This window comes from Blastomonas sp. CCH9-A1, from assembly GCF_001557175.1.
Classification (GTDB): domain Bacteria; phylum Pseudomonadota; class Alphaproteobacteria; order Sphingomonadales; family Sphingomonadaceae; genus Blastomonas; species Blastomonas delafieldii_A.
The window spans coordinates 1-56,554 of record NZ_LSHM01000029.1; the positions used below are offsets into that span (position 1 = coordinate 1).

The window sequence follows — 56,554 nt, forward strand, 5'->3', positions numbered from 1 at the left end:
ATTATGACTTTGCCTATGTGCCCGGTACGCTGACTATCACGCGAGCCTTGCTCACCGTGACCGCCAATAATGCAACGCGTGAATATGGTCTCGCCAACCCGGTGTTCACCGGCACGATCAGCGGCCTTCGCGCGGGCGATACCGCGAGCGTCGTCAGCGGCCTTACTTATGGTACGATTGCCAATGCTGCGAGTAACGCTGGCACCTATGCGATCACTGCGTCGGGTGGCAGTGCCGCGAACTATGATTTCAGCTATGTTCCCGGTACGCTGACGATCACGCGCGCGCTGCTCACGGTGACCGCCGACAACGCGACACGCGAATATGGACTCGCCAATCCGACATTCACTGGCAGCATCACGGGCTTCCGTAATGGCGATACCGCGAGCGTCATCTCCGGTCTGACCTATGGCACGGTCGCCACCGCAGCAAGCAACGTCGGAACCTATGCGATCACCGGATCGGGGGCGACGGCGACCAACTACGACTTCGCCTACGTCCCCGGCACGCTGACGATCACCAAGGCGCTGCTCACGGTGTCGGCGGATAACGCCACGCGCGAATACGGGCTGGCGAACCCCGCCTTTACCGGCAGCGTAACGGGCTTCCGCAACGGCGATACCGCCAGCGTGATCAGCGGTCTGGTCTTTGGGTCGGTCGCCACGATCGCGAGCAATGCTGGCAGCTATGCCATTACCGGTTCCGGCGCATCTGCCACCAATTACGACTTTACCTATGCGCCAGGCACGCTGACGATCACCAAGGCGCTCCTGACGGTGACCGCCGACAATGCCTCGCGCGAATATGGCCTGGCCAACCCGGTGTTCACCGGCACCATTAGCGGCTTGCGCAATGGCGATACCGCCAGTGTGATCAGCGGGCTCGTCTATGGCAGCAGCGCGACCAGCGGCTCGTCGGTCGGCAGCTATGCAATTACCGGTTCCGGCGCATCCGCCACCAATTACGACTTTGCCTATGTGCCCGGCACGCTGACGATCACGCGCGCCCTGCTGACGGTGACCGCCGATAATGCCTCGCGCGAATATGGTCTCGCCAACCCGGTGTTCACCGGCACCATCAGCGGCCTGCGCAATGGCGACACCGCCAGCGTCGTGAGCGGCCTCGTCTATGGCACCAATGCGGGTATCAGCTCGAATGTCGGCACCTATGCGATCACCGGATCGGGGGGCAGCGCGGCGAACTATGACTTTGCCTATGTGCCGGGAACGCTCACGATCACCCGGGCGCTGCTTACCGTAACCGCCGATGGCAAGACGCGCGAATATGGTCTTGCCAACCCGGCGCTGACCAGCACGATCAGCGGCTTGCGCAACGGCGATACGGCCAGCGTCGTCAGCGGGCTGGCGCTCGCCACGCCCGCGACCCAGGCCTCGGGCGTGGGCAGCTATGCGATCACGGCTTCGGGTGGCAGCGCGCTCAACTATGACTTTGCCTATGTTCCCGGCACGCTCGTCATCAATCCGGCCACGCTCACCGTTGCCATCGATAACAAGACCAGGACCTATGGCGCGCCCAATCCGGCGCTGACGGCGAGCATCACCGGCTTCCGCAATGGCGATACCGACCAGGGCGTCACCGGGCTCAGATTGACGACCGGAGCGAATGCGCGCAGCAATGTCGGCAGCTATGTGATTACCGGATCGGGCGCGACGGCAGCCAATTACCGGTTCGATTATGTGCCCGGCGCGCTCACCATCACCAAGGCGCTGCTGCAGGTGCGGGTCAACGATGCGCGCCGCGAATACGGCCTTGCGAACCCGACCTTCACCGCCAGCATCAGCGGCTTCCGCAACGGCGAGAATGCCAGCGTGGTCACCGGGCTGACCTTCGGCACAACTGCGACCATCGGGTCGGATGTCGGCCTCTATGCGATCACCGCATCGGGCGGATCGGCCCTCAACTATGATTTCAGCTATATCCCCGGCCGCCTGACCATCGCCCAGGCCCAGTTGCTGATCACAGCCGACAACAAGACCATGACGCAGGGCGGCAGAGAGCCGATACTGACGGTCAGCTATTCGGGGCTGCGCAACGGCGATAGCGCATCGGTGGTGACCGGGCTGGTGCTGCGCGCATCGGGCGGCGCCAATGCGGCACCGGGCCAGTATATCATCAACGCCTCGCGCGGCACCGCGCGCAATTACCAGATCACCTATCGCCCCGGCGTGATGACGGTGCTTCCCGCCGTCGCACCGCCTGCGCAGGATCCGCCGGGCACTGGTGGCGCGCCTACCCCACCCGTGGGCACCGCCCCGCCGGTGATCGTCACCGTTCCACCGGTGACGCTGCCGATTGCCGGTGGAAACGGCACCCCGCCGAGCAGCAGCACCCCGCCGGGCAGTGCAGCAGCCCCGCCTGCTCCGGCCGATCCGACGGCCAGCGTCGCCGTGCCGCCGATCATCGCCATGCCGCCGCAGGGCAGCGTGACTCTGCCGGTCTCGCCCGACAGCACCACGCCATTGCAGCTGCTGCAGGGCCTTTCCGCGCCGCTGCCCATGCTGCTTTCGCCCGAGCTGCGTCCCGCTGGCGAGGACGATCGCAACGGCATGCCGCTGGGCGATGGACAGCCTGGCGGCTGCGAGTATATCAGCCTGTGCAACGGCACGGCGCCCCCCTTGTGGACATGGCAGCCTGCCCAGTGAAGAAAGTGTGATTGCGATGGATTTCGTGTTCCGTTCGGCCGCGCTCGCGTTGGCCGCAGCCCTGGTCTCGGCCCCGCTTGCCGCGCAGACCGCCAAGCCTGCGACCCCGGCTGCACCCGCCGCCACCGCTCCGGCGGCACCCCAGGCGATCACGCCGAAGATGGGGACCAATGGCGCCAAACCCTGGACCGCAGGCTGCAAGGGCACCGGCGAACAGGAAATCTGCGACGCGGTGCAATCGCTGATCGACGAGGCCAACCAGAAGGAAGTGATCCGCGTCGCGATCGCCCGGCAGAAGACCACCGGCAAGACCGGCCTGCTGGTCAAGGTGCCGCTGGGCGTCCGGCTCGATACCGGCGCGCTGATCCAGGTCGATGGCGACCAGACCAAGGCGATCGACAAGATCGTGTTCAGCCGCTGCCTGCCAGAGGGCTGTATCGGCGAGAAGCCGCTGGGCCCGACCGATATCGCCAATTTCAAAAAGGCCAAGAAGCTCGAGCTCGTCTTCCTTGACCTCGAAGGTAAGCCCATCGTGATCAACGTGGTGCCGACCGGTCTCGACGCCGCGCTCACCGGCTTCTGATGCGCACTGCGATCAGATGACCATCCGCCCTTTTCATCTTGCCTTTCCGGTCGATGACCTGACTGCGGCGCGGCACTTTTACAAGGAGGTGCTGGGCTGCGGCGAGGGACGCTCGTCCGATCACTGGATCGATTTCGACCTGTTCGGTCACCAGATCGTCGCGCATCTCGACCCTGAGGCCGGGGCGCGGCGCGCGCATCACAACCCGGTCGACGGGCATGACGTGCCGGTGCCGCATTTCGGCGTGGTGCTGACGATGGACGATTTTCACGCGCTGGCCGACCGGCTCAAGGCGGCGGGGACGCGCTTCGTGATCGAGCCGCATATCCGCTTTGCAGGCCAGGTGGGCGAACAGGCGACGATGTTCTTCCACGATCCGGCGGGCAATGCGCTCGAGTTCAAGGCGTTCGCCGACGACGCGATGCTGTTTGCCAGCTGAGTGTTTTCCGGCGAAAGCCGGAATCCAGATGCGGGATAGAGCAATCTCGCTCCTGGGCTCCGGCTTTCGCCGGAGAACGGGTTACTTGAACGTCAGATCCACCGGCAGGGTCGGTTCGCTGATCACGCGCTCCATCGCCGCCCAGCGCGCCTTGGCATCGGGTCCGGCTGTCTCGACATAGGCCTGCACCATGTCCTGGCCGAGACCATAGTTGATCACATAGCTGCGATAGGTATCGGTAAAGCCGATCGACTGCTTCGCCCGCGCCTCACTCATCAACTGGTATTTCTGGGTCATCGCGATCGCTTGGGCGCGGTCGATCTGGCCGTCGATATACATCTGCGCGATGGTGAAGCGCGCGCCGCGCAGCCCCGAAAGCGCCTTTTGCAGCTGCGCCAGCCGCGCCGCATCGGCGGTGGAGAGGCCTGCGAGCGGGTAGAGTTCGCGCGTCTCGAACGCCAGCTTCTCGTCGCCCGGAAAGGCAAGGTCGATGCCGAAATTGGCCGAGCCTTCGGCGATCAGGCTCTGCGGGCTGTAGAGCGGATAGACGCTGTACTCCACCCAGCCCCGCCCGCGCATCAGCTTCTGCTCGAGCAGATAGTTGAGCGCGTGGTGGCCGGGATAGCCCTCGTGACAGCCCAGATCGACCGCGCGGCTGATGCGGATCGGCAGGTCGGTATTGATCTGGATCAGGCTGGCGAGATTGCCCTGGTAATAGTTATACCCGCTCCACGGCTTGCCGGTGACGAACTCCATGCGGAAGCTTTCGCCCTTGGGCAACGGGATGTGCGCGGCGGTGCGCGCACGGCACTCGGCGATGGCACGATCGAACACCGGTTTTAGCCGGTCAGCGGGAATGACGAAGCGTTCCTGAAAGGCATCGACCCGCTCTGCCAGCGTGCCGAGACCGGGGAGCAGCGTCTCGATCTGCTGCAGCACCGGGTCATAGCTTGCCAGCGGCTGGATGTCCGGCGTCGCACCGAACAGGCCGAGCGATTCCTGGCGGAACGAGAGCTTTTCGCCGCGTAGCATCTTCAGCCGCGTGCGTGCGGCATGGAGCTGGGCGTGCAGGAATTTCGCTCTGCGCTGTACCAGGATCTCGCGGTCCGAAACATCGATCGCCATCAGGCTGGCGTCGAGCGCATCGACTGCCTGGGCCAGCGTGGGCAAGTCGCGGGGATTGGCCTCGGCCTGCTGCTTCCACTCGGCGGGGCCATAATAAGCGTCGATATAGCCGTCCTCGTGCGTGCCGATTTCCAGCGACAGCAGGACATACTGGCGCGCGATGTCGTTGAGTGGGTCGGCGGGCTTGCTGGCCTGGGGCGCCGGCTTGGTCACACAAGCGGCGCAGGCCAGCACCAGGGCCAGCAGGCCGAAACGGGCGAACATCTTCATGCGCGTGCTACTTCCTCGTCCTCGTCGTCTTCCAGGCTTTCGACGTCACCGTCGGCGCCCACTTCTTCTTCCTGTTCGCGCTCTTCCTGTTCGTGCTGCGGGTGCAGGGGGCAGACGCGCAGGATGGTATAGCCCAGCAGCGCGGAAACGACAGAGCCCATGATCACCCCGATCTTCGCCTCGTCGATCAGCAGCGCGTTGCCGGGGAAGGCGAGCGCGCCGATGAACAGGCTCATGGTGAAGCCGATGCCGCACAAGGCCGCGACGGCGTAGATTTGCAGCCAGGTCGCGCCGCGCAGCTTGCTGGCAATGCCCAGCTTCACCGACAGCCAGACGCTGCCGAAAATGCCGATCTGCTTGCCCAGGAACAGGCCCGACGCGATGCCGAGCGGCACTGGCGCGAACGCCTCGCCCAGCCCCACGCCCTCCAGCGAAACGCCGGCATTGGCAAAGCCGAACAGCGGGATGATGAGGAAGCTGCTCCATGGTGAAATGCCGTGTTCCAGCCGGTGGAGCGGGCTGTCATGGGCATCGGGTGCGCCGGGGGTCTTGATGATCGGGATCATGAAGGCCGCGAGCACGCCGGCGATGGTCGCGTGCACTCCCGATTGCAGGATCGCGTACCACAGCACCACGGTGAGCAGCAGATAGGGGATGAGGTTCATCACCCTGAAGCGGTTTAGCGCGTACATTGCTGCCATCACGACTGCGGCTGCGCCCAGCCAGATGGGGGCGAGGCCTTCGGTATAGAACAGCGCGATGATCGCCACTGCGCCCATGTCGTCGACGATCGCGACGGTGACCAGGAACAGCTTGAGCGAGGTCGGCGCACGCTTGCCGAGCAGCGCCAGCACGCCCATGGCAAAGGCGATGTCGGTGGCGGCGGGGATGGCCCAGCCGTTGACGACCGCAGGGTCTCCGCCGGTTTCGACAAGGTAGATGAGCGCGGGCAGGGCCATGCCGGCAATTGCCGCGATCACCGGAAGGCGGCGCTTGTCCCAGGTCGATAGCCGTCCGTCGACGAGCTCGCGTTTGATCTCCAGCCCGACATAGAGGAAGAAGATGACCATGAGACCGTCGTTGATCCACAGATGCGGGGTCATCGGGCCCAGCTTCTTGGTCAATACCGGACCCTGAATGTCGTGCAGCACATGATGGTACAGGTCATAGAGCGGGCTGTTGGCGATGATCATCGCAATCGCTGCGGACAGGATCAGGATGATGCCTCCAGCTGCCTCGCTGTTGAGGAACTTGCGCAGCGCCGATGTCTCGCTGCCGCCCGGTATCCCCTGTGCGCCCATGTCTGCTCCCTTTTTTCGATGCCCAAGCGTACTGGACCGGATATGCTCTGGAAGAACAAACCCCCTTTGCGGGGCCGATCGGTCAGTTGCCGTTGTCCTAACGCGCCAGCGGCGCGATGGCTGCTGACGGCTGGTACGATGATGTGCAAACGTCTATCGGCAAAGGCCGGGCGGGTCCACCCCCGGACAGGTAAGGGTGAACCTCGATGTCTCAATTCACTAGCAGCGCTGGCGGAGCGCAACCGGTCCCTGGCAAGAGCTCCGGCCTGGGCCGCTTTGCCGCGCGTGTGGCCGGGCCGCTGGGCAGCTGGTGGCGGGGCAGCGTGATCCCCGGCATCGAGCATCGTGCGGTGATTGCCAAGGTTGATGACGAGGCCAGCCTGACCCCGCGCTATGCCTTCATGATCCTGATGTCGGCGGGCATTGCGGTGCTGGGGCTGCTGTTGTCCTCGCCTGCGGTGGTGATCGGCGCGATGCTGATCTCGCCGTTGATGGGTCCGATCATCGGATTGGGCTTCGGCATCGCGACCATCGATGGCAACGAGATCCGCCGCACCGCGATGACGCTGGCGGCAGGGATCGTCATGGCCGTGCTGTTCACCGCGCTGGTGGTCTTCTTCTCGCCGATCAAGGACGTCACGTCTGAGATCGCCGCACGCACCCGGCCCAATCTGTTCGACCTGCTGGTCGCGCTGTTCTCGGCGCTCGCCGGGGCCTATGCGATGATCCGGGGGCGAGAGGGCACGATCGTCGGCGTCGCGATCGCGACCGCGCTGATGCCGCCGCTGGCGACGGTGGGCTTCGGCCTCGCTACGCTCAACGCCACGGTGTTCTTCGGCGCGCTGCTGCTCTTCGTCACCAACCTGATGACCATTGCCATCGCGGCTGCGGTGATGGCGCGGCTCTATGGCTTCGGTCCCAAGCTGACCAGCCGCCAGAGCGGGGTGCAGGCGGGCGTGATCATCGCCGTGTTTCTTGGCCTCGCCATTCCGCTGGGCTATTCGCTCAGCCAGATCGCCTGGGAAGCGCGCGCGCAGCGCCAGGCGCGAGACGTGCTTGCCGAACAGTTTCCGCGCCAGGCGAAGATCGACCAGCTCGATATCGATTTCGCAGGCGATCCGCTTACCATTCGCGCGACAGTGCTGACGCCGCAGTTTCGCAGCCGGGCGGCTGCGCTTGGAGAGGCCGGCCTCGCCAAGGCGCTGGGCCGCCCGGTCAAGCTCAGTCTCGACCAGTTCCGCGTCGGCACGGCAGCAGGCGATGCGGAGGCTGCACAGCTGGCATCGGCATCGGCCAGCGCCGCCTCGCTCAAGGAACGCGAGAACGCGGCGCTGGTCGGGCGCGAGCTGGCGTTGCTGGCAGGCGCGTCGCCCGAGGCGGTGCTGGTCGATCGCGACAAGCGCCTTGCGCAGGTGCGCGCGAACCCGCTGCCCGGCGCGACGCTCGCCACCTATCGTGCGCTGGAACAGCGGCTTTCGGCTGCCGAACCGCAGTGGAAGCTGCAGCTTATCCCTCCGCCGCTGCCGCTTCCCGACATCCCGCTCGACGGCGAAGAGCTGGGCGACGAGGGTGAGGCCAATCTTGCACTGGCCATCTGGGCCGCGCGCAGGACGGGCCTGGCGCTCACCGTATCGGGCCGTGCAAATCAATCGCAAATTGTTTTGACGAAACTTTCCGAAGCGGGCATTTCTGTAACAAGCAACGACTCATCGATCTCCAGCGCAGATGTCCGCCTTGCCTGGGCGTTCCAGACGGGAGCTCCATGATGACTGCCAGGGGGCAAGCAATTGGGCGCACAGGATGCAGCCAGTGTTGAAGGCATTGCCACCGCGCTGCTGACAGCATTGTTTTCTGCCGCCGATCTGTTCGCCAACGAGCTGCTGTTATTCGCCGGTATCTGGTTCCTGATTGGAGCGTTCGACGACCTCGCGCTCGATTTCGTCTGGTTGATCAATCTGTTGCGCGACAGCGGCCAGGCGCGCGAGCGCGATCATGCCGATGCCGGGCAGCCCTGGCGCTATGCCGTTTTCGTTCCCGCCTGGGATGAGGCCGAGGTGATCGGCGACATGGTAGCGCACTGCCTGGCGCGCTGGCCGGATGACGATTACAGGCTCTATGTCGGCGTCTATGCCAACGACCCTGCGACCGCCGATGCGGCGCGGCATGGAGCGGCGGGCGATACGCGTCTGCGGCTCGTGACGATGTCCACGACGGGCCCAAGCTCGAAGGCCGATTGCCTCAACCGCATCTGGCAGGCAATGACCGGTGACGAGGCGAGGCAGCGCTGGCGCTTCGATGCAATCGTGCTGCATGATGCCGAGGATGTCGTGCATGCGGCCGAGTTTCAGGTCTATCGCCGCTGGCTGAGCGACCATGATTTCGTCCAGATCCCGGTGCGCCCGCTGATCGATCGCGCGTCCCGCCTGGTCGGCGGGCATTATGCCGATGAATTTGCCGAGGCGCATCTGCGCAAGATGCCGGTGCGCGCGCGCATGGGGGTCGCCATGCCCTGTGCCGGGGTCGGTTGCGCCTTTCGGCGAGCGACATTGCAGCGGCTGGCCGGGGCTTCTGGCGGCAACGCACCCTTTGCCACGGACAGCCTGACCGAGGATTACGAGCTCGGCATCCGGATCCACGAACAGGGCGGTCGCGGCGCCTTCGTTCGGCAGCGGGATGGGGCGGGCGAACTGGTGGCGACGCGCGCCTATTTTCCGGGCGATCTGCGCGCAGCCGTGCGCCAGAAGACGCGCTGGATGATCGGGATCGCGCTTTCCGGCTGGGACCGGACCGGATGGGGCGGATCGATCGCCGAAATCTGGATGCGTGCCCGCGACCGTCGGTCGGCACTGGCGGCATTGGTGATTGTCGCGGGATATCTTGGCCTTTTGCTGTGGCTGGTCGTTGCGATTGCGCAAACGCTGGGCCTTTACCAGCCAGCCCCTCCCGATCCCGCGTCGCGCGTCCTGCTGGTGGCGACCGGTTTCACATTGGTCTGGCGGCTGATCGTGCGCGCGGCCTGTACCGGATGGAATCATGGCGCACGCGAAGCCCTGTGGTCGCTGCCCCGCGCGCTGGTCAGCAATGTCATCGCGGTCATGGCGGCGCGGCGAGCGCTGCTGGCCTATATTGCCAGCCTCAACGGAGCGCCGCTGGCCTGGGACAAGACCCGGCACCGGATCCCGGCGGCGATGGGAGCGCAGCGGGGCGAACCCGCAGCGGTGCGCCCTGCCATGATCGGCGAGGGTCGTGGCTGATCAGGGCCAGGATGCCGGGTCGGGGATCGCGCACCGCCGACGCGGCCAGCCGCTGGTTTTCCTGCTGACCGTGTTATGCGCCTGGTCCGCAGCCCGGGTGATCCATCACTGGCCCGTGATCGATCCGACACCAACCGCATCGGTGCCCGTGCGCATGACGTCGCAGGGCCAAGCAGACGCCGCGCCGCAGTTGCGTGCCAGCGCTCACCAGCGCGCCCTGTCTGCCGACGATCCGCTGCGCGCACTGCACCTCGTTCATGGGGCCGGTGGCGCCAAGCCGCGAGCCGGCAGTGCCGGATCGGTGATCGGGCCGCCGGGTTGGCAAGCGCAGGCCCAGGATGCCGAGCGCGCGTTCCTACCGCTGCGGCCAGCGCCGCCGCGCCCGGCTGACAAGGTGCCGCTGTCGCCGGTGCCGGAGGCATGGCTGCCGCCCGCGCCGAGCGGGGCAGACGGTTCCCGCGCTCATGCCGGGCGCTGGTCGGTCTATGGCTGGTCGCTGGTCCGGCAGGGCAGCTCGGACAGCATATTGGCGCCAGGCGGGCAATATGGCGGCAGCCAGGCCGGGCTGGTGGTGCGCTGGGCGATGGGCGACGCTCCGCATCGCCCGGCGCTCTATGCCCGGGCGACGGGGGCGCTGGCTAGCAGCGACGACCGCACGCTGGCGCTCGGCCTGTCTGTTCGGCCCATGGCGCGGCTGCCTTTCGATCTCGCTGTCGAGCGCCGTATTGCCCTAGTCGAAGGCCAGCGCGACCGCTGGGCGCTTCTGGCGGTCGCCGGGGGAGACAGGGCGGTCGGTCGCAGCGGAGCGCAACTGTCGGTCTATGGCCAGGCCGGACTTGTGGGGCTGGCGCAATCCCACGCATTTTTCGACCTTCAGGCAAGCCTCACCCAGCCCGTCCTCAAACGCGGCGGCACGACACTCGCATTGGGTGGAGGGCTCTGGGCGGGCGGACAGCAGGAGCCTGACGGGCAGGGGGACAAGCCCTGGCTGCATCGGATGGATCTGGGACCGCGCGCCATGCTGACGGTGCCGGTCGAGCGCGGCGCGCTGACCTTCGCGCTCGACTGGCGGCAGCGCATAGACGGCCAGGCGCGCCCGTCATCGGGTGTGGCGCTGACCTTATCCGCGGGTTTTTGAGCCCGACCCTGCCCATTCGGTCGCTTGCCCCTTCTGCTGATGCGCCAAAGCGGCTAGCACTTTCCAACCCATGGATGTCTATCTTCCCATCGCGAATCTTTCGGTCAACGCGCTCGTCATCATCGGGCTCGGCGGGCTTGTGGGCATTTTGTCGGGGATGTTCGGCGTGGGCGGAGGCTTTCTCACCACGCCGCTGCTGATCTTCTACGGCATTCCCCCGACGGTAGCAGCGGCTTCCGCTTCCACCCAGGTCACCGGCTCCAGCGTGTCGGGTGTCATCGCACATAGCCGGCGCAACGGGGTCGATTACCAGATGGGCGGCGTGCTGGTGGTTGGCGGCATTTTCGGGACGCTGGCGGGCGCGGCCCTTTTCCGCGTGCTGCAGCAGCTCGGCCAGATCGATACCGTGATCAACATCGTTTATGTGCTGCTGCTCGGCTCGATCGGCGGGCTGATGGCGCGCGAAAGCCTGGCCAGTGTGCGGGCGATGCGGCGCGGCGAGACGCTGCCGCCCAAGAAGCGGCGCCACCATCCGCTGGTCGCCAACCTGCCGCTGCGCTGGCGCTTCTATCGCTCGGGCCTGTACATCTCGCCGCTTGCGCCACTGATCCTCGGCTTTGTCACCGGCATGCTGACCATCCTGCTGGGCGTCGGCGGGGGCTTCGTGATGGTGCCCGCGATGCTCTATCTGCTCGGCATGGGGGCGCAGGTCGTGGTCGGCACCTCGCTGTTCCAGATCCTGTTCGTGACGCTCGCCTCGACCATGGTGCACAGCCTGACCACCAAGGCGGTCGATATCGTGCTGGCGGTGCTGCTGCTGATCGGCAGCGTTACCGGCGCGCAGATCGGCGCGCGCTTCGCGCAGAAACTGCCGCCCGAATATCTGCGGCTGCTGCTGGCCACCTTGGTCCTGCTGGTCGCGGCGCGGCTCGCGATCGGCCTCGGTTTTCGCCCTGCGGAAATCTATACGGTCGAGCTGCTGAAATGAGGCTGGCGCGGCTGATCGCCGCGTTTTTCGCGGCCTTGCTGCTCGGCGGGGCGAGCGAACCGGTGCTGGTGCCCGAAGTCTCGCAGCGCGATATCCAGATCCAGTACGGCTTTACCGGCGCGGAATTGCTGCTGTTCGGCGCGATCGTCTATCCCGGCGGCACCCCGCCTGCGCGCGACAGCGATATCGTCGTGATCCTCAAAGGTCCGCCGCAGTCGATCATCCTGCGCGAAAAGCAGCAGATTGCCGGCATCTGGCTCAACGCTGCGAGCACCGAATTCCGCTCGGCGCCCGCTTATTATGCCGTCGCCTCCTCGCGCCCGATCGACAAGATCGTCGACAAGCGGACGGCCGCGATCTACGAATTCGGCCTCGACAATCTGCAGCTTTCGCCCGCCGGAACCATCGATCCTGCCGAACAGCGTCGGTTCCTCTCGGGGCTGGTCGATCTCAACCGGCGCGAGGGGCTCTACAAGCAGCAGGAAGGCAGCGTCGAGATTCTGGAAGGCGTACTGTATCAGGCGCGGCTTTCGATCCCTGCCAGCGTGCCGACCGGCATCTATACCGCGGAGACCTTTCTGGTGCGCGACGGCCAGGTGCTTGCAGCGGCGGTGCGCGAGATCGAGGTGCGCAAGTTCGGCTTCGAACTGTTCGTCGCGACGGTCGCCGAATATCAGCCCTTTGCCTATGGCGTCTGCGCGGTGCTGATTTCGTTGCTATTGGGCTGGATTGGCGGCGTGATCTTCCGCAAGATTTGACGGCGCCGACAATGACTTCGGCATAGAGGGAAAATTTACCCTGTGCGCCTATGCCTTGCTGCGAATACGCAAAGCAAAAGGCACAAGGCAGCCCGATGGTCGATCTCAACCCGCGCAGTTTCCAGGGGCGCATGCCCGCCAGCTCTGCCGAGCGTCCGGACATTCCCCTGGTGATCCAGCGCCCGGTCGAACATCTGCGCATCGGCGAGGTCGTGGAAATTGCCGGATCGAGCTCGCAGGTGCTGCTCGACGCAGCACGCTTGCAGGCGCTGGTCGATCACAACGATCCCAGTATATCGATGGCCGGACAGGTGGGGAGCCAGGTCAAGATCCGCATGGGCAATCGCTGGCTGGTCGCCAATGTCCGCACCCAGCGCATGCACCAGCGCGAAGCCGGGCTGATCGTCTGCCAGATCGATTTCCTGGGCGAGGGCGAGGAGGAAAAGCTCACCGGGCGCATCTTCAACTTCCGCCGCGGGGTGACGCGCTATCCGGTTCCCGGCACGCCGCTCTATGCGATGACCAGCGCGGACCTCAAGCAGGTCTATGCCGCCGATGCCCGACCGCATATCGAGATCGGGACCGTCTATCCGACCAGCGACACGCGCGGCGCGCTCTATGTCGACGCGCTGCTGGGCAAGCATTTCGCGCTGCTGGGATCGACCGGTACCGGCAAATCGACCGCCGCCGCGCTGATCCTGCACCGCATCTGCGACATGATGCCCGACGGCCATATCGTGATGATCGACCCGCATGGCGAATATTCGAGCGCCTTCGCGCAGAATGGCGAGCTGTTCGATGTCGGCAATCTCGCCATGCCCTATTGGCTGATGAATTTCGAGGAGCATTGCGAGGTGTTCCTGACCTCGCACGGCGCCGACCGTCAGACTGATGCCGAAATTCTCGCCAAGTGCCTGCTGGCCGCGCGAATGAAGAGCAAGCAGGCGATGGGCAATGCCCGCGTTACCGTGGATACGCCGATCCCGTACATGCTGTCCGACCTGGTGGCGAACATCCAGAACGAGATGGGCAAGCTCGACAAGGCGACATCGAGTGCGCCGTTCCTGCGCATCAAGGGCAAGATCGAGGAGGTCAAGTCCGACCCGCGCTACAGTTTCATGTTTTCCGGCATGCTGGTCGGCGACACGATGTCCGATTTCATCACCAAGATTTTCCGTCTGCCCGCCAATGGCAAGCCGATCTCGGTTATCGACGTGTCGAGCGTGCCGTCGGACATCACCGCAACCGTGGTGGCTGTGCTCAGCCGCATGATCTTCGACTTTGCCATCTGGAGCCGCAAGGAGCGGACCAAGCCGGTGCTGCTGGTGTGCGAAGAGGCGCATCGCTACATCCCGTCTGACCGGGTCAACGAGCACAGCGCGGTGCGCGACGTGCTGAGCCGGATCGCCAAGGAAGGCCGCAAATACGGCGTCTCGCTGGGGCTGATCACGCAGCGCCCGTCCGACCTTTCGGAAGGCGTGCTCTCGCAATGCGGCACGATCATCGCGATGCGGCTCAACAATGATCGCGACCAGGCGCATGTGCGATCAGCCATGCCCGAAGGTGCGCGCGGATTTCTCGACTCGATTCCGGCGCTGCGCAATCGCGAATGCATCATCTGCGGCGAGGGCGTCGCGATCCCGATCCGCGTGGCGTTCGATGATCTTGCCGAAGCGCGCCGTCCGGCCTCGGACGATCCTGCGTTCAGCGCGCTGTGGAAGGAACAGGGCGGCGAGAGCGAGATGGTCGCACGCGTCATTGCCCGCTGGCGCAACAAGGACAATCTGAACGGCGGTCGCTGAGCGATTTACGCGCCACCGCGCCGATCAGGTGCCGCGCGTGTCGCCATAGAGGTGGATGTGCAGCCGGTCGGTGAAGCGCCAGCCGCGATCGAGGCATAACGGCGCCAGCCAGGCGGTCCGTGAACGCAAGGTGGCGCTGTCGGTGCCCTCCGGCATCAGGATGATGCGTTCGGCAGGAATCGCAAACCGCTCCGCCAGTGCCGCGACTTCATCGGCATCGGCAGGATCGGCGATCACGAACTTGAACCAGGCGCGGGGGTCGCTGGCATAAGCGGCGAGCGCATCCTCCTTGCGCCGGGTGCTTTCGGCATTGCCCGAATGACCAAGCTTGGGCGACAGGTTGATCTGGTGGACATGCGGCGCAAAGCCGGCGGTCAGCGCCACGGTGCCGTTGCTCTCGATCTCGATATGATAGGCCGGCCCGAGCATCGCGCAGAGCGCCGCCAATGCCGGCTGCTGGAGCAGCGGCTCGCCGCCGGTGAACACGATATGCGGGCAGTCATATTGCCGGACAGCAGCGGCAACCGCGGCAATGTCCAGCGTTACGCTGTTGGCGCGGCGGTCATAACGCTGCTCGCCGCGATGCGGCCCGGCATGGCCTTCAAAGAACCAGGTATAGGGGGTGTCGCACCAGTGACAGGCGAGATTGCAGCCCGACAGGCGGACGAAGACCGAAGGCCTGCCCATGGAAATCCCTTCGCCCTGCAGCGAATGAAAGATCTCGGGCTCTCCCGGACGGACTGTGGCGAGACGCAATCGAGTCATGCGCGGGCGCCCTTAGCCCAATTCGCGGCCGAAAGCCAAAAAGATGTGGCCGCACCCGTGAGCAACGGATGCGGCCACAGCCCCCCGGAAAATCAGCCAGTCGTCAGAAGGCGGCGGTTGCCGCGAACACGATCGTGCCGTCTGCGATCTGGCCTCCGCCGTTGCGGAACTTCTGGAAGTTCGGCAGCAGATAGGCCGATTCCGCGCGGGTGATGTCCGTATCGACATAGGAGACGCTGAGCGTCAGCGGCCCATAGACGTTCACTGCCGCGCCGATCGAATAATCCCAGTATTCGCCGGTGGGCGTCACGCTGGTACCGTTGGGGCCGAGACCGGGATTGCCCTCCGAATAGCCGATATGCGCGTTGATCGTCACGGGCGTGTCGGGGATGGCAACGCTGGCATCGCCAGCCAGGTACAGATTGTCCTGCTTCTGGCCACGGCTGAACGGCGTGTTCGAGAAGTTGCCGAGCGCTTCCTGCTTGGGAGCGTAATAGACCGCTGCGGTCAGCGAAACCGGCCCTGCGGTGCCCTTCAGCTTGGCATAGCCTTCGAAAAAGTCGGTGTTGTCGAAGCCGTCGGGGTACATGTACCAGGTCACGCCGACATCGATGCCGGCCGAGCCCACGGTGGTGGCATAACCGGCGAACAGATCGACCTCGAGATTGGGGCCGCCAAAGGTGCCCCAGCCGGCCAGGTTGGACCCCCATGTACCGACGTAGAAACCCGATTCGTGGTTGACGGTGAAGCCGCCCTGGACTGCCACGCCCTCGTCGGACTGCGAAACGCCGCGGAAGCGATAGTCGGACACCAGACCGACAGAGCCCGTGATCGTGATCGGCTTGGACTCCTCTTCCTGCGCAAAAGCAGGGGTGGCGACAGCCGACGACGCGAGGAGGGCGAGGCCCGCAAGGCCCCGGTGGAATTTGGACGTACGCATGTTTTTCCTTTCAACTGGATGCGTTTCGTCCCGCCTGCGCTGCAGTGGCTACTCTCTGTTTTTGCTGGCGTCCCTTGGCGCCACATATGGAGTGCTCACAATCAGCGACAGCAATGCTGCCCCGCTGTGCTGCGGTGCACAAGAGAAAAATGCTAATATATGCGGCTATTGTGAAAGATTGTGTCTTTCGCGCCACGGAAATGATCCGTTGCGGACCTTTATCGCGATGTTAACCGGATGGCACCACGGTATTACGCGATGTTTGCTCCGCTCTTGCCGATCCAGTCCGATTCGCGCGCCAGCGCGACTATCGATTCGCTGCTCGCGCGAATCGATGCGATCGGTACCGTGCTCGCGATACTGGCGCGATGGTCGGGTCGCTCGGCGGCCGAACCCGTTTCCGGACTGAGCGAACGCGCGGCGCTCGCGGCCTGGCTGACCCAGGCCGAGCCCATGGTCACCGCCCGAATGGCGACCGAGCTCGACGCGGCCTGCGCGGCACTGCAGGCTGGTCTTGCGGCGCTCGAACAGGCGCGTGGGCGCGGACATCGCGCCGAAGCGGCAGCGGCCCTGCTGTATCGCGAATCGCGCCAAGCCTTTGCGGATGTGCTCAAGCCGACGAGCGTCCATCCCGAATATTGCTGAAGCTGAGCGCAGGCTTTCCTTTGTTCCCGTTTTGTATTAGCAGGTGGCATGGACACGCGCCTGCCACAGACCCTGCGCTCGGCTGACCCGAGCGATCTGCCGATCATGCCCATCGCCTCGCCCGGCGGCCCGCCAGCCGGCGCGGCAGCGGTCGCGCGCGGAATCGGGCGGCTGTTCCGGCGCAATCAGATCTGGGTGGCCTCAGAAGTGGCCCTGCCCAATGGCAGGCGCGCCGATCTGATGGGCATCGATGCTCGTGGACAGATCATCATCGTGGAGATCAAGGTGGCGCGCACCGATCTGCTGGGCGATGCCAAATGGGGCGAGTATCTCGACCATTGCGACCGGTTCTACTGGGGGCTTTGTCCGGCGCTCGATTCAGGGCTGGTCGGTGGCGAGGCGTTTCTGCCCGATGTCACCGGGCTGATCGTCGCCGATGCCTATGATGCCGAGATCATTCGTCCCGCCGCCACGCGTCCGCTGGCGGCTGCCCGGCGCAAGAGCGAGACCCAGCGCCTGGCCGCTCTGGCGCTGCGGCGGTTGAACCTGATGCTTGACCCGCCGCCGCCCGACGAGCTCTATTAACCGCATTGGTTATTTTTTCTTGACATCGTCACGCTGATTTGGTACAAATCAGGAACATCGAGATGGAGCGAGTCGGGAGTGACCCGGCGACAGGCTCTCTCACTTATCCTGTGCCCTGCGGAGACGAACTTGTCCGACAGCCTGTCGGAGGAAAGCCTGTGCGCGTTCCTCGACCATCTTGCCGAAACATCGAACGTTTCGCTTTCGGCCAAGCGCGCCGGAGTGTCACGCTCGGCAGTCTATCGGTTGCGGGCGAACTGCCCGGCATTCAGCCATGGTTGGCAGATGGCGATCGCCACCGGCTATGACGAGCTTGAGTTCCGCATGCTCAAGACCGCACGCTTCGGTACGATCAAGCCGGTCAAGCGCCCCGACGGCAGCATCGGCAAGGCGACCGAATTCGACGATGCGCAGGGCCTGAAGCTGCTGATGGCGTACAAGCAGAGCGCCGAGAAGGCCCGCGCCGAGCAGCCACCCGATCCGCTGGTCGCCAGGAGCGCGCGCGATCAGCTCGCGGCGACGCTGGAGCAGATCCGGCAACGGCTGGATGCGGGCGCAGCAGAACAGGCAGTGCCGGATGCGACCGCGCCTGGCAGCCGATGACAGAATTTTCGCTGGCCGAACGGCTGGCGGCCATGCCGGGCGAGGCGACGCGGCTGTATCTGGACGGCCTTTCCGATGGCGCGGTGGCAGCGCTGGCGCATCACTGGCCGTTCTGGGCGCGCCCCCAGCAATTGCCGCCACCCGGGGATTGGCGCACCTGGCTGATCCTCGCCGGGCGCGGTTTCGGCAAGACGCGCGCCGGGGCCGAATGGGTGCGGTCGATCGGCGAGTCGGTCGCCGACGCGCGCATCGCGCTGGTCGCAGCGAACCTGGCCGAGGCGCGCAGCGTGATGGTCGAGGGGCAGAGCGGACTGCTGGCGATCGCGCCCGAGCAGGTGCGGCCGCACTGGGAGCCCTCGCTGCGCCGGTTGCGCTGGCCGGGTGGGGCGCAGGCGGTGCTGTTCTCCGCCGCCGAGCCCGAAGGGTTGCGCGGTCCCGAGCACAGCCATGCCTGGTGCGACGAGATCGCGAAATGGGACAATGCTTCGGGCCGCGCGATGGCGGCGTGGGACAATCTGCAGCTCGGCCTGCGCGTAGGATCGCTCCCGCAGGTCTGCGCTACCACCACGCCGCGGGCGGTGCCGCTGGTACGGCGGATGCTGGATGATCCGGGCCTCGTCATCAGCCGGGGCAGCAGCCATGCCAACCGGGCCAACCTGCCGCCCGCCTTCCTGGCGGCGGTCGAGCGGCATTATGGCGGCACTGCCCTGGGACGGCAGGAGCTCGACGGTGAACTGCTCGAGGATATCGAAGGTGCGCTCTGGAGCCGCAGCCTGATCGAGGCGCGCCGGGTGCGCTGGCAAGGCCACAGCTTGGTGCGCGTCGTGATCGGGGTCGATCCGCCTGCAGGGTCGTCCGGCGACGCGTGCGGCATCATCGTCTGCGCGCTGCAGGATGATGGCCGCGCGGCGGTGCTGGCCGATTGTTCGGTTGAAGGGGCCTCGCCCGAAGGCTGGGCGCGCGCGGTGGCAAACGCGTCCGAAGCTTGGGGCGCAGACCGGATCGTCGCCGAGGCCAATCAGGGCGGCGAGATGGTGGGCGCGGTGCTGCGCGCCGCGAACATCGCGCTGCCGGTGCGGCTGGTGCATGCGAGCCGGGGCAAGGCGGCGCGCGCCGAGCCGGTGGCTGCGCTCTACGAGGCGGGCCGGGTGGTCCATTGCGGCGCCTTTGCGCGGCTGGAGGACGAGATGTGCGGGCTAATGGCGGGCGGCTCCTATCAGGGTCCGGGCCGCTCGCCCGACCGCGCCGATGCTTTGGTCTGGGCGCTCACCGAATTGATGCTGGGACGGCGCGGTGCTCCGCGCATCCGATCGCTGGAGACGTGATATGGGATATTGGAAGCAGCTGGCGCTCGCGCTGAAAGGCGCGGGCGTCGCAAGGCCGGTGCTGGCACGCGCCTTCACCAGCCCATGGAGCCTGGCGCTCGCCGATCCGCCGCTCAGCCATGCCGAGCAGGTGCGCGCGGCCTATTGCGATAATCCGATCGCCCAGCGCGCGGTGCGACTGGTGGCAGAAGGGGTGGGCGGCGCGCCGATCACGGCTTCCGATCCGGAGATCGCCACGCTGGTGGCCGCGACGAGCGCGGGCCAGGGGCTGATGGAAACGCTGGCAGCGCATCTGCTGCTGCACGGCAACGGCTATGTCCAGATATTGCGCGACGCCGATGGCAGACCCGCCGAACTGTTCGCGCTGCGCCCCGACCGGGTGAGCATCGAGCCCGACGAGCGCGGCTGGCCCGCGGCCTATGTGTATCGCGTCGGCGATACGGCCACGCGATTGCCTGCGCAGGAGGGGGATGGCGCGCCGGTGGTCGTCCATATCAAGGCCTTTCACCCCAGCGACGACCATTATGGTCTGGGCTGCCTGGGCGCAGCGGCGCGCGCAGTTGCGGTGCATAATGCCGCGGGCCGCTGGAATCAGGCGCTGCTCGACAATGCCGCGCGGCCCTCGGGCGCGCTAGTCTATCGCCCCGACGAGCCGGGCGGCGTGCTGACCCCCGAACAGTTCGACCGGCTGAAGGGCGAGCTGGAGGCGAGCTTTGCCGGGCACGCCAATGCCGGGCGCCCCATGCTGCTTGAAGGGGGGCTGAGCTGGCAGAGCATGGCACTATCGCCGGCGGACATGGATTTCGTCGCGCTGAAGTCGAATGCCGCGCGCGAGATCGCGCTCGCCTTCGGGGTGCCGCCGATGCTGCTCGGCCTGCCGGGCGACAATACCTATGCCAATTATCGCGAGGCCAATCGCGCATTGTGGCGGGTGACGCTTCTGCCGCTCGCGGACAAGATCACCGCCGCCCTGGCCGAGGGGCTTGCGCATTGGTGGCCGGGGGCCGCGCTCTCGGTCGATCAGGACAAGGTGCCGGCGTTGTCCGAGGACCGCGAGCGGCTGTGGCAGCAAGTGGGCGCGGCAGACTTTCTCTCGCCGGAGGAAAAGCGCGCGATGCTCGGAATTGGGCTGGGGATCGGAACATGACGATGGATAGCGAAGACATGCTTGCCAGCCTTCTCGCGCAAGCGGCGGAGGAAGGCGCGGATGTCGCCACGCTGCGTGCTGTGGTCGAAGAGGCGGGCGATCTGGGCGCGGGCCGTGCGCTCGCCCGGATCGGCCTTGCCGATGCCGATGCAGGGGCGGACCTGCGCGAGCTGCGTGAACTGCTCCAGGGCTGGCGCGATGCGCGTTCGGGCATATGGGGCCAGGCCTTCGACAAGTTCGTGCGCGGCGTGATGGCGCTGCTGCTCGCGGCGCTCGCGGTGCAGCTGGGCCTCGGCGATATGCTGCAATGAGCCTGCGGCTGGCCGGCTATGCCGCGCTGTTCGACCGGGTCGACCGGGGCGGCGACATAGTGCGGCGCGGAGCGTTCCGGCGATCGCTGGGCGAGGCAGCGCGCCCGCTGCCCTTGCTCTGGCAGCACCGGCCTGATCGGCGCATCGGATCGGTGACGCTCGCGCAGGAGGACCGGCGCGGGCTGCGCGTCATCGCAGCGCTCGACGATACGGCGGATGAGGCGGTTGCTGCACTGAGAAGCGGCGCTGTGCGGGGGCTCAGCTTCGGCTATCGCGTCCGCCATGCCCAAGGCACGAGCCCGCGCGAGCTGTTCGATCTTGATCTGGTCGAGGTGAGCCTGGTCAGCGTGCCGATGATGCCGGGGGCCAGGGTGCACATGCTGCGCTGACCGCTCTCCGCCTTTCCCTGCCTTTCCCCATCTGCCCCGCCTCGGCGGGGTTTTTTGTGCCCGCAATCCGGGGGTTTTCCCCGTGTGAACCCAGAACGGAAGGAAGAAATGATGGAAATCCCCGCAAATCCCCTCGAACTGAAGGCCGAGGCCGATCCGCTCGAGGCCTCGTTCGACAGCCTGCTCGCGGCCGAAGAGCATGAGGAGCGCATCGCCGCGCTCGAGACCGGGCTCGATGGCGTGAAGAGCGATGTCGATGCTATCCGTGCCGAGAGCGCGACGATGCGCGAGCGGATCGAGCGGCTCGCCCGCACCGGTTCGCGCCCCTCGCTCGGCGGCGGCGAGGGCAAGGCGCCCGAGACCAAGAGCTTTGTCGATCAGTATCTGCGGCGCGGGCTGGAGACCGGCATCAAGAGCTTTACTGCCGCCACCGGCGCCGATGGCGGCTTTGCCGTCCCGCGCGAGATCGATGCGCTGATCGCCCGCACGCTCGCCGATATCTCGCCGATCCGGTCGATCGCGCAGGTCGTGCAGACCGGCACTGCGGGCTATCGCAAGCTGGTGACCACCGGCGGAACGCCCTCGGGCTGGGTCAGCGAGACGGCGGCGCGGCCCGAGACCGACACGCCTGCCTTTGCCGAAATTGCCCCGCCTTCGGGCGAGCTCTATGCCAATCCGGCGGCGAGCCAGGCGATGCTCGACGATGCCGCGTTCGATGTCGAAAGCTGGCTGGCGGGCGAGATTGCCGAGGAATTCGCCCGCGCCGAAGGGGCAGCGTTCGTCAATGGCAGTGGCACCAATCGCCCGCGCGGGTTCCTCAACGGCACGCCGACGCCGCAGGATGATGCCGTGCGCGCGTTCGGCACGCTGCAATATGTCGCCTCGGGCGCGGACGGCAATTTCGCCAGCGTCTCGCCCGAGGACCGACTGGTTGATCTGGTCCATGCGCTGCGCCCCGCCTATCGCCAGGGGGCCAGTTTCGTGATGAACTCGTCCACGTTGGCGCGTATCCGCAAGATGAAGAGCGATGACGGGGCGTTCCTGTGGCAGCCTTCGCTGGCAGCGGGACAGCCCGCAACGCTGCTCGGCTATCCGGTGGTCGAGGCCGAGGACATGCCCGATATCGCGGCGAACAGCCTGTCGATCGCGTTCGGCAATTTCCGTGCCGGCTATCTGATCGCCGAGCGCAGCGCGACGACCATCCTGCGCGATCCGTTCACCAACAAGCCGTTCGTGCATTTCTACGCGACCAAGCGGATCGGCGGCCAGGTGATGAATTCCGAAGCGATCAAGCTGATGAAGTTCGCCGCGAGCTGATCGCACAACCCTTGCCCGGACATCCCTGCCGGGATGGTGCCCGCGCGGTTTCCCCCTTGCCGCGCGGGCAATTGTTGCCCGCCTGAAATGGACACCCCTCGATGAGCGAACTCTTCTTTGCCGATCTGGTGCGCGAGACCAGCACCGGCACCGGCACCGGCGCGCTGATGCTCGGTGGTGCCACGCCCGGCCATCGCCGCTTCGCCGATGCCGTGCCCGCAGGCGCGCGCTTCCATTATTCCATTGCCGGGATAACCCATGAGAATCAGTGGGAAATCGGCGAAGGCGAGATCAGCGACGGTTCTCTTGTGCGCCATCTGGTCCTTGCCTCGTCAACCGGGGCTGCCGTCGATTTCTCTTCCGGGCTCAAGACGGTCACGCTCACCGTGGCGGCGCACTGGTTCGCGATGCGCGAGGACCGCTCGGACCATGGCCATGCGCTGGCGCAGATCGAGGGGCTGGTCGATGCCCTGGCTGCAAAGCAGCCGGCGGGGTCCTATGCGCCCTTGGCGCATGCGCATGATTATCTGCCACGCGATCCGGCGGGAAACTGGGTCGCAAGCAATGCCAGCCTGGGGGTCGGCAGTTCGGCTTCCTATGCCCGGCTCGAGGTGCGCGGGCCCAGCATCGCGGGCTATTCGCTGCAATTCGGCGGCGAGCTCCACAGCCGGTCCGGCACCCAATTCTATCTGGGCGATGCCCATTTCTATCTTCCCGATTTCTGGAACAGCGCGCCGGGTATCGGCTCGATCGCCGACCCGACCGGCGTCGCCGGGACATTGGGATTGTCGGCTTATGGCGGCCAGCCTGGCGGCAACGTGTTGATCGCAACGGCCAGCTTGAACGGCTATTCCAGCCGCGGCTTTGCTCCGGGCGCAGACAATCTGGTGCTGCTGGGGCGTCCCCAGTTGCGCTGGGCGGAGATTCACGCGGTCTCGGGCGCGATCAGCACGTCTGATGCGCGCGACAAATTGTGGATCGGCGCGATGGGCGAGGCCGAATACGCCGCCGCGATGGACATCATTGCCGAGCTGGGCTTCTTCCAGTGGCACGAAGCGGTCGAAGCCAAGGGGCAGGATGGCGCGCGGCGCCATTTCGGTGTTCGGGCCCAAAGCGCATTTGCCATCATGGAAGACCATGGGCTCGACTGGCGACGCTATGGCTGGTGCTGCCACGACACGTGGCAGTCCGACACCGGCGAGCAGGAGCGCTATGGCATTCGCAGCGACCAGCTCTGCCTTTTCCTGATGGCCGCCCTCGCACGGAAGCTGGCCGAACAGCAGATGGAAGCTCCTCATGCTGCGGGGTGATGCCCTTGGCTTGATGCCGGTCGCATCGGGCAATGCGCGCCGCGTGGCTGCCAGCCGGACCGGGCCCATGCCGCTCATGGTGCGCCCCTTTCAGACGCAACGGCCGGGCGCTCCAGCCCGGCTGCTTTTGCCGCGCCGCCCCTGAGCAGCGGTGCGTTTCCGCTCAACCTTTACCTGCAGGAGCAGCCAATGAGCCTGTTCGTCAAGGATCCGGACAGCCGGATCGATTATCGCGTCGATTGGGGCGCGGCCTATCTGGGTGCCAATATGCTGGTGTCCAGCAGCTGGTCAGTGGCACCGGCCATGGCGGGTGGCCTCGCCGTGATCTCCGACGGGCATGACGGGCTCAGCGCGACGGTCACGATCGACGGCGGCCAGCCTGGCGCGATCTACGCGCTGACCAACCGGGTCACGCTGTCCAATGGCGAGATCGACGAGCGTTCTGTCACGGTCCGCGTGGAGCCGCGCTGATGCCCATGATCACCAGCGAACCCGCCGCGCTCGCCCCGTTGGCGCTGGCTGAAGCCAGAGCATTCCTCAACATCTCCCGCGACGACGACGATGCCGTGCTGATCGGCCATCTGCGCAGCGCGGCAGAACTGTGCGAACAGTTCATCGGCCAGTCGCTGCTTGTCCGGCAGCATCGGGAGGCGATCGCGGTCTCGCGCGAGTGGCAGAAACTTGGCGCGGCGCCGGTGACCGCGATCACCGGGGTGCAGGGCATCACCAGTGCAGGCGAGAGCTTTGCCTTGCCGAGTGACGCCTATGCGATCGAGCTCTCGCCCGATGGCATCGGCCGGGTGCGGGTGCTGCATCCCGGATCGGCGAGCCGGGTGGAGATCCGCTATCTCGCCGGAATCGCCGCGCATTGGGCAGAACTTCCCGAAGCCTTGCGCCAGGGCATCGTCCGGCTGGCAGCGCATGTGCATCTGGGGCGCGATGGAGGGGATGCCGCGCCGCCCGCGATGATCGGCGCGCTGTGGCGGCCCTGGCGCAGGGTGCGGCTGTGAGCGCGCGCTTCGGCAGCGTGCTGCTGCGCCGCGCTGCGCAGATCGGCCAACGTCGGGTCGAAACGCTGGCCGAGAAAGCCTGCATCGAGATCGGCATCATCCTGCCCGATATCGGGATTGCAAGGGATCGCGGGCGGATACGCCTGACCGGGCGCGGGCTGCGCCGCCGCTGGTGGCTGAATGCCGCGTTGCGCTGGCTGGGGAGATTGCTGCGATGAGCCTCGAGCAGGATTTTGCGCTGGCTGCGATCGACTGGCTGGCGGGCGATGCGGCGCTGATGGCACAGGTCAATGGCGTGTTTCATCGCGCCCCGGCGCGCATCGCTGTGCCCTATGCGCTGCTCGACGACGTGCTGGCGACCGATTGGGGCACCAAGGATCGGCCAGGGCGCGAGCTGCGGCTGGCCTTTTCGATCCGCGATGGATCGCAGGATGCAGGCCCGGTTTCCGCCATCGCTGCGGCGCTCGAAACCCGGCTGATGGCGATGCCACCAAGCGGCAGCGGCTATCGGCTGGTCAGCCTCCATCCCTTGCGCAGCCGCACCGTGCGGATCGGCGAAACCTGGCTCGTCACGCTCGATTATCGGGCGCGGCTGCTGGCCCCCTGACGAAAGGACCAAGACATGACGGCGGAAAAAGGCAGCGCCTTCCTGCTCAAGATCGGCGATGGCGCAAGCCCCCCCGCCTATCGCACCGTGGCGGGTCTGCGCACGACGCAGATGGCGATCAATGGCGAACCGGTGGTGATCACCCACAAGGGCAGCGGCGGCTGGCGCGAGTTGCTGTCGGGCGCCGGCGTGCGATCGGTCTCGGTCTCGGCGGCTGGATTGTTCCTCGGCTCGGATGCCGAGACCGCGATCCGCGTGCATGCGATGAACGGTACGCTCGACGAATATGAGCTCAGCTTCGAGAGCGGCGCGCGGATGCGTGGGCGGTTCCTTGTCGCGCGGCTCGAATATGCCGGCGATTTCAACGGCGAGCGCAATTACTCGCTCGCACTCGAAAGCTCCGGCGCGGTGACGAGCCTGTGAGCGCCGTGGCCAACCCGGTGCGCGGCGAGGCGATGCTGGCGCTGGCGGGGCAGGATGTGCTGCTGCGTCCGAGCTTTTCCGCCCTGGTTGCGGCGGAGCAGGAAATCGGCCCGCTGTTCGATCTGGTCGAACGCGCTGCGGCCGGACGGCTGGGCCTGGCCGAGCTGGTCGCTCTGCTCTGGCATTGCCGCGAGGCCGCGACCTGCCCGCTCGATCGCGACGGTTTTGCCGAGGCTGTCGCTGAAGCCGGGCTGGCGGCGCTGACCCCGGTGCTGAAAATCCTGCTCCGGCAGATTCTGCAGGGCCGATGAGCGCTACACTCTTTGCCGATGCGGCGCGGGTGCTCGCGGGCTTGGCGGCGCGGCTGCTCGGTTGGCGACCTCAGGAGTTCTGGCAGGCCACGCCCGACGAACTGGCGGCGGCGCTGACCGTGCCCGGCGACCCCGTCGCGGCGCCGCCTTCGCCCGAGGCGATAGCGGCGCTGTGCGCGCTGTTTCCCGATCGATCGGAGACACGAGATGGATGAAGAGATCGAGCAGCTGCTGGTCAGCGTGCGCGCCGATACCCAGGGCTTTGGTCGCGATGTTGCGGTGATGCGCGGGCAGATCGACAGCACGCTGATCGAGGGGCTGGGCCGGGCAGGCCAGGTGCTCGAGCGCGGGTTGCTCGCCGCGATCCGGCGCGGGTCGCTGGGCTTCGAGGACCTGAAGCGCATCGCGCTCGCGGTGATGGAAGAGATTGCGGCAGCCGCGATCGAAAAGGGGCTGGCCCCGATCGGGCTGGGCAGGGGGGATGGTGGCGCATCGCCGGTGGTCGGCCTGCTTTCGGGTCTGCTCGGCCTGCCGGGTCGCGCGACCGGGGGGCCGGTGACCGCAGGACGTCCCTATCTGGTCGGAGAACGCGGACCCGAACTGTTCGTGCCGCAGGGCTATGGCCGTGTCGAGCCGCGTGGGGGCGGCGCGGGGCGCGACGTGCGTGTCTCGATCAGCATCAACGCTCCAGCTCAGGCCGCGCCCGCTGCGATGCAGGCCTCGAGCCGCCAGGTCGCGCGCGCCGTGCGCCGCGCGCTGATGGAGGGTTGAGCCATGGCCTATTGGCTGTGCGATGCGCGCCGCGACCAGGCATCGAGCCATATCCAGCGCTTCGATCCGCGCTTCTGGACGGTCAACTTTCCCCGCCCGATGATGGCGTCGGTGGTGACTACCGCGCCCGATGCACTGCGGGTCGATCTGCAGTTTCACGATCGCGATGCGCTCGCCGGGCTGATCTGGGAGAGCGAGGACCGGTTCGATCACCCGCTGCTCGCCTATGCGACCGAGCGCGACTATCGCCGTACCACGCTCAGCTTCCATTGGCGATCGTCGGGGGTCAAGCCGCTCGATGCGGTGCATGGTCCGACGCTGACGATCGAGGGGCGCGATGCGGCCGGCGCGCTGCGCAACTGGTATGTGCGGCTGTGGAACTATGCCGTCGGCACGCCTGAGGATGCCCGGATCACCTTGCCCTTTTCCACGCTGGCGGGCGGCTTCGCGCTGCCGGGCGAGGCCGATCCGGTGCATGCGGCGGACATCGACCGTATGTTCATCTCGCTGGTTCCGCCGAGCTATGACACCAGTCCGGGGGCGCTGGCATTCGCTGCCAATGGCTGGGTCGAACTGACAAGTATTTCCTGCGAAGGCGCGGGCGCGGTGCTCGAGATCGGCGACGTGCTGGTGCCGCCGCATGGCCTGTCGATGGCGACCGCCTATGACGACAGCTTCAACCTCACGCCCGCGCGGATCGTGCGCAACATCGTCGGTCTGGGCTATCGCGGGTCGATCAACCATTATGTCGGGATGAGCCATTATTTCTCGCTGGCGCGCACCGGCGGGGAGCTGCTGGTGACCACCGCAGGCGGCGCGATCAACCCGCCCTGCGCCGCCTGGCACCGCAACCTGGCGTCCGAGGCCAAGCGCTTCGGCCTCAGCCCGATCATGTCATTGTCCTACGAGCTGTTCGACGCGCATTGCCCGGCGGACTGGAAGCAGCGCGCGGAGAATGGCGATCCGGCGCTGACTGGCTGGGTGCCGCCCTCGACCCTGCTCAGCCCGGCCAATCCCGATGCCATGGCCTATCTGCAGGCTGTCGGAGCGGCATTCGGTCAGGTCCTGGCGGAAGCAGGCCTGCCGGTGCGCTTCCAGGTCGGCGAGCCCTGGTGGTGGATCATGCCCGATGGCCGCATCTGCCTGTATGACGATGCTGCGCACGCCGCCTTCGGGTCTGCGCTCGTCTCGATCCCGACGCTCCGCGCCTCGATGAATGCCGCGCAGCGTGCCATGCTCGATCAGGCAGGTGCGATGCTGGCGAGCTCGACGCTGGCGCTGGTCGATGCGGTGCGTGATGCGGTCGCGCCGCAGCCAGTGGAATCCCTGCTGCTGGTGTACCTCCCGACCGTGCTCGATGCGGAAGCGCCCGATGCGCGGCGCGCCAATGTACCGGTCGGCTGGGCCTGGCCGGCGTTCGATGTGCTGCAGCTCGAGGATTATGACTGGGTGATCGAGGGCAGGTTCGCCGAGCAGCAGACCGGGCTGGCGGCGATGCAGCAGCGGCTGGGCTATCCGCTGGCGCAGCAGCATTACATGAGCGGCTTCGTGCTGCTTCCCGAACAGAAGGCTGTCTGGGAAAACATCGCACGTGCGGCAGACATGGCAAAGCAACGCGGGGTGCCCGAGATCCTGATCTGGGCGCTGCCACAGGTCACGCGCGACGGCTTTACCTATTTCGATCTGGCCAGCGAAGGAGACGCCGCGATGCAGGCCTTTGACGACGTGCTGTTTCCGCTGGCCATCGGCCGCGAGGCGGAGTGCACCAGCCGCTTTTCGACCCAGGTGTTCCAGTCGGTGAGCGGGCATGAGACGCGCAATAGCCTGTGGGCCGATGCGACCCTGAGCTTCGATGTCGGTCCGGGCGTCCGATCAGAGGCGGATTGCGCCGAATTGATCGCCTTCTTCCGTGCCAGGCGCGGGGCGGCGCGGGGCTTTCGGCTGCGCGACCCGCTCGATTGGAGCTCGGCCGAGGGGGCCACGCCGCCGCATCATGCCGATCAGTTGCTCGGCGAGGGCGATGGCGTGCGATCGGAATTTGCGCTGGTGAAAAGCTATGGCGACCCGCCCGACGGCCAGCAGCGACGCATTACGCGCCCGGTGACAGGATCGGTGCTGGTGTCGGTGGACGGGATGCCGGCCACTGGCTGGACGCTCCAGCCCGGCGGCATCGTTCGCTTCGCTTCGCCGCCCTCCACCGGTGCCGAGGTGCGCGCGGGCTTTCTGTTCGACGTGCCGGTGCGCTTTACTACTGATGAACTGACCGTGGGCGCGGCCACCTTTGCGGCGGGCGAGGCGGTATCGGTGCCGCTGGTCGAGATCCGCGAGGCTATATGAGGACGCGCTGGTTCGATCGCCCGCTCGAGACGATCGCAATGCTCTGGCATGTCGAGCGGCGCGACGGAATCGCGCTCGGCTTTGCGGCACATGACCGCGATCTGGTGATCGATCATGTGCGCTATCAAGCCGCGCCGGGCATGCTGCCATCGGCGATCGAGATGGATGACGGGCTCGACCCGCTCGACATGGATGTCGGCGGTGCGCTCAGCCACGATCTGATCCGCGCCGACGATCTGCAGGCGGGGCGCTGGGACGAGGCCGCAATTCGCATGGGCTTGACCGATTGGGAACGCCCGGACGAGGGCATTGCCTGGTTCTGGCATGGCCATCTCGGCGCGGTGTCGGTGCAGGGCCAGCGCTTTACCGCCGAGCTGCGTGGCATCAAGGCGCGGCTGGATGCGCCCTATGCGCCCGCCGCCTCGCCATCGTGCCGTGCGGATTTCTGCGGGCCGGGCTGCGGACTCAGCCGCGCGCAGTTCGAACGGGTGGTGCCACTGGTGTCGGCTGACGAGACTGGCCTGGTTCTTGCCGGCCTGGAGGCGGACGATGCCGCCAGGTTCGATCATGGCCTGCTGCGCTGGATCGGCGGGGCCAATGCCGGGCTGCAGAGCAGAATCCTCGGCCATGACGGCGCGGCGCTGCAGCTCGACGTGCCGCCGCCCGAGCCCGCACAGCCGGGCGATCTCGCCTTGCTGGTCGAAGGCTGTGACAAGGCCTTCGCGACCTGCTCGGGCCGGTTCGGCAATGCGATCAACTTTCGTGGCGAGCCGCATCTGCCCGGCAATGACCTGCTCACCCGGTTTGCGACCTTCTGACATGGACGACGGACACAGGCTCGCCGCCGCCGCGCTCGATCTGGTCGGCTGCCCCTTCCGTTTGCACGGGCGCGATCCGGCCACGGGTCTCGATTGCGTCGGGCTGGTCGCGGCGTCGCTCGAACGGATCGGGCGCGGCGTCGATGCGCCATGCGACTACCGGCTGAGCGGCGGCTGCCTCGACCGGTTCGACGGCTGGGCGGCGATGTGCGGTCTGGACCGGGTGGCCCAAAATGCGCCGGGCGCGCCGGGCGACGTTCTGCTGTGCGAGCCCGGCGTGGGGCAATTTCATGTGCTGGTCGATGGTGATGCGCTGCTGGTGCATGCGCATATCGGCCTGGGACGGGTCGTCGCAGCGCCATCGCCTTCGCCCTGGCCGGTGCGGCGGCGCTGGCGGCTTCAGCAAGGATAGAGGCTTTGGCAACTCTGGTATTGAGCACCGTCGGCACGCTGGTCGGAGGTCCGCTGGGCGGCGCGCTGGGCGCGCTGGTCGGGCGCACGATCGATCAGACCGTCCTGTTCCGTCCAAGGGATCGAGAGGGGCCGAGGCTCACCGATCTGGCGGTGCAGAGCTCGCAATATGGCAGTCCCTTTGCTCATGTGCATGGCCGCGTTCGGATCGCCGGGACGGTCATCTGGGCGACCGACCTCAAGGAGCGCAAGGTTCGTGAAGGCGGCGGAAAGGGCAGGCCGGGGACGACGCGCTACAGCTATTCGGTGAGCTTCGCCGTCGCGCTCTCCGCGCGGCCAATCGAAGCTGTCGGTCGAATCTGGGCCGAGGGCAATCTGCTGCGCGGCCAGGACGGCGTGTTCACCAGCGAAACCGGTTTTCGCCTGCACCTTGGCCATGACGACCAGCCGCTCGACCCGCTGATCGCCGCTGCCGAAGGGCCGGGACAATGCCCGGCCTATCGCGGCCTGGCTTATGCCGTGTTCGAGGACATGGCCTTGGAAGAATTCGGCAACCGCATCCCTTCGCTCACCTTCGAGGTGATCGGAAGTGCCGAGGATGTGGCGCTGGGTCCGCTGATTGCCGACCTGACCGCCGCCGGGGTGCCCGAGGGCGATGGGTCGGTCACCGGCTGGAGCTTGCCGTCCGAAAGCCGACGCGATGCGGTTCAGGCGATTGCCGCTGGATTTCCGGTCTCGCTGGTCGAGCAGGATGGTAAGTTGCGGACGATCTGGCGCGAAAATGCGCGGGGGCCTGTGAGCTTCATTCCGGAGTCCGCTCTGCTGCCGCGCGATGCATCGGACATGCGCGCGTTCGAACGTCAGCGGACCGCGCCGACATCGGGCGCGCTGGCGCTGCGCTATTATGATCCCGAACGCGACTATCAGCCGGGGCTACGCCGGAGCGGCAGCAGCGGGAGTGGCCGGGCGCAGCAGATCGACGTGCCTGCGGTGATGACCGCCGCGCGAGCCCAGCAGCGGGTGGAGCAGCTCGTGCAACTGGACCGCGACGGGCTGGAGCGATTGCACCTGCGCGTTACCCTGTTCGATCCTGCGCTGCAGCCGGGCCGGATCGTGACTGTCGAAGGCGTGGCCGGGCATTGGCGGGTTCAGCATTGGCAATGGCGGGCCGAGGGGATCGACCTTGCGCTGGTCAGCCTGCGCACCCGCCCGTCCCCGCTTGCTGCCGGCAGCGATCCGGGGCGCAGCGTGAACACCCCTGACGCTGCCATCGGCGCGACCGTCCTGGCGCTGTTCGACCTGCCTTCCCCGATGGATCGGCCCATGAACCATCCCCATATCGCTATCGCTGTGGCCGGCGCTTCGGCAGGCTGGCGCGGGGCGACCGTCTATACGCGGGAGGCCGATGGATCGACCGGCGAGCCGCTCGACTTCCTGCGGGTCGGCGCCACCATGGGCGAGGTGCTCGTGCCGCCGACCCATGGCACGGCACTACTGCGCGACGATCGCGCGAGCATCACCGTACGGCTGGTGCGCGATGGTCCGCTCGTCCTTGCCAATGCCGATGACGATGCGCTGGCAAGCGGGGCCAATATGGCAATGGTTGGCGCCGAGCTGTTGCAGTTCGCGCGCGTGGAACCGCTTGGCAATCGCACGTTTCGCCTCACGCGTCTGTTGCGCGGGCGCGGCGGAACCGAGGATTGGATAGCTGACCACAGCGTGGGCGAGGGCTTCGTGCTGCTCACCGAGGCGCTAGGGGTGGTCGATCCCGATCGGATCGGTCCCGGGCCGGATTTTCGCGCAGCGGCGCAGGGCAGGGGCGATGGGGCTCCGGTACATGCCGCTCTCGCCGGCCCGGGCCGGGCGGTGCGCCCGCTTTCGCCGGTCCATGGACGGATCGAACGTGAGGAGGACGGCGATCTGACAATCCGCTGGACGCGTCGCAGTCGCAGCGGCTTCGCCTGGCGGGATCTGCTCGATGCGCCGTTGGGTGAGGAATTCGAGGCCTATCGGGTTTCGATCCTTGCCGATGGCATCGCAGTCGCTGCTTTCGAATGCGCGTCGCCAATGCTGGTGCTTGATACCGTTACAGTCGCCGCACTCGCTGCGGCCGCGAGCGAGCTCGTCGAGGCTTCCATCGTCCAGCATGGAGCATTCGGCGTGTCACCGCCGCTCATCGTTCCGCTGGAGCTCTGAAACGATCCCGTCCCGAACGGCGAAAGCGCGAGGCCGAGCCGTGGGGCCCGCACCGGGAGACGGTCGTCACGCTCCTTGTCCCTTTCTCTCAGCCGCGCGAAAGGCCAGCTATGTCATTTACCCCAAATTTCTCGATGCCCATGCTTCATCCGGCACAGGCACAGAAGGAAATCACCCATAACGAGGCCCTGGTGCTGGCGGATGCGCTATTGCGCGGCGCCGTGAAGGCCATGCTGAACGACCCTGCGCCGCTCGCGCCTGCACCCGGTCAGGCGTGGATCGTGGGCCCCGCCCCCATCGGTGCCTGGGTCGGCCAAGCAGGGAAGATCGCCATCTGCACGGATGGGGGGTGGCGATTTGCCACCGCGCCGGCCGGGATGCAGCTGCGCGATGACATGGCGGCGGTCTGCCGAAGGTTCGATGGCAGCGCATGGTCTGCCTATCCCCCGATCGCCGCGCCGGTGGGCGGATCGATTGTCGACGCAGAGGCTCGCGCGACCCTTGCCGCGGTGCTCGCAGCGCTACAGCAGGCGGGGCTGGCCAGCGTTACGTGATTGATCTCAAGCCTAATATGCGTTTATGATTCGGTGTGTTACTCTCGGTTGCGCTGCCTTGTCCGACAGGCTGCAGCAGACGTGCATTTTTTGCGTGGCACCCCCTGAAATGGCGACATTTTGGCAACAGTCCGGCCAAAACCGCGCTTGCGTGGCAACTGTCTTGGCGTTAGTAACGTTGCCGAGTTGTCGTTCCAAATCCTACTTATAAGGGGAAAATCTATGCGCAAGTTAGTCGTTGGACTGGCGTTGGCATCTACCGCCCTGACGACGCCGGCTTTCGCCCGCGACGGTCAGTGGTATGTCGGTGTCGAAGGCGGCGCCATGATCGTCGAAGACATCGAGTTCGATGTCGGCGCTCTGAACAACGCCACCATCGTTGATTCGGACACCGGATACGATGTCGGTGCGGTCGTCGGTTACGACTTCGGTCCGTTCCGTCTGGAAGCAGAAGTCAGCTACCGTGAAGCGGACCTGACCGACGTTCAGACGCAGGTTGGCATCTCGCGCGGTGCCGCTCCGACCGCTATTGGTCGTTTTGCCTCGGTTGGCAGCGCCAATGCGCTGGCATTCATGGTCAACGGCCTGATCGACTTCGGTCCCGATGACGGCCTTCAGGGCTTTGTCGGTGGCGGCGTCGGCGTCGCTCGTACCGACTTCAACGGTTCGACCCAGCCGGGCACTGGCCCCTATATCGACGATTCGGACACCGGCTTTGCCTGGCAGGTTCTGGCGGGCATTCGTGCTCCGATCAGCGACAGCTGGGACGTGGGTCTGAAGTATCGCTTCTTCAACAGCGATTCGGTCGATCTGCTGAGCGTCAACGGACGCGAGTTCGACGGCCGCTTCCGCAGCCACTCGATCCTGGGCAGCATCATCTACAACTTCGGTGGTGAAGAAGCGGCTCCGCCGCCGGTTTGCGAGAAGGGTCCGTACATCGTGTTCTTCGACTTCGACAAGTCGAACATCACGCCGGAAGCTGCGACCATTCTCGACAACGCCGTTGCCGCTTACGGCAGCTGCGGTTCGGTGCCGGTCATGCTGGCAGGTCACGCTGACCGTTCGGGTGCTGCCACCTACAACGTGGGTCTGTCCCAGCGTCGTGCCGACTCCGTCAAGGCCTATCTGGTCTCGCGGAACATCCCGGCCAGCGCCATCAGCACCCAGGCGTTCGGTGAAACCCGCAACCGCGTTCAGACCGCCGATGGCGTTCGTGAACTGCAGAACCGTCGCGTGGAAATCACCTACGGTCCGGGTTCGGGTATGTAAGCCAAACGCTGGACCTACGGGTCTGGTAACAAAGAGGGTCGGTCTTCGGACCGGCCCTTTTTTGTTGGGGCGCCATGGCTGGCATGTCGCCTGCTTGCCCAAGGACCACGTCGCGCTTATGTAGGGCGTATGGACACTCCATCAGCCGACATCATCCTGACACCCGCTGCGGCCAAGCGCGTGGCCGCAATTGCTGCCAAGCAGCAAAAGCCCGCCATCCTGCGTCTCGCGGTGGAGGGAGGCGGCTGCTCCGGATTCCAGTACCGCTTCGGCCTTGCCGATGCGCCCGAGCCCGACGATATCGTCACCGAAACCGATGGCGTCTCGCTGGTCGTTGACGATATCAGCCTCGATCTTGTTCGCGGCAGCGCGGTGGATTTCGTGGAATCGCTTGGCGGGTCGGCATTCCAGGTCACCAACCCCAACGCTGCATCCGGATGCGGTTGTGGTTCCAGTTTCTCGATCTGAATGCCTGCTGGCCTGATGGGGAACCCGAACCGCCGGTTTTCGTATTGAGCGGCAAGGCAAAGGACCGGGGGTGCAGATGAAATCCAGCCAGCATCATGCGATCGTCGCTCGATCGCAGCGAAAAATCGCCTGCAATCACAGGGGCCGTGCGTGATCGATCCCGCTATGGCGCCCGATGCGCAGCATCGCGATCCCGAAGCCCCGGGCCATATCAGCCCGCATGCCATGACGCGGCTGGAGGCTGGCCGGGTTGCCGGCATAACCCTCACCGTCCTTGCTGTGGTAGGTGTCGCCTGGTTGCTGATGGAACTGACGCAGTTCCTGCTGCTCGTCTTTGCAGCGCTGGTGCTGGCGGCGATTTTCTCGTCCATCGCGCGCCGGGTTTGCGATTTTACCGGAATGAAGCGCGGGCCGGCCCTCGCCATTTCCGTATTTCTGCTGCTGGCGGTCTTCGCCGGAGCTTTCACGCTGTTCGGTTCGCAGATTGCCGATGAGTTCGACACCATTCAGCAGAGCATTCCGCCCGCAATCGATCGGGTAGAGGCGCAGCTGGACGAGGTGGGCTTGGGCGAGCAGGCGCGGAAGATCGTGCAACAGGGGAGCGGCGATCTTTCAAGCCTGGCGTCGCGGCTCGGCGGGTTCGCGATGACCGCGACCAACGCGATCGCCAATTTCGTTCTCGTGTTCGTCGGCGCGATCTTTATCGCAAGCGATCCGAGTGTCTATCGGCGCGGCCTGCTGCTGCTCCTGCCGGCCCGTGCCGAGCAGCCGGTTTCGGACGCCCTGGATGACGCTTCGCGGGGCCTGCGCGGCTGGATGATGGGCCAAGGCGTCTCGTCGATCGTGGTGGCGGTATTGACCGGCGGCGGGCTGTGGGCGCTGGGCGTGCCGGCCTCGGGGGGGCTGGCGATCATCGCCGGACTGCTCGACATCATCCCCATGGTCGGGCCGGTCATCGCGGGCGTTCCGGCTGTCCTGCTCGCTTTCACCGTGTCGCCGACCACAGCCTTGTGGACGGTCGTGCTCTTCCTGATCGTCCAGCAGATTCAGGGCAATTTCCTGCAGCCCATGATCCAGAAACAGGCGGTCGATGTGCCTCCTGCGGTGCTGCTGTTCGCGGTCGTCGCCTTCGGGCTGGTCTTTGGCTTCCTGGGCGTGCTGCTCTCGGCTCCGCTTACTGTCGTGACCTATGTCATGGTCCAGCGGCTTTACGTGAAGACCCTGCTCGGCAAGCCGATCCGGATCGCCGGGCAGGACTGAACCCGCCCGGCCGACCGGTCCCGATCAGAGCGGCCGCAATCAGAGCGGATTGCCATCCTTGTCGCGGAACACCTCGCGCCGGCCGACATGGTTGGGCGCGCTGATATAGCCGTCCTCCTCCATGCGTTCGACCAGCCGCGCGGCGCTGTTGTAGCCGATACGCAACTGCCGCTGCAGCCAGCTGGTCGAAGCCTTCTGGCTTTCGAACACGATCTGACAGGCGGCGCGGTACATCTGCTCTTCGGGGCTGTCGTCGAGACTCGCGCCATCGAGCGCGAAGCCGCCATCCTCGGGCTCTTCGGTCACTGCCTGGATGTAATCGGGCTGGCCCTGGCCGCGCCAGTGGTCGGCGACACGGCGCACCTCCTCATCCGAGACGAAGGGCCCATGCACGCGCTCGACCTGCTTGCCGCCGGACATGTAGAGCATGTCGCCCTTGCCGAGCAGCTGCTCCGCGCCCTGTTCGCCCAGGATGGTGCGCGAATCGATCTTGCTGGTAACGTGGAAGCTGATGCGGGTCGGCAGGTTGGCCTTGATCACGCCGGTGATGACGTCGACCGAGGGGCGCTGCGTCGCCATGATCAGATGGATCCCTGCTGCACGCGCCTTTTGTGCGAGCCGCTGGATCAGGAATTCCACCTCCTTGCCGGCGGTCATCATCAGGTCGGCGAGTTCGTCGACGATCACCACGATCTGCGGCATCGGCTCGTAATCGAGCTGCTTCTTCTCGTATTGCGGCTGGCCACTGACCGGATCCCAGCCGGTCTGTACCTCTTCGCCCAGCGGCAGGCCCTTGGCCTTGGCGACGCGCACCTTGTCGTTGAAATTGACGAGGCTGCGCACCTTGAGCTCGCTCATCATCCGATAGCGCTCTTCCATCTGCTCGACCGCCCATTTGAGCGCGCGCACCGCCTTGGCGGGCTCGGTCACCACGGGGGAGAGCAGGTGCGGAATGTCGTCATAGATCGACAGTTCGAGCATCTTCGGGTCGATCATGATCATGCGCAGCGTTTCCGGCGTCATCCGGTAGAGCAGCGACAGGATCATCGCGTTGAGGCCGACCGACTTGCCCGATCCGGTGGTGCCTGCGATCAGCAGGTGCGGCATGGGCGCGAGGTCGGCGATCACCGGATCGCCCGAAATATTCTTGCCCAGGATGACCGGGAGCTGACCGCTATTCTCGGCAAAATGGCTCGATCCGATCATCTCGTGCAGCACGACCGCGTCGCGATGCTGGTTGGGCAGCTCGATGCCCAGTTCCTTGCGGCACGGAATCGCCGCGACGCGCGCGGAGCGTGCCGACATGTTGCGCGCGATATCGTCGGCGAGCTGGATGACGCGATTGGCCTTGATGCCCGGCGCAGGCAGCAGCTCGTAGCGGGTGACGACCGGGCCGGGGCGCACCGCCGTGATCTCGCCCTTGACGTTGAAGTCACTGAGCACGGTCTCGAGCAGGCGCGCGTTGCGCTCGAGCGCGATCTTGTCGAGCGCAGGGCCGGTGCTCGACGGCGGCGGGTCGAGCAGGTCGACCGAGGGCAGCTCATAGGGACCGAAGAAGTCGCCCTGCTTGCTCTTCGGGCCAAGCTGCGCCTTGGCGGGACGTAGCGAGGGCTCGGTGATTTCCGGGGGCGGACGGTTGTCTGGAACCGCTTCCTTGCGCGGCGCGGCGAGTGCCGGACGACGCGGCTCAGCAGCATCGTCGAGCTCGTCCATGTCGTCTTCGTCAATGACCGGGCCGATTGGGCGACGGAACAGCGCCTCGGGCATGCTCACCTTGATCGGCGGCATGCGCAGCAACCCGCGCTCCAGCCCCAGCGCCTTCCAGCCAAGCGCCGCGCCGACCAGCCCCAGCAGCGAAGCGCTGCCATAGAGTGCCCAGGAAGCGCCAGCAGGCGGCAGGAATGCGGCAAGGAACTGGATGCCGCGCGCACCCATCATGCCGAACAGGCCGCCGGGCCCTGCCGGGAAATGCGGCGCGGATTCACCGAACAGGACAGCGGCAGCAATTGCCAGGAACAGCATGCTGAGCAGTGTCGCGATGACCGAGCGGCGCCAGTGGCCGAGCGGCTGGTTGATCCAGAGCCGGTGCGCCTGCACCGCGGTGATCGGCAGCAGTAGCGCGCTGGCCGGGCCGCCGAGGAACAGCATGAAATCGGCAATCCATGCGCCGCTTGCGCCCATCCAGTTGTCGACGCCGCCGCCTGCGGCCGTGTTGAACGACGGATCGGTCTGGTGATAGGTCAGCAGCGCGATGGTGGTGAAGGCGACCAACGCAAACAGCAGCAGCGCCAGAATCAGGCTGCCGCTGCGCATCAGGCTCTGACGCATCAGGTCGCGCCAGTCGGGCGCGTTTCTGGTGGCGGCGCGGCTGGCCATAACCTTGAATTCTCCGGCAATATGGTAAATGCCGCCCATTTTGCGCAGACCATGGACTCCGCGTCAAGCAAGGACTTGGGACGGACTCCGCGCAGCTAGCCCCTGTTCAGTCGTCTGCAGACCGCCTACATTGGCGCGCATGACAGGCAGCATCACCTTGGGTAACCATAGCGACATCCTCATCATGGGCGCAGGACCGGCGGGGCTTTCGCTCGCGCTAGCAGCAGCGCGGCATGGCCTCAGCGTCCGGGTGATCGACCGGATCACGCCTGAGACGCTCGCCGATACTGCGTTCGATGGCCGCGCCTCTGCACTCGCTTCGACCAGTTGGCAGATGCTGCAAAATCTGGGACTGGCCGACAGCCTATGGCGCGATGCCTGTCCGATCGACCGGATCGCGGTCAGCGATGGCCTGCGGCGAGGTTCGCTCGATTTCGATGCCGGGGTCGATGGCATGGGCGTGATGCTGCCCAATAGCCTGCTCCGCGCCGCGCTCTATCAGGCCGCGAGCGCCGATGCGGATATCGATCTGGTCATGGGGGCCGAGGTTGCGTATCGTGCTGTCGATGCGCACCGTGCGACGGTGAGCCTGGCCGATGGCCGCATCTTCACGGCTTCGTTGCTGGTCGGCGCGGAAGGCCGCGTATCGCCGACGCGCGATTTGGCCGGGATCGGCCTCAACCAATGGTCGTATCGCCAACGCGGCATCGTTACCGCCGTGACGCTGGAAAAAGGTCATCAGAACACCGCGTTCGAGATTTTCTATCCCGATGGTCCGCTCGCCATCCTGCCGCTCAACGATGATGACGAGGGCCGGGCGATGGCCTCGATCGTCTGGACGGTGCCCGAGGGCAAGGCGGATGCCTGGACTTCGCTGTCCGACCGCGCGTTCGGCGCTGCGCTGACCGAGGCGAGCGGCGGGTTTCTCGGGGCAATCACACCGATCGCCCCGCGCAGCAGCTGGCTGCTGACGCTGTGTCAGGCAAGCGACATGGTCGCGCCGCGCATCGCGCTGGTAGGCGACAGCGCGCATATCATCCACCCGATCGCGGGACAGGGGCTGAACCTGGGGCTGCGCGATGTCGCGGCGCTCGCCGATGTGCTGGGCGAGGGCGCGCGGCTGGGGCTCGATCCGGGCGATCTCGCGCAATTGAAGCGCTATCAGCAATGGCGGATGCTCGACAATGCGATGATGGCCTCGGCCACCGACGTGCTCAACCGGCTCTACGGCCTCCCCGGCAAGGCGCCCTCGCTGGTGCGGCGCATCGGCATGCAGCTGGTCGGGCGCACGGGCCTGATCCGGCGCTTCATCATCGACGAGGCGCGGGGAACAAGCGGCGACCTGCCCGAACTGCTGATGGCGAGCGATTGATAGCTTTGCCCTTGGGCGCTCAAGTCAGCTGCTCGACGTCATTCCCGCGAACGCCGGAAACCCGCTTTGTGCCCACCTCTCAGAAGAGCGGGGCCCCGCCTGCGCGGGAGTGACGGAGGTTAAGAGCGGGACTAGGGTTTAAGCCCCCGCGTGATGAAGTCGTTTGCCGCGATGGCGATCGCGTCCGGTGTCCTGTCCTCGTTCCAGATGCCGTAGCGTAGCCCCAGGAACACGTTCATCCCCATCACTGCCCAGGCGTGGAGTTCGCTGACATCGCCTCTGATTTCGCCTGCGGCTGCGCCCGCCTGCAGGCGGCTGAGGATGCGCGTGGCGGTCACCTGATAATGCGCGCGATAGCTTTCGGAATCGACGAATTCAGCCTCGTCGATGATCCGGTAGATTTCCTTGTGCTCGCGCGCGAATTCGAGAAACCCCTTGAGCGCCGCGCGTTCACGGTCGAGCGCGCCGCTCGCCTCCTGCATCGCGGCGGCGGCATGCTTGCCGACCTGGGCGGACATGTCCTGCACCAGCGCGCGGAAGATTTCGTCCTTGGAATCGAAATAGGTGTAGAAGCTGCCCAGTGCTGTCCCTGCGCGCCGGGTAATGCCGCTGATCGATGCCTCGTGAAAGCCCCGCTCGCCGAATTCGATCGCGGCCGCATCGAGCAGCTTGCGCAGCGTGGCGCGGCCGCGCGCCGTGCGCGGCGTCTTGTCCGGCCGTGCGCCTTCTGCGCCCGGGTTCGCGGGCGGTTCTTCCGCTGCCGAAGGTTTTGCCGCCATGATCCACTCCCGCTGCCGGACATGATGCGTGCGCGCAACACATCTGGCCGATTTTGTCCTCGCTGTCTCCCCTCATGCGATAAGAGTTGAAAGCTGGTTCAACTTTCACTAATGGACAAACACGTTCTGCGCAAGGCCGGTCAGTGAGACGAACCGGTGCACCGCGAACAGGTCAGGATGCAGGGAGGAAGTTCATGTCCGTTTTCGGGTTCACCCGTTTCGCCGCCACGCGCACTGCGCTCACGCTGGGCGTCGCCGCCGCAGCCCTTACGGCACTTGCTCCTGTCGCGATCGCGCAGGAAGCGCAGGAACAGGAAGCGACCACCGCCGATGACGGTAGCGTGATCGTCGTGACCGCCCGTCGCCGGGCAGAAAACCTGCAGGACGTTCCGATCGCGATCAGCGCCTTTTCCGCCGAGCGGCTGGAAAACCAGGGCGCGCTCGACATTACCGACATCTCGCAGATCACGCCCAACACCACGCTCGAAAACTCGCGCGGCACCAACTCGACGCTCACCGCCTTCATCCGCGGCGTGGGCCAGCAGGACCCGGTTCCCGGCTTCGAGGCAGGCGTCGGCATCTATCTGGACGACGTGTACCTCAACCGCCCGCAGGCGGCGGTGCTCGACATCTACGAAGTCGAGCGGATCGAGGTGCTGCGCGGACCGCAGGGCACGCTCTATGGCCGCAACACCATCGGCGGTGCGGTCAAATATGTCACCAAGATGCTGCCGGAGGATTTCAGCCTGAAGGTGCGCGGCACCTATGGTACCTATGACCAAGCCGAAGGCGTGGTCACCGTGTCCGCACCGCTCGGCGATATCGTCCGCGTCGGCGGCACGCTGGCACGCTTGTCGCGCGGCGGCTTCGGCGACAATATCAACATTCGCGGGCTCGAAAACTATAACCGCGATGTCTGGGCAGGGCGCGGCACGCTGGAAATCGGCGGCTATGGCGCGCCGGTGCTGATCCGCATCTCGGGCGACTATACCCGCGACAAGTCCGATCCGCGCAACGGTCATCGGCTTATCCCCGGCATCCGCAGCGGCACGCCGGTGCTGAACGATGTCTATGACACCCGCGCCGGCCTCAACAATCCGCGCCAGGATATCGAAGCATTCGGTCTGGCGATGAACATCTCCGCCGAGCTCACCGACAATCTGACGCTGCGTTCGATCAGCGCCTGGCGCAAGGATGACAGCTTCACCCCGATCGATTTCGACGCGTTGCCCGCGATCGATGTCGATGTGCCCGCAGTCTATCGCAACGAGCAGGTCAGCCAGGAATTCCAGCTGCTGTACGAAGGCGAGCGTCTCAAGGGTCTGGTCGGATTCTATTATCTCGATGCCAAGGCCTCGACCGCGTTCGACGTGCTGCTGTTCACCACGCTCGCCAATCTCAACGCCTTCACCGCTGGTGATGTGCGCACCGATACCTGGTCGGTGTTCGGCGATTTCACCTATGACTTCACCGATCAGCTCTCGCTGTCGCTGGGCGGCCGTTACACGGTCGACAAGCGCAATTCGACCATCCTGCGCCAGACCAAGCTGGGCCGTTCGGCCGAGTTCGGCGGTACGCCGGTGGTGCTGGCGACCACGTCGAACTTCAACGGCGAGGCACGCTTCACCGATTTCAACCCGCGCGCCTCGCTGAGCTTCAAGCCGAACGAAGACCATCTGTTCTTCGCCGGCTATTCGCAGGGCTTCAAGGGCGGCGGCTTCGACCCGCGCGGGCTTTCGACCGCCGCGCCCGACACCAACCGCGACGGCGTGCGCAGCCAGCAGGAAATCTTCGACTTCCTGAGCTTCGAGCCCGAAACGGTCGACAGCTATGAGCTGGGCTGGAAGGGCAGCTTTGCCGACAACGCGATCAACCTGGCGCTGACCGGCTTCTACGCCGATTACACCAACGTCCAGGTGCCGGGTTCCGCAGGGTTCGACTCCAATGGCGACGGCGTCAACGACACCTTTATCGGCGTCACCACCAATGCCGGCAAGGCCGAGTTCAAGGGTATCGAGTTCGAAGGCAATGCCGTGTTCGCGCGCGAATTCGCAGGGTCCGGCTCGTTCCTCAGCTTCAACGCGACGCTCGGCTATATCGATGGCGAGTACAAGCGCTTCATCGATGCGCGCAACATCGACGTCGCCAATCTGCGCCGCATCCAGAACACGCCGAAATGGACGATGTCGGGCACCTTCTCGGGCGTCTTCCCGGCCTTCTCGGGCAACATCACCGCTTCGACCACGGTCAGCTATCGCAGCAAGACCTTCCAGTTCGAAACGCCGAGCCCCTTCCTCGACCAGCCCGGCTTCGCGCTCTGGGATGCCTCGCTGATCTGGCGCGATGACGAGGACCGGTTCAGCTTCGGCATCAACGCCAAGAACATCCTCGACAAACAGTATATCACGTCGGGCTATCAGTTCCTCGCAACCGCGCCCGATGGCACGCCGACGCGCAACGCGGCGGGCAATCTCATCCCCACGCTGGGCACCGAGGGCGTTGCGACCGCGTTCTACGGCAATCCGCGTCAGGTGTTCGTGACCGGAACGGTCAAGTTCTGACCTGATTTGCTGCTGGCAAAGGGGGAGGTGGCCGCGAGCGTCAGCTTGCGGCCACCAGCTTTTGCGTCATCGCCGCCTCAGGGCTGGCGATCAGCTGCGCCATCGGCCCTGTCTCGACGATACGTCCGGCATCGAGCACGGCAGCGCGGTGGCAGAACTGCGCCGCCAGCGCCAGATCGTGCGTGATGACCAGCATCGCGATGCGCTGGTCGCGCTGCAGCCGTTTCAAGAGCGCGACGATCTGCACAGCCACCAGCGGGTCGAGCGCCGAGGTCGCCTCGTCGAGCACCAGCATCCCGGGCTCGGCGACCAGCGCGCGGGCGATCGCGACGCGCTGCGCCTGACCGCCCGACAGCCCCGCCGGTTTGCGATCCGCCAGCGCGGCATCCAGCTCGACCATCTGCAGCGCCTTCTTGACCAGCCCGGCGCGGCCCCAACTCGTCAGGTCGGGGCGCAGATGCACCAAGGGTTCGGCGATGATGTCGGACACGCGCCAGCGCGGATCGAGGCTCGCGACAGGGTCCTGGAACACCGGTTGTATCATTCGCCGCTGCTCTAGGCTGCGGCGCGCGGGCAATCGCGCCCCTTTCCACAGAACGGCACCCGCGCTGACGGGCCCCAGCCTGGCAATCGCGCGGCCGATGGTGGACTTGCCCGAGCCCGAGCCGCCGATCAGCGCCACCGCCTCGCCCTGATGCACGGTCAGGTCCACCGCGTCGACAGCGGTGACGGGCTTGGCGAACAGGCCGCTTCCGGCAAAACGCACGGTCAGGCCTTGCGCTTCGATCAGCGGCGCGCCCGGCACAGGCAGGTCATCGGGCAGCGCGGCCTTGAGGCTGGGCGTCGCCGCCCATAGCGCTTGGCTGTAGGCGTGCTGTGGCGCGCGCGCGATGGCCTGTGCCGCGCCTGCTTCCACAACCTGTCCGCCCTGCATCACCAGCACCCGGTCGGCATGATGTTCGAGCGAGGCGAGATCATGGCTGACCAGCAGCAGCCCCATGCCGGTCTCGCGCCGCAGCCGGGTGAGCAGCGCCATGATCTCTCCGCGCAGATGCGCATCGAGCGCGGAGACCGGCTCGTCGGCAATCAGCAGCTGGGGGCGGTGCGCAATGGCGCAGGCGATCATCAGCCGCTGGCGTTCGCCGCCGGACAGCTGGTGCGGATAGCGACGCAGCTTGATCGCCGGCTCGGCAAGACCCACCGCGTCCAGCATCGCTGTCAGCGCATTCTGGTCGGGGCGCAGTCCGCCCGCCTGCATCGCACTTTCGACGAGGTGCTGCGCAACGGTCCGGTGCGGAGTGAGTGCAGTCAGCGGCTGCTGGAAAACGAAGCCGACCGACGCGCGCCGCACCTTGCGCAGGTGCGCCTCGTCCAGCCCGGCCAGCTCCTGCCCTTCCAGCACCGCCGATCCGGTGATCGACCCGGCGGAAAGCCCGAACGGGGTGAGGCTGGTCAGGCTCTTGCCCGATCCCGACGCGCCCGCCAGCGCGACGCATTCGCCCGGTGCGATCTCCAGGCTCACGCCGCGCACCAGATCGCGCCCGTCAATGGTCACGCCCATGTTTTCGAGCCGGTACAGGCTCATGCGAACCGGTCCCTGAGGCGCTCGCCAATCAGCGTCAGGCAGACGAGCAGCGTCACCATCACCCCGCCGGGCACCAGCAGCCCCATCGGCGCCACATCCATGTCGTCCGCGCCTTCCTTCACCAGGATGCCGAGCGAGGTCAGCGGCTCCTGCACGCCGAGGCCGAGGAACGAGAGGAAGCTCTCGATCATGATGATGCCGGGCAGGGTAAGCGTGAGATAGGCGAGCGCCACGCCCGCAATATTGGGCAGGATATGCCGTGCGAGGATGACGCGCACCGGCGCGCCGCTGGCCTCGGCCGCCAGCACGAACGGGCGGTGGCGCAGCGTCATCACCTGGCCGCGCACGATCCGCGCCATGGTCAGCCATTCGACCAGCCCGATGCCGACAAACACGAGCAGGATCGATCGGCCGAACACCACCATCAGCACGATCACGATGAACATGAAGGGCAGGGCATAGAGCGCATCGACGATCCGCATCATCAGCTCGTCGGTTCGGCCCCCCGCCCAGCCCGCGATCATGCCCCAGCCGATGCCGACCAGCATCGAGACGAGCGCAGCGGCAAAGGCGACGAGCAGCGTGATGCGGGTCGCCACCGCCAGCCGCGCCAGCCGGTCGCGGCCCAGCTCGTCGGTGCCGAGCACATGGCCTGCGGTGCCGGGGGCGGCTCGCACATGATCCCAGTCGATTGCATCATGGCTCCAAGGCAGCAGCATCGGCAGCAGCAGCGCGGCAAGCACGATCAGCGCGACGATCGCGCCGGGCAGGGCGATGCGGTTCATCCCCGGCTCCGGGGGTCGAGCCAGCCGTAGAGCAGATCGGCCAGAAGGTTGAACGCGATGATCAGCGCGGCATAGAGCAGGATCACCGCCATGATCAGCGGATAATCGCGGTTGAGTGCGCCCTGCACGAAATAGCGGCCCAGCCCGGGCAGTGCGAACACCGTCTCGATCACCACCGCGCCGGTCAGCAATCCTGCCGCCGCCGGGCCAAGATAGCTCACCACCGGGACGAGCGCGGGCCGCAACGCATGGCGCGCGATGATCGCGCCAGTGCCAAGCCCGCGTGCCCGCGCCGTGCGGACATGCTCCTGCGCGAGCGCCGCCGCCAGCCCCGCGCGCGCCAGCTTGGCGATCGCACCCGCCACCGGCAGCGCAAGCGCGACCACCGGCATGATCCAGTATTGCGGCGCGCTCAGCAGCCCGTCACCCAGCCCGCCCACCGGCAGCAATCCCAGCCACAGCCCGAAGACCAAGGCCAGCAACGGCCCGGTCACGAAGCTGGGCAGCGCGGTGACGATGGTGGCGGCGAGCATCAGCGTCTCGTCTGCCCATCCGCCGGGGCGCAGCGCTGCGACCGTTCCCGCTGCCAGCCCCAGCGCCAGGGCCAGCACGATGGCAAGACCGCCCAGCGTCAGCGATACCGGCAGACTGTCGGCAATCAGCTGGGTGACCGTAAAGTCGCGATAGACCAGGCTCGGCCCGAAATCGCCAGTGAGCGTGCGCTTCAGGAACAGGGCGAATTGCTCGCCCATCGGCAGGTCGAGCCCGTATGCCGCTTCCAGCGCCGCGCGCGTCTCGGGCGCCAGCGGCCGCTCGCCATCGAACGGCCCGCCCGGCGCAAAGCGCATCAGCGCAAACGAGGCGAGCAGCACGAGCAACAGCGTCGGGACCGCGGTCAACAACCGTCTGAGGATCAGGGCGCGCATCGGCTGCGACCATGGCGGATCAGGTGGGGCGCGTCATGCGGAAAATTGGCTAATGCGCGTCAGATGCTTACGCCCTGTCGCTAACCCTGACACCTCAGCCTAACGATAGGGTTCGCAAGCAACTCCGTCTGAATCGCCATCCATGCCTTCCCGATAGCCAGGTTCCCCCCTATAGATTGGGGCAGTTCCAGCTGCGCGTGCATCATGGCAACCTGCCCAGTGATCTCCAGGCTGTGGTTCGCGCGCACGTATCAGTCCGACACCGACTGCTATAATACGCATTTTGGTGGTGAAAGCAGCGCTGTCCTGCTCGTTTAAAAATAGACTGCCGATACCGATGACAGCGCCAGACAATGCTGCCGTCGTCAACAGGTCGACGACGCGGCGTTGCTCTGCCCGTCTCTCCTGGCGCTTGGAATGGCGACCAAGTTTGACAGGCACAGGCTTGAAGGACTTCTTGAAGCTCACCGACAAAGCTTATGGAGGAAGTGTAAATGAAACATTGTGGTGTCCAAAGACCACAATATTTCAGACCTTGAGAAATTGGCTCATCACAGACGAGCGGGTTAGTCGGAACCATAAAAAATCCGCTTGAAGCTGACCTTACGTCAAGTGGCATAAGCCGCTTATGCCCGATTCGCTCGACATTGCCGCCGTTACCCGGCTCACCGGTCTTACAGCCCGTGCGCTGCGCTTCTACGAGGCGAGGGGGCTGGTCGAACCGTTGCGCACCGCCTCGGGGCGGCGGCACTATGATGCGGCGGCGCTCGAGCGGTTGAACCTCATCCTCTCGCTCAAGAAGGCGGGGCTGACGCTGGCGCAGATCCAGCGGCTGACCGCGCATCGGCGGATCGACTTGCACGGCCTCATCACCGCGCAGCTCGACCATCTCGAACAACAGGCGCGGCGCATATCCGAGGCGCAGGCGCTGCTCATTTCCGTCAAGTCACGCATCGATCGCGGCGAGCCCATCGATGCCGAGACCTTCTGCTCGCTGATCCGAAATGAACAAGAGGACAGTGCAAGCATGTCACAAGACCAATGGAAGGCGGTGACCGACCGCTATTTCACCCCGGAAGAGCAGGCCGAATGGGGCGAGAAGATGGGCGCCCTGGGCGCGGATTTCGATCACGATGCCTATGCCGCGCAATGGAAGGCGCTGGGCGACGAGATCAAGGCGGCGATGCCGATGGACCCAACCGGCGACACGGCAGCAGGCTTCGTCCAGCGCTGGTTCGCGCTGCTCAAGCCATTCACCGATGTCGCTACCCCAGCGATGTGGACCGGCACGATGAAGATGTACGACGACATGGGCAACTGGCCGGTCCGGGCCGATCCCGGCTTCGATGCCGAGGTCTGGGCGTTCATGAAAGAGGCGACGGCGGCGCGGATGCTGGCCGGGGACTCGATTGCCATACCCAGAGCGGAATGAGGAAATCCGGGCTATGAATGCATGGGTGCTGCTGGCTTTGGCCATCCTTTGCGAGATTGCGGGCACCAGCCTGCTCAAGGCCTCGCAGGGGTTTGCCAAGCCGCTGTTCGGCGTGGCCTCGATGAGCTGCTATGGCCTGTGCTTCTGGCTGCTCGCCTTTGCGTTTACCCGCATCCCGATGGGCATCGCCTATGCGATCTGGTCGGGCGTCGGCGTGGTCGCGGTGGCGGTGATCGGCTGGCTGGTGTTCCGCCAGTCGATCAGCCTCGCTCAGGCGGGGTTCATCGTGCTGACGCTGGTCGGGACGACGGGCCTGTATCTCACCACGCCCTATGCCGAGGCGGAGAAACAGCAGGCAACCGCGGAGGGTTAGCCGCCGCCCGCCGACAGCCGCACCGCGCGTTCGCGCAGGCGCTCGACAGCAGCGGCGTGGATGCCCGGCGCGCAGCACAGCACGCCGAAGGCATTGGCGCGCGGCTTGTTGAAGCGGAGCTCGCCGCCCAGCGCATCGGTCACGCGCGCGCCCGCCTCTTCGGCGATGATCGCGGCCGCGCCGATATCCCATTCATAGCCCCAGCGCAGCGTCGCAAGCAGGTCGGCGCGGTCGTCGGCGACCATCGCCATGCGCAGCGCTATGCTGTTGGGCTTTTCGACGACGGTGAGGTCCACATCCGCCTTGGGCAGGCTGTCGGTGGGCACGCGCGACCCGGAAAAATCGGTGCGGCGGCTCGCCTTCAGCCTTTTGCCGTTGAGGAAAGCGCCGCGTCCGCGCGCGCCGATCCAGTATTCCTTGCGCGCCGGGGCTGCCAGCACGCCCATCACGACATGGCCATCCTCGACCAGAGCGACCGAGATCGCCCAGCCAGTGCGCCCGCGTACGAAATCGCGCGTGCCGTCGATCGGATCGACCAGCCAGATGCGCCCGCAATCGAGCCGCGCGGTGTCGTCCGCCGTCTCCTCGGACAGCCAGCCCGCATCGGGGACCAGCGCCCCCAGGCGTTCGCGCAGGAAATTGTCGACGGCAAGGTCGGTCTCGCTCACCGGCTCGCCCGGCACCTTGTCCCAGACCTGAAGGTCGCCGCCCGCGCGCGCGAACGCAGCCATGGCGATGGTGCTCGCCTCTTCGACGATGTGCCGGATCGTGTCGGGAGAAACCTTGGTGCGCGACGCCATGTCCCCGCTGTAGCGCGGGTCATGGCGGTTGCAACACTCGTTTAGCGCTCGCGCGTCGCGCTGAAGGTCAGCTCGGGATTCTTTTCCTGCTGATAGCCGACATCCCAGGCGGAGCGCGCCATGAACACCGGATTGCCGTCGCGGTCCTTGGCGAGGTTGTTCATCGAGATGCGCTTGAACGCTTCCAGCGCGTCTGCCGGACCGCTCAGCCAGCGCGCGGTATCGAACGGGGCCATTTCGAGCACCGCCTCGACCTTGTATTCGGCCTCGAGCCGGCTGATCAGCACTTCGAGCTGCAGCTGGCCGACCACGCCGACCACCCACTGGCTGCCGATTTCGGGATAGAAGACCTGGATCACGCCCTCTTCGGACAGGTCGTCGAGCGCCTTGCGCAGCTGCTTGGTCTTGGTCGGGTCCTTGAGCTGCACGCGGCGCAGGATTTCCGGCGCAAAATTGGGCAGGCCGGTAAAGCGTACGTCGTTCTTTTCGGAGAGCGTATCGCCGACGCGCAGCGTGCCGTGATTGGGGATTCCGATAATGTCGCCGGGCAGCGCCTCGTCGGCCAGTTCGCGGTCCTGCGCGAAGAACAGGATCGGCGAATGCACCGCGATCGGCTTGCCATGGCCCGAGGGCACCAGCTTCATCCCGCGTTTGAACGTGCCCGAGACCAGCCGCATGAAGGCGATGCGGTCGCGGTGCTGCGGGTCCATGTTGGCCTGCACCTTGAAGATGAACCCGGTCACGTCCTTGCGCGTCGGATCGACCGCGTCCGGCTCGGCGGGCTGGCTGCGCGGCGGCGGGGCGTGCGTCGCGATGGCGTCGATCAGCTCCTCGATGCCGAAGCGCTTCAAGGCGGAGCCGAAATAGACCGGGGTCAGGTCGCCATGGCGATAGGCCTCAAGGTCGAAGCTCGCATAGCCGCCTTGGGCAAGCTCGGCCTCCTCATGCAGCCGCTCCAGCGCCTGGGCGGACAGCGCTTCTGCCAGCTTGGGATCATCGAGCCCGCTGACGGCAAGCGCGGTGTCGTCATATTCGCGGCTGGGTCCGCTCGGCTGCATCAGCGTGTTGCGGGCAAAGTCGTAAATCCCCTCGAACTGGCCACCCATGCCGACCGGCCAGCTCATCGGGCACACGTCGAGCGCCAGCGCATCGGCGACCTCGTCGAGCAGTTCGAACGGATCGCGGCCCTCGCGGTCGACCTTGTTGACAAAGGTGATGATCGGCACCGAGCGCAACCGGCACACCTCGAACAGCTTGCGCGTCTGCGGCTCGATACCCTTGGCGGCGTCGATCACCATGATCGCGGAATCGACCGCGGTCAGCGTGCGATAAGTGTCTTCGGAAAAATCCTCGTGCCCCGGCGTGTCGAGCAGGTTGAAGGTGATGCCCTGCCGCTCGAAGGTCATCACCGAGGAGGTGACCGAGATGCCGCGCTGCTGCTCGATCTTCATCCAGTCCGACCGGGCGCGCCGGGCAGCGCCGCGCGCCTTGACCTCGCCCGCCAGATGGATCGCCCCGCCGGTGAGCAGCAACTTTTCGGTGAGCGTGGTTTTCCCTGCGTCAGGGTGCGAGATGATGGCGAAGGTGCGGCGGTTGAGGGCGGTCATATCGGGGCTTTGCTATTCTGTCGCTTGCCTGCGAAGGCAGGCATCCATTTCCAGCCTTGGTGCCTGGCGGATCGGTCGGGTGATGGACCCCTGCCTCAAGCAGGGGACCGGAAAACGGCTAGCTCTCTAGCAGCGTCACATCCATCCGCAAACGCTGCTGTGCGCCTGGTGCCAGCGTCATCACGCCGGGCTTGTCGGCAAAATCGCCGGTGAAGCCCAGCGGGTCGGCGATCCCGGCCCAGGGTTCGATGCAGAGGAAGCGCGCGCCGGGCTTTTGCCATATGCCGAGCATGGCCATGTCGGGAAAATCGATGCGGAGGCTCGGCTGGCCGGGTACGCCATAGGTGAGCGAGCGGCTGGAAAGTTTATCCCAGATCAGCGCGTCGGGTTCGAAATCGGCATGAACGGGCGCGTAGACCTTGCCCTCGACCGGGCTGGGCTGCGGATCGGGCGCGATGAGCCCGGTCGCGGGGTCGAGCCGCCGGATCGGGGAAGGTTCGTCGCGGTCGAACACGATGCAGTGATCCTCCGCCGCGCCCCCATAGGGCAGTGGCCAGGCGAAGGCGGGGTGATAGCCGAAGCTGAACGGCATCGGCGCATCGCCCATGTTGCTGACGGTCGCGGTCATGGCGAGCGTCGCGCCGGTCAGCGAAAAGCCCATGTCGAGCCGGAATTCGAACGGGTATTGCGCGCGACTTTCCGCGCTCGCCTCGAGCCGGAACAGCGCCCGACCAGCTTCCGCCTCGACCAGCGCAAATTCCGACCGCCGGGCAAAGCCATGCCGCGCCATCGCGAAGCTGCGCTCTCCGAGCCGGTATGCATCCCCCGCCAGCGCGCCGACGATCGGGAAGAGCAACGGTGCGTGGCCCGACCAGTAGGCCGGGTCGGCATCGGTCATCAGTTCGCGGCCTTCTGCGTCCTTCAGCGACCAAAGCTCCGCCCCCAGCGGGTGGATGCTGGCGGTCAGCGCATCGGATCGCAGCGTGACCGGATCAGCCACGCAGCTCCGCCCCAAGCTTGGCCGCCGCCTTGACCACCGCATCGGCAATGGCTTTCAGCTCATCATCGCCGAAGCTCTTGTCCACCGGCTGCAGCGTTACCTCGATGGCGAGCGAGAGCTTGCCCTCGGGCACGCCCTGGCCTGCAAAGCTGTCGAACACGCGCGCATCGGTGATATTCTTCTTGTCGGCGCCCTTGACCGCGCGGACGAGGTCACCGGCGGGCAGCTTCGCATCGACCAGGAAAGCGAAGTCGCGCGTCACCGCCTGCAAGGCCGGCGGCGCATAGGCTTCGCGCATCGCCGATCCGCGAGCCTTGAGCGGGATGGCATCGAGGAACAGCTCGGCCACCATCACCGCCCCGTGCACCGGCTTGAAGCCGAATGCGCGCGCGGTCGAGGGGTGCAAGGTGCCGTACGCGGCGAGCACGTTCTTCGGACCCAGTCGCAGCGTCGCCGCCTGGCCCGGGTGATAGTGATCGCCAGGGCCTGCCGCATCGGGCGCGAAGTCCATCAGCTTGGCCGCCGGGGCTCCTGCGGCATCGAGCAATGCCAGCACCTCGGCCTTCACGTCATGCGCGGTGAAGGCCTGCGCCTTGCCGCTGCGCCAGTCGCGCGGGGTCTTGTCGCCCGCCAGCACGATGCCCAGCGTGGTGCGCTCCAGGCTGGTGCCGTCCTCCGCCTTGAAATAGCGCCGACCGACTTCGAACAGCCGCACCGAGCCCGCGCCGCGATCGAGATTGCGCTTGGCGGCAGAGAGCAGCCCGGGCAGCAGCGAGGGGCGCATGACCTTGAGGTCCTCGCTGATCGGATTGGCCAGCACCCAGTCGCCGCCGCCAAAGGGGGCTGCTTCCCTGTCCGAAATGAACGACCAGTTGACCGCCTCATTGAGGCCGCGCGCGGCGGCGAGACGGCGCACGCGGCGCTCCTGCAACTGCGCCGGACTGGCGGTCGGCCTGGCGACGCCGGGCAGGCGCGGCAGCGGGGTCGAGGGGATCGCATCGATGCCGGTGATGCGCACCACTTCCTCGACGATATCCGCCTTGCCCGCAACATCGCGCCGCCAGGTGGGGACGGTAATCGTCCAGGGGGTGGCGCTGCAGTCGACGCCGAAGCCGAGCCGCTCGAGGATCGCCTGCTGCTCGCTTGCCGCCACATCGATGCCGCCCAGCGCCGCGCAATAGGCGGGGTCATAGGCGACCGTGCGCGGTTCGACCGGCGCGGTGCCCGATCGGGTCACCGGGCTCGCGGTTCCGCCGCAAAGGTCGAGCACCAGCCGTGTCGCGATGGCGAGGCCCTGTTCGAGGAACGCCGGATCGACGCCGCGCTCGAAGCGCTGGCGCGCATCACTCGTCAGCATCAGCTTCTGGCCGGTGCGCGCGATATGTTCGGGCTCGAAATAGGCGCACTCGATCAGCACATCGGTGGTCTCGTCGGACACGCCCGAATCCTCGCCGCCCATGATGCCGCCGATATCATGCACCTGCTTGGCGTCGGCGATCACGGTCATGCTGGCGTCGAGCTTGTAGGTCTTGCCGTTGAGCGCGAGCACCTCTTCGCCGTCTGCCGCCTTGCGCGCCACCAGCCCGCCCGAGAGCTTCGCCCGGTCATAGACGTGCAGCGGACGGCCGAGATCGATCGACACGAAATTGGTGATGTCGACCAGCACCGAAATCGGCTTCTGCCCGATCGCCTTCAGCCGGTCTGCCATCCATTTGGGGGCGGGGCCGTTCTTCAGGCCCGAGACATTCTGCGCGTAAAAGGCGGGGCAACCGGCGGGATCGTCGGTGCGGACATCGGCTGCCTCGCCGCTGCCCTCGACCGGATCGACGCCCGAGCGATAGACTTCGGACAAGGGCTTCAGCGTGCCGATGCCCGAGGCCGCCAGATCGCGCGCGATGCCGCGCACGCCCATGCAGTCCTGCTTGTTGGGCGTCACCGAGACCTCGATCACCGGATCGTCGAACCCGGCATAATCGGCAAAGCTGGTGCCGACCGGTGCGTCCTCGGGCAGCTCGATGATGCCGTCATGATCCTCGCCGAGCTCGAGCTCGCGATACGAGCACATCATGCCGAAGCTTTCGACATCGCGGATCTTCGCGGGCTTCAGCGTGAAGGCGGGGCCGGGGACATAGGTTCCCGGCGGACCGAACACGCCGACCAGACCGGTACGCGCATTGGGCGCGCCGCAGACGACCTGCCAGGGGGTGCCCGAACCGTCATCGACCTTGAGCAGCCGCAGCTTGTCCGCATTGGGATGCGGGCCGGCCTCGAGCACCCTGGCGACGCGGAACGGGCGCAGCGCATCGGCGGGGTTTTCCACCCCTTCGAGCTCCAGCCCGATCGCCGTCAGCCGGTCGGTGATTTCATTGAGCGAAGCATCGGTGTCGAGATGCTCTTTCAGCCAGGAGAGGGTGAACTTCATGCGCCGACTCCTCCGCTCAGCGTGGGGACATCGAGCGACGAGAAGCCGTAATGCTTCAGCCACCTGAGATCACCGTCGAAGAACGCGCGCAGGTCATCCATGCCGTATTTCAGCATCGCCAGCCGGTCGATGCCGCAGCCAAAGGCAAAGCCCTGCCATTCGTCGGGGTCCAGCCCGCAATGCTCGATCACCTTGGGGTTGACCATGCCGCTGCCCAGAATTTCCATCCAGCCGCCATTGGGGCCGGTGGGATCGCCGCCGATCACGCGCTTGCCCTTTTCCACCGTGAAGCCGACATCGACCTCGGCCGAGGGCTCGGTGAACGGGAAATAGCTCGGCCGCAGGCGCAGCACGATATCATCGCGCTCGAAAAACGCGCGGACGAAGGTCTCCAGCGTCCATTTGAGGTGCGCCATGGTGATGCCCTTGTCGATGACAAGGCCTTCGACCTGGTGGAACATCGGCGTGTGCGTCGCGTCCGAATCGCTGCGATAGGTGCGGCCCGGCGCAATGATGCGGATCGGCGGCTTCTGCCCCATCATCGTGCGGATCTGCACCGGCGAGGTGTGGGTGCGCAGCAGCATGGGCTCGCCATCGGGGCCGGTATCGGGGAAATAAAAGGTGTCGTGCATCGCACGCGCCGGATGCGTCTCGGGCATGTTCAATGCGGTGAAATTGTACCAGCCCGATTCGATCTCGGGCCCGGTCGCCACGGCAAATCCCAGATCGGCGAAAATCTCGGCCAGTTCGTCCATCACCTGTGCGACCGGGTGGACCGAGCCTTGCGGGCTGGGCGCGACCGGCAGCGTCAGGTCGATCGCCTCGGCGGCGAGCCGCTCGTTGAGCGCTGCGCCTTCCAGCGCGTCCTTGCGCGCGGCGATGGCGGCCGTGACCGCCTCGCGCGCGCCGTTGATGCGCGGGCCCTGTTCCTGGCGCTCCTCGGGGCTCATCGCGCCCAGCGTCTTGAGCAGCCCGGTGATCGCGCCCTGCTTGCCCAGCGCAGCGATGCGTATGTCTTCCAGCGCGGCAAGATCGGCATCGGCGATGCGCGCCAGATAATCCTGCTGCAATTGTTCAATGTCGGCCACGGCCTGGTCTTCCACATATGCGAGAAAAATGTCCGCGAGCCGCTGTCATGCCCCGCTGCACAAATCAAGCCCCGCCGCGTTTCCATAGCCTTTTCATGCGTGCGCCTGCAGTGCTATCCTGCACCAAGACCGGACACAGAACCGGCGCCATAGGGGACGATGGCCGATGAACCTGATGCTGCTTTTCGCTTCGCTCGCCGCCATCCTGGCGGTCGCAGGCCTGGTCTGGCTGCTGCAACTGGGCGAGAACCGGATCGGCGATGCCGCCGATGCCGCGCGCATCGCCGAGGAGCAGATCGCGGGTTTCGAATCGGGGCCGGTCCTGATGTCGAACGATGGCGAGGCCGCGCTCGTCGAGGGGACCGATGGCCGCGTTGTCATCCTCAAGCGCCATGGCGCGCATTGCGCCGGACGCGTGCTGCCCAGGCCGCTGCGCGCGCACCGTTGCAGCGAGGGCTGGAAGGTCGAGACCGGCGATCCGCGCTTCGGACATGTTTCACTCGCACTGTCAAAACAGGATGCTGACAGGCTGCTGACAATGATGTAAGCAAGCTTTTGCCATGCCGAACCTGCCCAACCCGACCGAGCTCGCCATCCCGGCTTTCGTGCTGTTGATGCTGGTCGAGATCTGGTGGGTGCGCCGCCGCGACCGCAGGGCCTATGAGCCGCGCGACACGCTGACCTCGCTCGCTTTGGGGCTGGGCAGCACCGTGGCGGGCGCGCTGACCGGGGGCCTTGCCCTCGCGATCGCCTTCTGGGTTTATCAGTACCGCATCTTCGATATCGGCTTTGCCTGGTGGGCCTGGCCGATCGCGTTCGTGGCCGACGATTTCGCCTATTATTGGGTGCACCGGCTCGGCCACCGTGTCCGCTGGATGTGGGCGGCGCATGTCATCCACCATTCCAGCCAGCATTATAACCTCTCGACCGCGCTCCGGCAGACCTGGACCGGCTTCTTCACCCCCGGCCTGCTGGTCAGCCTGCCGCTGTTCTGGCTGGGCTTTCACCCGCTGATGATCGCCTTTTGCGGCGGCATCAACCTCATCTACCAGTTCTGGATCCACACCGAGGCGGTGAAGCGCATGCCGCGCTGGTTCGAGGCGGTGATGAACACGCCTTCGCACCACCGCGTCCATCACGCGATAAATCCGCGCTATCTCGATTCGAATTATGCCGGCGTGTTCATCGTCTGGGACAAGATGTTCGGCACCTTCGTGCCCGAGCGCGACGACGAGCCGATCCGCTATGGCATCGTGAAGCAGCTGGGCAGCTTCAATCTGCTCTGGGCAGCGTTCCACGAATGGGTCGGCATCGCGCGCGACATGTGGTCCGCGCCGGGGCTGGGCAACAAATTG

55 protein-coding genes (1 of these 55 cut by a window edge) are annotated in these 56,554 nt (G+C 66.0%); 40 read left to right on the top strand and 15 right to left on the bottom strand.

What is annotated here, in order from left to right; translation table 11 throughout:
* The 3 genes from AX725_RS21255 to AX725_RS07730 all read left to right on the top strand — a co-directional run.
* A partial coding sequence (locus tag AX725_RS21255; RefSeq protein ID WP_269454093.1) for an MBG domain-containing protein occupies positions 1 to 2,663 on the top strand: 2,663 nt, incomplete at its 5' end.
* 16 nt (positions 2,664 to 2,679) lie between these two features.
* Positions 2,680 to 3,246 carry an invasion associated locus B family protein gene (locus AX725_RS07725; protein ID WP_060979739.1) on the top strand — a complete coding sequence of 189 codons (567 nt, stop codon included), beginning with the start codon at positions 2,680 to 2,682 and terminating at the stop codon, positions 3,244 to 3,246.
* Between the two features lie 16 nt (positions 3,247 to 3,262).
* Positions 3,263 to 3,685 carry a VOC family protein gene (locus AX725_RS07730; RefSeq protein WP_060979740.1) on the top strand — a complete coding sequence of 141 codons (423 nt, stop codon included), beginning with the start codon at positions 3,263 to 3,265 and terminating at the stop codon, positions 3,683 to 3,685.
* A gap of 81 nt (positions 3,686 to 3,766) precedes the next feature.
* On the opposite strand, the gene AX725_RS07735 is transcribed toward AX725_RS07730, so the two are convergent.
* Complete coding sequence (locus AX725_RS07735; protein WP_060979741.1) at positions 3,767 to 5,080, bottom strand: hypothetical protein; 1,314 nt, start codon at positions 5,078 to 5,080, stop codon at positions 3,767 to 3,769.
* A complete protein-coding gene (nhaA, locus tag AX725_RS07740) occupies positions 5,077 to 6,381 on the bottom strand; it encodes a Na+/H+ antiporter NhaA (RefSeq protein WP_060979742.1) in 1,305 nt (434 codons plus the stop codon). Before nhaA ends, AX725_RS07735 begins: the two co-directional genes overlap by 4 nt.
* A gap of 206 nt (positions 6,382 to 6,587) precedes the next feature.
* Between nhaA and AX725_RS07745 the strand changes: the two genes are divergently transcribed.
* From AX725_RS07745 to AX725_RS07770, 6 genes are all read left to right on the top strand, one after another.
* On the top strand, positions 6,588 to 8,147 hold the full coding sequence (locus AX725_RS07745) for a DUF389 domain-containing protein (RefSeq protein WP_066044270.1): 1,560 nt from the start codon (positions 6,588 to 6,590) through the stop codon (positions 8,145 to 8,147).
* 21 nt (positions 8,148 to 8,168) lie between these two features.
* Positions 8,169 to 9,635 carry a glycosyl transferase family protein gene (locus tag AX725_RS07750; protein WP_208598034.1) on the top strand — a complete coding sequence of 489 codons (1,467 nt, stop codon included), beginning with the start codon at positions 8,169 to 8,171 and terminating at the stop codon, positions 9,633 to 9,635.
* Positions 9,628 to 10,773 (top strand): hypothetical protein, encoded by a 1,146-nt coding sequence (locus AX725_RS07755; RefSeq protein ID WP_060979506.1) that lies wholly within the window; start codon positions 9,628 to 9,630, stop codon positions 10,771 to 10,773. The genes AX725_RS07750 and AX725_RS07755 overlap by 8 nt, the downstream gene beginning before the upstream one ends.
* Positions 10,774 to 10,843: 70 nt before the next feature.
* Complete coding sequence (locus AX725_RS07760; RefSeq protein ID WP_060979505.1) at positions 10,844 to 11,761, top strand: sulfite exporter TauE/SafE family protein; 918 nt, start codon at positions 10,844 to 10,846, stop codon at positions 11,759 to 11,761.
* A complete protein-coding gene (locus tag AX725_RS07765; RefSeq protein ID WP_060979504.1) occupies positions 11,758 to 12,519 on the top strand; it encodes a TIGR02186 family protein in 762 nt (253 codons plus the stop codon). Before AX725_RS07760 ends, AX725_RS07765 begins: the two co-directional genes overlap by 4 nt.
* Positions 12,520 to 12,650: 131 nt before the next feature.
* The gene (locus tag AX725_RS07770) at positions 12,651 to 14,321 is read left to right on the top strand and encodes an ATP-binding protein (protein ID WP_060979513.1); all 1,671 of its coding nucleotides are present in this window, start codon (positions 12,651 to 12,653) and stop codon (positions 14,319 to 14,321) included.
* A gap of 24 nt (positions 14,322 to 14,345) precedes the next feature.
* Here the strand turns inward: AX725_RS07770 and AX725_RS07775 are convergent, their stop codons facing one another.
* Both AX725_RS07775 and AX725_RS07780 read right to left on the bottom strand, forming a co-directional pair.
* Positions 14,346 to 15,086 carry a 7-carboxy-7-deazaguanine synthase QueE gene (locus AX725_RS07775; RefSeq protein WP_060979503.1) on the bottom strand — a complete coding sequence of 247 codons (741 nt, stop codon included), beginning with the start codon at positions 15,084 to 15,086 and terminating at the stop codon, positions 14,346 to 14,348.
* A 103-nt stretch (positions 15,087 to 15,189) separates the two neighbouring features.
* Positions 15,190 to 16,026, bottom strand: coding sequence for a TorF family putative porin (locus AX725_RS07780; RefSeq protein ID WP_060979502.1), 837 nt, complete (start codon positions 16,024 to 16,026; stop codon positions 15,190 to 15,192).
* A gap of 258 nt (positions 16,027 to 16,284) precedes the next feature.
* Here AX725_RS07780 and AX725_RS07785 point away from each other — a divergent pair, with 258 nt between their 5' ends.
* From AX725_RS07785 to AX725_RS07905, 25 genes are all read left to right on the top strand, one after another.
* The gene (locus tag AX725_RS07785) at positions 16,285 to 16,671 is read left to right on the top strand and encodes a hypothetical protein (RefSeq protein WP_066044271.1); all 387 of its coding nucleotides are present in this window, start codon (positions 16,285 to 16,287) and stop codon (positions 16,669 to 16,671) included.
* Between the two features lie 105 nt (positions 16,672 to 16,776).
* A complete protein-coding gene (locus tag AX725_RS07790) occupies positions 16,777 to 17,256 on the top strand; it encodes an MmcB family DNA repair protein (protein WP_060979512.1) in 480 nt (159 codons plus the stop codon).
* A 129-nt stretch (positions 17,257 to 17,385) separates the two neighbouring features.
* The gene (locus AX725_RS07795) at positions 17,386 to 17,859 is read left to right on the top strand and encodes a hypothetical protein (RefSeq protein ID WP_066112679.1); all 474 of its coding nucleotides are present in this window, start codon (positions 17,386 to 17,388) and stop codon (positions 17,857 to 17,859) included.
* Entirely contained in the window at positions 17,856 to 19,184 is a 1,329-nt protein-coding gene (locus tag AX725_RS07800; RefSeq protein ID WP_060979499.1) for a DNA-packaging protein, read from the top strand. The genes AX725_RS07795 and AX725_RS07800 overlap by 4 nt, the downstream gene beginning before the upstream one ends.
* A 1-nt stretch (position 19,185) precedes the next feature.
* Positions 19,186 to 20,331 carry a phage portal protein gene (locus tag AX725_RS07805; protein ID WP_060979498.1) on the top strand — a complete coding sequence of 382 codons (1,146 nt, stop codon included), beginning with the start codon at positions 19,186 to 19,188 and terminating at the stop codon, positions 20,329 to 20,331.
* Complete coding sequence (locus AX725_RS07810; protein WP_208598033.1) at positions 20,328 to 20,642, top strand: DUF6127 family protein; 315 nt, start codon at positions 20,328 to 20,330, stop codon at positions 20,640 to 20,642. Before AX725_RS07805 ends, AX725_RS07810 begins: the two co-directional genes overlap by 4 nt.
* Complete coding sequence (locus AX725_RS07815; protein ID WP_060979496.1) at positions 20,639 to 21,031, top strand: HK97 family phage prohead protease; 393 nt, start codon at positions 20,639 to 20,641, stop codon at positions 21,029 to 21,031. The genes AX725_RS07810 and AX725_RS07815 overlap by 4 nt, the downstream gene beginning before the upstream one ends.
* A gap of 108 nt (positions 21,032 to 21,139) precedes the next feature.
* Positions 21,140 to 22,348, top strand: a complete 1,209-nt coding sequence (locus AX725_RS07820; protein ID WP_060979495.1) for a phage major capsid protein — start codon at positions 21,140 to 21,142, stop codon at positions 22,346 to 22,348.
* Positions 22,349 to 22,449: 101 nt separating this feature from the next.
* Complete coding sequence (locus AX725_RS07825; RefSeq protein WP_060979494.1) at positions 22,450 to 23,658, top strand: tail fiber domain-containing protein; 1,209 nt, start codon at positions 22,450 to 22,452, stop codon at positions 23,656 to 23,658.
* Positions 23,659 to 23,847: 189 nt separating this feature from the next.
* On the top strand, positions 23,848 to 24,129 hold the full coding sequence (locus AX725_RS07830) for a phage fiber-tail adaptor protein (protein WP_060979493.1): 282 nt from the start codon (positions 23,848 to 23,850) through the stop codon (positions 24,127 to 24,129).
* On the top strand, positions 24,129 to 24,668 hold the full coding sequence (locus AX725_RS07835; protein ID WP_060979492.1) for a head-tail connector protein: 540 nt from the start codon (positions 24,129 to 24,131) through the stop codon (positions 24,666 to 24,668). Before AX725_RS07830 ends, AX725_RS07835 begins: the two co-directional genes overlap by 1 nt.
* Positions 24,665 to 24,886: a hypothetical protein gene (locus AX725_RS07840; RefSeq protein ID WP_155645927.1), complete on the top strand. Its 222-nt coding sequence runs from the start codon at positions 24,665 to 24,667 to the stop codon at positions 24,884 to 24,886. The genes AX725_RS07835 and AX725_RS07840 overlap by 4 nt, the downstream gene beginning before the upstream one ends.
* The gene (locus AX725_RS07845; RefSeq protein ID WP_060979490.1) at positions 24,883 to 25,275 is read left to right on the top strand and encodes a DUF3168 domain-containing protein; all 393 of its coding nucleotides are present in this window, start codon (positions 24,883 to 24,885) and stop codon (positions 25,273 to 25,275) included. The genes AX725_RS07840 and AX725_RS07845 overlap by 4 nt, the downstream gene beginning before the upstream one ends.
* Positions 25,276 to 25,290: 15 nt before the next feature.
* The gene (locus AX725_RS07850) at positions 25,291 to 25,698 is read left to right on the top strand and encodes a phage tail tube protein (protein WP_060979489.1); all 408 of its coding nucleotides are present in this window, start codon (positions 25,291 to 25,293) and stop codon (positions 25,696 to 25,698) included.
* A gap of 32 nt (positions 25,699 to 25,730) precedes the next feature.
* On the top strand, positions 25,731 to 26,009 hold the full coding sequence (locus AX725_RS07855) for a GTA-gp10 family protein (protein WP_060979511.1): 279 nt from the start codon (positions 25,731 to 25,733) through the stop codon (positions 26,007 to 26,009).
* Positions 26,006 to 26,224 carry a phage tail assembly chaperone gene (locus AX725_RS07860; protein ID WP_060979488.1) on the top strand — a complete coding sequence of 73 codons (219 nt, stop codon included), beginning with the start codon at positions 26,006 to 26,008 and terminating at the stop codon, positions 26,222 to 26,224. The genes AX725_RS07855 and AX725_RS07860 overlap by 4 nt, the downstream gene beginning before the upstream one ends.
* Entirely contained in the window at positions 26,217 to 26,780 is a 564-nt protein-coding gene (locus AX725_RS07865; RefSeq protein WP_060979487.1) for a hypothetical protein, read from the top strand. The genes AX725_RS07860 and AX725_RS07865 overlap by 8 nt, the downstream gene beginning before the upstream one ends.
* Positions 26,781 to 26,783: 3 nt before the next feature.
* Positions 26,784 to 29,117 (top strand): DUF2460 domain-containing protein, encoded by a 2,334-nt coding sequence (locus AX725_RS07870; protein ID WP_060979486.1) that lies wholly within the window; start codon positions 26,784 to 26,786, stop codon positions 29,115 to 29,117.
* Positions 29,114 to 29,935 carry a phage/gene transfer agent baseplate hub protein gene (locus AX725_RS07875; protein ID WP_066114000.1) on the top strand — a complete coding sequence of 274 codons (822 nt, stop codon included), beginning with the start codon at positions 29,114 to 29,116 and terminating at the stop codon, positions 29,933 to 29,935. Before AX725_RS07870 ends, AX725_RS07875 begins: the two co-directional genes overlap by 4 nt.
* Position 29,936: 1 nt before the next feature.
* A complete protein-coding gene (locus tag AX725_RS07880; protein ID WP_060979484.1) occupies positions 29,937 to 30,347 on the top strand; it encodes a hypothetical protein in 411 nt (136 codons plus the stop codon).
* 5 nt (positions 30,348 to 30,352) lie between these two features.
* Entirely contained in the window at positions 30,353 to 32,542 is a 2,190-nt protein-coding gene (locus tag AX725_RS07885) for a phage tail protein (RefSeq protein WP_067513050.1), read from the top strand.
* 134 nt (positions 32,543 to 32,676) lie between these two features.
* On the top strand, positions 32,677 to 33,096 hold the full coding sequence (locus tag AX725_RS07890; protein ID WP_231733286.1) for a DUF2793 domain-containing protein: 420 nt from the start codon (positions 32,677 to 32,679) through the stop codon (positions 33,094 to 33,096).
* A 222-nt stretch (positions 33,097 to 33,318) separates the two neighbouring features.
* Positions 33,319 to 34,365, top strand: a complete 1,047-nt coding sequence (locus tag AX725_RS07895; RefSeq protein ID WP_066117400.1) for an OmpA family protein — start codon at positions 33,319 to 33,321, stop codon at positions 34,363 to 34,365.
* Between the two features lie 129 nt (positions 34,366 to 34,494).
* Entirely contained in the window at positions 34,495 to 34,833 is a 339-nt protein-coding gene (gene erpA, locus AX725_RS07900) for an iron-sulfur cluster insertion protein ErpA (RefSeq protein WP_060980317.1), read from the top strand.
* A 150-nt stretch (positions 34,834 to 34,983) separates the two neighbouring features.
* Positions 34,984 to 36,093, top strand: a complete 1,110-nt coding sequence (locus AX725_RS07905; protein WP_208598135.1) for an AI-2E family transporter — start codon at positions 34,984 to 34,986, stop codon at positions 36,091 to 36,093.
* A gap of 39 nt (positions 36,094 to 36,132) precedes the next feature.
* On the opposite strand, the gene AX725_RS07910 is transcribed toward AX725_RS07905, so the two are convergent.
* Positions 36,133 to 38,469, bottom strand: a complete 2,337-nt coding sequence (locus AX725_RS07910) for a DNA translocase FtsK (protein ID WP_060980334.1) — start codon at positions 38,467 to 38,469, stop codon at positions 36,133 to 36,135.
* A 139-nt stretch (positions 38,470 to 38,608) separates the two neighbouring features.
* Between AX725_RS07910 and AX725_RS07915 the strand changes: the two genes are divergently transcribed.
* Positions 38,609 to 39,841: an FAD-dependent monooxygenase gene (locus tag AX725_RS07915; RefSeq protein WP_060980319.1), complete on the top strand. Its 1,233-nt coding sequence runs from the start codon at positions 38,609 to 38,611 to the stop codon at positions 39,839 to 39,841.
* 131 nt (positions 39,842 to 39,972) lie between these two features.
* Here AX725_RS07915 and AX725_RS07920 read toward each other — a convergent pair whose 3' ends face one another.
* On the bottom strand, positions 39,973 to 40,620 hold the full coding sequence (locus AX725_RS07920; protein WP_060980320.1) for a TetR/AcrR family transcriptional regulator: 648 nt from the start codon (positions 40,618 to 40,620) through the stop codon (positions 39,973 to 39,975).
* A gap of 194 nt (positions 40,621 to 40,814) precedes the next feature.
* Here AX725_RS07920 and AX725_RS07925 point away from each other — a divergent pair, with 194 nt between their 5' ends.
* Positions 40,815 to 43,181, top strand: coding sequence for a TonB-dependent receptor (locus tag AX725_RS07925; protein ID WP_060980321.1), 2,367 nt, complete (start codon positions 40,815 to 40,817; stop codon positions 43,179 to 43,181).
* Positions 43,182 to 43,221: 40 nt separating this feature from the next.
* Here the strand turns inward: AX725_RS07925 and nikE are convergent, their stop codons facing one another.
* From nikE to AX725_RS20475, 4 genes are all read right to left on the bottom strand, one after another.
* On the bottom strand, positions 43,222 to 44,766 hold the full coding sequence (nikE, locus tag AX725_RS07930; protein ID WP_060980322.1) for a nickel ABC transporter ATP-binding protein NikE: 1,545 nt from the start codon (positions 44,764 to 44,766) through the stop codon (positions 43,222 to 43,224).
* Positions 44,763 to 45,551, bottom strand: coding sequence for an ABC transporter permease (locus AX725_RS07935; protein ID WP_060980323.1), 789 nt, complete (start codon positions 45,549 to 45,551; stop codon positions 44,763 to 44,765). Before AX725_RS07935 ends, nikE begins: the two co-directional genes overlap by 4 nt.
* Positions 45,548 to 46,477: an ABC transporter permease gene (locus AX725_RS07940; RefSeq protein ID WP_060980324.1), complete on the bottom strand. Its 930-nt coding sequence runs from the start codon at positions 46,475 to 46,477 to the stop codon at positions 45,548 to 45,550. The genes AX725_RS07935 and AX725_RS07940 overlap by 4 nt, the downstream gene beginning before the upstream one ends.
* A 99-nt stretch (positions 46,478 to 46,576) precedes the next feature.
* Complete coding sequence (locus AX725_RS20475) at positions 46,577 to 46,759, bottom strand: excalibur calcium-binding domain-containing protein (RefSeq protein WP_081096940.1); 183 nt, start codon at positions 46,757 to 46,759, stop codon at positions 46,577 to 46,579.
* Between the two features lie 346 nt (positions 46,760 to 47,105).
* Here AX725_RS20475 and AX725_RS07945 point away from each other — a divergent pair, with 346 nt between their 5' ends.
* The gene (locus AX725_RS07945; protein WP_060980325.1) at positions 47,106 to 47,909 is read left to right on the top strand and encodes a MerR family transcriptional regulator; all 804 of its coding nucleotides are present in this window, start codon (positions 47,106 to 47,108) and stop codon (positions 47,907 to 47,909) included.
* 13 nt (positions 47,910 to 47,922) lie between these two features.
* Entirely contained in the window at positions 47,923 to 48,282 is a 360-nt protein-coding gene (locus AX725_RS07950; RefSeq protein WP_060980326.1) for a DMT family transporter, read from the top strand.
* Here AX725_RS07950 and AX725_RS07955 read toward each other — a convergent pair.
* The 5 genes from AX725_RS07955 to pheS form a co-directional block, all read right to left on the bottom strand.
* A complete protein-coding gene (locus AX725_RS07955) occupies positions 48,279 to 49,082 on the bottom strand; it encodes a 3'(2'),5'-bisphosphate nucleotidase CysQ (protein WP_060980327.1) in 804 nt (267 codons plus the stop codon). The two genes, AX725_RS07950 and AX725_RS07955, sit on opposite strands and share 4 nt — an antisense overlap.
* Before the next feature lie 41 nt (positions 49,083 to 49,123).
* Positions 49,124 to 50,689 carry a peptide chain release factor 3 gene (locus tag AX725_RS07960; protein ID WP_060980328.1) on the bottom strand — a complete coding sequence of 522 codons (1,566 nt, stop codon included), beginning with the start codon at positions 50,687 to 50,689 and terminating at the stop codon, positions 49,124 to 49,126.
* Between the two features lie 118 nt (positions 50,690 to 50,807).
* Complete coding sequence (locus tag AX725_RS07965) at positions 50,808 to 51,689, bottom strand: aldose 1-epimerase family protein (RefSeq protein WP_060980329.1); 882 nt, start codon at positions 51,687 to 51,689, stop codon at positions 50,808 to 50,810.
* A complete protein-coding gene (gene pheT, locus AX725_RS07970; protein WP_060980330.1) occupies positions 51,682 to 54,111 on the bottom strand; it encodes a phenylalanine--tRNA ligase subunit beta in 2,430 nt (809 codons plus the stop codon). The genes AX725_RS07965 and pheT overlap by 8 nt, the downstream gene beginning before the upstream one ends.
* Positions 54,108 to 55,199, bottom strand: coding sequence for a phenylalanine--tRNA ligase subunit alpha (gene pheS, locus AX725_RS07975; protein ID WP_060980335.1), 1,092 nt, complete (start codon positions 55,197 to 55,199; stop codon positions 54,108 to 54,110). The genes pheT and pheS overlap by 4 nt, the downstream gene beginning before the upstream one ends.
* Positions 55,200 to 55,365: 166 nt before the next feature.
* On the opposite strand from pheS, the gene AX725_RS07980 reads away from it, so the two are divergent.
* Positions 55,366 to 55,746, top strand: coding sequence for a hypothetical protein (locus tag AX725_RS07980; protein ID WP_060980331.1), 381 nt, complete (start codon positions 55,366 to 55,368; stop codon positions 55,744 to 55,746).
* Positions 55,747 to 55,759: 13 nt separating this feature from the next.
* A protein-coding gene (locus AX725_RS07985) for a sterol desaturase family protein (protein ID WP_060980332.1) crosses the window boundary here: on the top strand, positions 55,760 to 56,554 show its 5' portion. The gene runs 144 nt beyond the window's last position; the window shows 795 of its 939 coding nt (coding positions 1-795); its start codon is at positions 55,760 to 55,762; its stop codon lies off the right edge, out of view.

Excerpts from the sequence above, each read along its gene's own strand:
- AX725_RS07845 (WP_060979490.1), top strand. The coding sequence starts at position 24,883 with ATGAGCCTCGAGCAGGATTTTGCGCTGGCTGCGATCGACTGGCTGGCG.
- AX725_RS07775 (WP_060979503.1), bottom strand. The coding sequence starts at position 15,086 with ATGACTCGATTGCGTCTCGCCACAGTCCGTCCGGGAGAGCCCGAGATC.
- AX725_RS07955 (WP_060980327.1), bottom strand. The coding sequence starts at position 49,082 with ATGGCGTCGCGCACCAAGGTTTCTCCCGACACGATCCGGCACATCGTC.
- AX725_RS07815 (WP_060979496.1), top strand. The coding sequence starts at position 20,639 with ATGAGCCTGCGGCTGGCCGGCTATGCCGCGCTGTTCGACCGGGTCGAC.
- AX725_RS07870 (WP_060979486.1), top strand. The coding sequence starts at position 26,784 with ATGGCCTATTGGCTGTGCGATGCGCGCCGCGACCAGGCATCGAGCCAT.
- AX725_RS07735 (WP_060979741.1), bottom strand. The coding sequence starts at position 5,080 with ATGAAGATGTTCGCCCGTTTCGGCCTGCTGGCCCTGGTGCTGGCCTGC.
- nhaA (WP_060979742.1), bottom strand. The coding sequence starts at position 6,381 with ATGGGCGCACAGGGGATACCGGGCGGCAGCGAGACATCGGCGCTGCGC.
- AX725_RS07785 (WP_066044271.1), top strand. The coding sequence starts at position 16,285 with ATGTTTGCTCCGCTCTTGCCGATCCAGTCCGATTCGCGCGCCAGCGCG.
- AX725_RS07875 (WP_066114000.1), top strand. The coding sequence starts at position 29,114 with ATGAGGACGCGCTGGTTCGATCGCCCGCTCGAGACGATCGCAATGCTC.
- AX725_RS07825 (WP_060979494.1), top strand. The coding sequence starts at position 22,450 with ATGAGCGAACTCTTCTTTGCCGATCTGGTGCGCGAGACCAGCACCGGC.
- pheT (WP_060980330.1), bottom strand. The coding sequence starts at position 54,111 with ATGAAGTTCACCCTCTCCTGGCTGAAAGAGCATCTCGACACCGATGCT.
- AX725_RS07820 (WP_060979495.1), top strand. The coding sequence starts at position 21,140 with ATGATGGAAATCCCCGCAAATCCCCTCGAACTGAAGGCCGAGGCCGAT.
- AX725_RS07980 (WP_060980331.1), top strand. The coding sequence starts at position 55,366 with ATGAACCTGATGCTGCTTTTCGCTTCGCTCGCCGCCATCCTGGCGGTC.
- erpA (WP_060980317.1), top strand. The coding sequence starts at position 34,495 with ATGGACACTCCATCAGCCGACATCATCCTGACACCCGCTGCGGCCAAG.
- AX725_RS20475 (WP_081096940.1), bottom strand. The coding sequence starts at position 46,759 with ATGCGTATTATAGCAGTCGGTGTCGGACTGATACGTGCGCGCGAACCA.
- AX725_RS07860 (WP_060979488.1), top strand. The coding sequence starts at position 26,006 with ATGAGCGCTACACTCTTTGCCGATGCGGCGCGGGTGCTCGCGGGCTTG.
- AX725_RS07960 (WP_060980328.1), bottom strand. The coding sequence starts at position 50,689 with ATGACCGCCCTCAACCGCCGCACCTTCGCCATCATCTCGCACCCTGAC.
- AX725_RS07805 (WP_060979498.1), top strand. The coding sequence starts at position 19,186 with ATGGGATATTGGAAGCAGCTGGCGCTCGCGCTGAAAGGCGCGGGCGTC.
- nikE (WP_060980322.1), bottom strand. The coding sequence starts at position 44,766 with ATGAGCCTGTACCGGCTCGAAAACATGGGCGTGACCATTGACGGGCGC.
- AX725_RS07730 (WP_060979740.1), top strand. The coding sequence starts at position 3,263 with ATGACCATCCGCCCTTTTCATCTTGCCTTTCCGGTCGATGACCTGACT.
- AX725_RS07890 (WP_231733286.1), top strand. The coding sequence starts at position 32,677 with ATGCCCATGCTTCATCCGGCACAGGCACAGAAGGAAATCACCCATAAC.
- AX725_RS07945 (WP_060980325.1), top strand. The coding sequence starts at position 47,106 with ATGCCCGATTCGCTCGACATTGCCGCCGTTACCCGGCTCACCGGTCTT.
- AX725_RS07830 (WP_060979493.1), top strand. The coding sequence starts at position 23,848 with ATGAGCCTGTTCGTCAAGGATCCGGACAGCCGGATCGATTATCGCGTC.
- AX725_RS07880 (WP_060979484.1), top strand. The coding sequence starts at position 29,937 with ATGGACGACGGACACAGGCTCGCCGCCGCCGCGCTCGATCTGGTCGGC.
- AX725_RS07895 (WP_066117400.1), top strand. The coding sequence starts at position 33,319 with ATGCGCAAGTTAGTCGTTGGACTGGCGTTGGCATCTACCGCCCTGACG.
- AX725_RS07865 (WP_060979487.1), top strand. The coding sequence starts at position 26,217 with ATGGATGAAGAGATCGAGCAGCTGCTGGTCAGCGTGCGCGCCGATACC.
- AX725_RS07790 (WP_060979512.1), top strand. The coding sequence starts at position 16,777 with ATGCCCATCGCCTCGCCCGGCGGCCCGCCAGCCGGCGCGGCAGCGGTC.
- AX725_RS07725 (WP_060979739.1), top strand. The coding sequence starts at position 2,680 with ATGGATTTCGTGTTCCGTTCGGCCGCGCTCGCGTTGGCCGCAGCCCTG.
- AX725_RS07910 (WP_060980334.1), bottom strand. The coding sequence starts at position 38,469 with ATGGCCAGCCGCGCCGCCACCAGAAACGCGCCCGACTGGCGCGACCTG.
- AX725_RS07925 (WP_060980321.1), top strand. The coding sequence starts at position 40,815 with ATGTCCGTTTTCGGGTTCACCCGTTTCGCCGCCACGCGCACTGCGCTC.
- AX725_RS07950 (WP_060980326.1), top strand. The coding sequence starts at position 47,923 with ATGAATGCATGGGTGCTGCTGGCTTTGGCCATCCTTTGCGAGATTGCG.
- AX725_RS07855 (WP_060979511.1), top strand. The coding sequence starts at position 25,731 with ATGCTGGCGCTGGCGGGGCAGGATGTGCTGCTGCGTCCGAGCTTTTCC.
- AX725_RS07760 (WP_060979505.1), top strand. The coding sequence starts at position 10,844 with ATGGATGTCTATCTTCCCATCGCGAATCTTTCGGTCAACGCGCTCGTC.
- AX725_RS07745 (WP_066044270.1), top strand. The coding sequence starts at position 6,588 with ATGTCTCAATTCACTAGCAGCGCTGGCGGAGCGCAACCGGTCCCTGGC.
- AX725_RS07800 (WP_060979499.1), top strand. The coding sequence starts at position 17,856 with ATGACAGAATTTTCGCTGGCCGAACGGCTGGCGGCCATGCCGGGCGAG.
- AX725_RS07835 (WP_060979492.1), top strand. The coding sequence starts at position 24,129 with ATGCCCATGATCACCAGCGAACCCGCCGCGCTCGCCCCGTTGGCGCTG.
- AX725_RS07765 (WP_060979504.1), top strand. The coding sequence starts at position 11,758 with ATGAGGCTGGCGCGGCTGATCGCCGCGTTTTTCGCGGCCTTGCTGCTC.
- AX725_RS07810 (WP_208598033.1), top strand. The coding sequence starts at position 20,328 with ATGACGATGGATAGCGAAGACATGCTTGCCAGCCTTCTCGCGCAAGCG.
- AX725_RS07850 (WP_060979489.1), top strand. The coding sequence starts at position 25,291 with ATGACGGCGGAAAAAGGCAGCGCCTTCCTGCTCAAGATCGGCGATGGC.
- AX725_RS07770 (WP_060979513.1), top strand. The coding sequence starts at position 12,651 with ATGCCCGCCAGCTCTGCCGAGCGTCCGGACATTCCCCTGGTGATCCAG.
- AX725_RS07780 (WP_060979502.1), bottom strand. The coding sequence starts at position 16,026 with ATGCGTACGTCCAAATTCCACCGGGGCCTTGCGGGCCTCGCCCTCCTC.
- AX725_RS07940 (WP_060980324.1), bottom strand. The coding sequence starts at position 46,477 with ATGCGCGCCCTGATCCTCAGACGGTTGTTGACCGCGGTCCCGACGCTG.
- AX725_RS07920 (WP_060980320.1), bottom strand. The coding sequence starts at position 40,620 with ATGGCGGCAAAACCTTCGGCAGCGGAAGAACCGCCCGCGAACCCGGGC.
- AX725_RS07915 (WP_060980319.1), top strand. The coding sequence starts at position 38,609 with ATGACAGGCAGCATCACCTTGGGTAACCATAGCGACATCCTCATCATG.
- AX725_RS07935 (WP_060980323.1), bottom strand. The coding sequence starts at position 45,551 with ATGAACCGCATCGCCCTGCCCGGCGCGATCGTCGCGCTGATCGTGCTT.